The following is a 56370-nucleotide window of genomic DNA, read 5'->3' as shown; positions in this document are numbered from 1 at the left end:
TCTAAAGATGAAGTTACGATTAGAAGGGTATTAAATTTTAATAAAAAAGGCAGCTTTTCAATAACCTTTTTATTCTTGATGTATTTCTAATTTCAGGGTGGAAGGCACAAATACACTCATTATCTGAATATCGATATTACGCTCAAAACTTCATTTGTCGTGGTTCCAAAACTTTTATTTTAATTTCCCGCCAAATACCGGGAAGAAGCTATGCTCACCATAATTCTGGATGTGCTCCACATTCTTCAAAGTCTCCATATCTGCATCGCTGATAGCAAAATCTAGATCCGCATTGTTTCTCATATGATCTGGATTTGCGGTCTTAGGAATGACTACAAGACCAAGCTGGATATCATAACGTAGGCAAAGCTGAGCAACAGATACTCCATACTTATCAGCTATAACCCTAACCACTAAATGATCGAGAACTGCACCATGTGCAAATGGTGAATATGCCTCTACCAGGATGTCATTCTTCTGGCAGAATTCGATTAGTTCCAAAGGAGTATTGCTCACATGTGCCAATATCTGATTTACCATAGGCTTGATCTCACAGCTTGCTAGAATACTCTCTACGTCATCCTGAAGAAAATTAGAAAGACCGATTGCCTTTACCTTGCCTGCCTTATAAGCATCCTCCAAAGATTTCCATACTTCTTTATTTTCCTCGAAGTACCGGTTCTCCTCACGGAACTCCATCCAAGGCTGCGGGCTGTGGATAATCAGAAGATCAATATAATCCAGTCCCAATTTTGCTAAAGACTCATCAATGGACTGCGTAACGGCATCATAGTTCTTTGCTTCTGCAACAACCTTTGTCGTGATGAAAAGTTCTTCCCTTGCGACACCGCAGGTACGGATTCCTTCGCCTACACCAGTTTCATTCATATAAGCCTGAGCAGTATCGATATGGCGATATCCGATAGATACCGCATCACGCACTGCCTGTTCTGCCTGTGCATCGTCAAGCAGCCAGGTTCCAAGACCCAATTTTGGAATTTCTACACCATTTGATAATTTGTAAGTTTCGTTAAACATGTTGTTGTCTCCTTTGCGTTGTTATATTTTTTGTTTTTTTCGTCGCTGGGAAATAACGGCATTTTTATCTCCTCAAATAACCTTTATTTTAATTTTCAGGAATCATTTCATTAACGCAAGCTATTGCGTTAAGTGTTCTCGGAAATCCCATATATGGCAGGCAGTGAGTAATGGCGGTGATCAATGTTTCCTTGTCATTGCCTACATTTTTGTTACCTTGCACATGTGACTTTACCTGGCTTTCACAGCCGCCAAGCGTACTAATAATACAGAGTGTTAACAACTCCCGTGTTTTCAAATCAAGTCCCGCGCGGGTGTAAAAGTCTCCAAAGCAAAAGGAGGAAAGATAATCCTGCATATGCTTTTGATTTGCAGGGGCAGCCTCACGCATTTTTGCAATAAAATCACCAAAAATCTCTACTTGAGCAGCTAGTCCTTTTTCAAAACGATTAACTTCATCTACAGTCTTTTGGCTTTCAATTGGCAAAGCGATATTCTTTGCTTTGAAAACCTCATTGACTTCATTAATGGCGTTTAATGTTTTGGGAAATCCAATATACGGGGCGCACTGGTAAACGGCCTCTTTGATTTCTACAGGTGTCAGCCCAACGTTCAGTGCGGCACCTACATGTGCTTTAAGCTGAGGTAACGTCTGGTTGGTAGTAAGAACAACCAGCGTGATAAGTTCACGTTGTTTGTCATCCAAATTACCTTGATAGAAAACCTCCCCAAAAATGAAGCGTGTTAAAATTTCTTGGAATTCAGGGTCAGTAGTATATGCAGCAGGTACTCCATTTCCAAAAAGTTGTTTGTATTTTTTTTCGCTCATTTCAACTCGATTCATACATTTGCCTCCTGTTTGAATTTCATTTGCTTCTAATCTTCCAAAAGGTTGCTGAACATGATGCCTGTTAAAAATCAATATGGATTGATTAATCAACATCTGTATATCATTATAAAAAAGCCCCTCATATTTTCAATGGTTAAATTCACGCAATTCGTTGAATATTCAACAAATCAATGAAAATTGTTGATTATCTTATCCTGTATCCTTTAGTGCAATAAAAAAGAGATTGCTACAAGCAACCCCTTTTCCACTCTACCAACCGGTTATCTTCTCATAAAAAATAAGATGCTATTATTAGAAATGGTTATCATTATTAAAACCAAGGTAAAAATTATCTGGTTAAAGGAGCACATATGGCTAGTAAAGTGGTGGAGATTATGGCACATTATTATCTGAAGAAAATATATCTGAACCTCCTACATATGATTCAGAAGTTCTTACATCTACGACTCCACCATTTTCAGATATGTTAATGATGTTCCAAACAACTATGCTTACAGGTATGTCCCTTGGCTATTATGGAACTGCAATAGGAACAGTTGCTAGACGTGACCTGGGTTCAAAATTTATACGAATACTTCTTGAAGCTGTTCAATATGCGGAAGATGGAGCGAACATTTTGATTGAGCATGGTTGGATGGAAAAACCCCCAGCATCAATTGATGAAATTGAAATAGCTAAAACCAAAAGGAAATAGGGATTATGATTGAATAAGAATGCGATTGAAAAAATATTATGGTCCATTGCTTTGCCTGGCTTTGGTCAACTATTAAATCAAAAATATGTTAAAGGTATATTGTTTATTTTCCTTGAATTTATTGTTAATATCCAATCAAATTTTAATGAAGCCATCATTTCAAGCCTTCATGGTAATACTGATACTTCTATTGATCAAATCGATTTCAAGTGGATCATGTTTTATCCATGTCTTTATTTTTTTTCAATGTGGGATGCTGTAAAGGATGCCAATGAAGGTGAGAAAATTCTCCGTTTTTATTTCTCCCCTTTGTATTTGCAGCCTATTTTGTCACGTTTGGTTTGATTTATTCTACTGATCTTAAAATTTTTGGTGTATTGTTTGGACCTGTCTTTTAACCAATGATATTTGTTATACCAGGCGTGATCATTGGATTAATGGTTAAAAAATTCATTATTTCATTCTTAAAATAAGAATGCCTTGTTTTCGTAAGATGAAGCCGTAGGCATTCTTTTATTAATCTACCTTTTTAGTTCCATTAAAAAGAAGGTCGCCGCATACCTAACACGAAAATCAACAATGAAATTTTTTACATAATATATCAATGAAAAAAGACCATTCCGATTTTGCAAAATGGTCTGCGATTCTTTTAGTTATTTTGGGTAAGCTCCTCCTGAGGAGAACCAGGTAGATTAATTCCGCTTCTTTTTCCATTCGATTTGATGGGCTTAGAACAATCGTTGATCCACATTAGAAATTACCACCAAAAGAATGGAAAACAAAAGCAAAATGGAATGAAGCAGAATGGTCCAAAAAAACCAAATCCATAACCATCATTTTTATTAGAAGAAGGATTTAATTCGATAATTTCCAATCCATCTTCTCTTACTTCTTCCACTATGCCTACTGACCATTCTCCGTTCTCTTTTTTAAAACGAACCAATTCCCCTTTTAAGTGACGAGCTTGTTCATAATTTAATCCCACTATAGAGTCCCCTCCTTTCTATTAGGACTTACTATAAGATATGAAAAATCATATTAATTGCTAGCGTAATTGCACTATATGAAAATAATATTTATTGGTGATTTAATATGGAAAAAAGTTAAGTCCAAGCAAGTTGTTTTTTCCCTTCAATAGATTTTGCAAAAATCCTTTTTACAGGAAAGCAGGTTTTAGTTGAATAGAGGATGGATTTTAAAGTTCCGTTTTTCTTACTGGATTGTTTTTACTAAAAAAATTCGTAAAATCTTTCTTATTTGTTAAACTATATTAGTCAAATAATTTCGAGGTGATGAACTATGTTTGAGAATGATGATAAAAAAGAATTAAAGGGTTTTGATACCAGCATTATTTATGACTACAAAGAATATCCTGATGAATTCAGTGGCCGTTGTGATAATTGTGGACACACTTTATTTAATAGTTCAGTTAAAAACTTCATATTTATTCGTGAATGTCGTAAATGTGGCATGAAGAAAAGTATTTAATCTGTTTGGTTTTCATTTCCGATGGAAAATTAGATAGTGATTTTAAATAAAATTTTTAAAAATAGATGGTTTGTTAAAAAGGGAATTGGAGTTTAATCTCGAAATATTGGTAATAAATAAAATGGTTAATGAGAAGTGAGGGATCAACATGGAATATGTAAAGTTAGGTAATACTGGAATGGATGTTTCCCGCCTTTGCTTAGGCTGTATGAGCTTCGGCGTTCCGGAACGAGGTAATCATCAATGGGTATTAAGTGAAGAGGATAGCCGTCCAGTGATCAAAAAAGCATTAGAGTATGGGATTAACTTTTTTGATACAGCGAATGTCTATTCAGATGGAACGAGTGAGGACATTGTCGGCCGGGCGTTAAAAGATTTTGCCAACAGGGATGAAATCGTCATCGCAACAAAGGTTCATGGCCGCATGCATCAAGGGCCAAATGGAGCAGGTCTCTCACGAAAAGCGATTATGGCTGAAATTGATAATAGTTTAAGAAGGCTTGGAACCGATTATGTTGATCTCTACCAGATTCATCGATGGGATTATCAGACACCCATTGAAGAAACAATGGAAGCTCTTCATGATGTGGTAAAGGCAGGAAAGGCTCGTTATATCGGGGCATCGTCTATGTATTCCTGGCAGTTTCTTAAAGCCTTACATACCGCAGAAAAGAACGGCTGGACAAGGTTCGTCTCCATGCAAAACCACCTAAACCTTTTGTATCGTGAAGAAGAACGTGAAATGCTGCCTTTATGCAAAGAGGAAAAAATCGGCGTCATCCCATGGAGTCCGATGGCAAGAGGAAAATTGACACGTAATTGGGATGAATCTACTTACCGCTCGGAAACGGACGAATTTGGCAAATACCTTTATGCGGCTACAGCGGAAGCAGACCGTAAAGTAGTGGAACGAGTGGCAGAGTTGGCAGAAAAGCGTGGCGTACCAAGGGCACAAATAGCGCTTGCCTGGGTACTGCAAAAAGAAACGGTTACTGCCCCGATTGTGGGAGCAACAAAAATGCATCATCTTGAAGATGCGATTGCGGCATTATCGATTACCTTAACCGCCGAAGAAGTATCCTTTTTGGAAGAGCCTTATGTCCCCCACCCGGTTTTAGGATTTAAATAAACTTAAAGAAGCCATTCATCCAGGGTGGCTTTTTTCATGCTTTTTAATGAATATGAATATCATGTTTTCTGTTTTCGATTAACCGTTTGTTAAATAAAAAAAGGCTGCCGCATCCACTCGGTTGTTTTACAGCACATTAATCAAAAAATAAGGTGTTAATCTTCTTTGGATCAACACCGCATTAATTCATTTTCAATTTTACCAACCGATTTGTAATACAACAATAAAAGTAAAAGTAAAATAGGGTCGAGTATGACTGAATAAATAAGTTTCCACCAACCGTAATGAAAGTATCCCCATGGTTGTTGCAATGATAGTAGCTCATAAACTGAAATAATAATCACCCAAAAAGCAATATAACCAATTCTCTTGATCCAAGACTGATTAAAGGGAAACCAGTTCAAAAACATCACACAAACAGGTGGAATGAGTACCGTATAGACCAATATATTTGTCCAGTCAATTCCTCTCCAAAAATACCAGTACCCACTTGTTTTTTCATCGATAAAAATATCAAATATAATTTCGAAAATCATTGAAAATTCCCAAATATGAACAATTTGATTTTTGGTAAGATTTTTTTGCATTTTATAAACGATGGAATTGAAAAGGACAATGGAAATAAAAAAGAACACCATAACTAATTCCTCTATCTAAAAAAATATTTTTTAGCATTATTATTACCATAGATTGGCGAATCATTCCAATCTAATCAAATTCTCATTTTTTTGTTGAACTAAACTTCTTTAGCTGAATATGAAAAGGAAATGTACCCCAAATTGTATGGGTACAATGGGTATTGTACGCCCAAAATTTGATATTCGATTTATCTTACAAAAAATGCTTAGAAACACAAGTAGTCTTATCTTTAATTTTCTAACCAGTGATATTTAAAATAAACGGAGATTTTTCGGTTATTTGAAAAATGGAGCTCGTTTCGGGGTAAATAAAGGGAGGAATTCCGGTTATGCAAAGGAAAATCTTCCATTTTCATGTTTTTCGAGTCAATAGGCGGAATCTATCCGTCTATTTTAGCTAATTTCAGTGCTATTTCCAAATTAAGAGAAATCTCTCCGTTTATTTATCAAACCAGGGACATGAAACGGAACCCGTTAGTCGCAGCACCCCCTTTTTTCCACGAAAGAGCCTCACTTATTCACAAGCAAGTTTAATTTCAATAAGGTGGAAATAAGCACCCAGCTAGTTAAACACGGTCAAGCTTTTTAAATGGTCTTTGCGGTAATTTAACACGGATGGTATCACCTGGTTTCACTTCACCACTCTGCAATATAACTCCCATTATTCCTGCTTTTCTTATCAGATTTCCGTCTGAATCCTTATCCAAAACAGCCTTTAAAAGACCCGGTTTATAATGATCAATTTGAGCACAAGGATTCCGTAAGCCTGTTACTTTAATAATTGCAGACTCACCAATAGATAATATCGTATCAGTAGGCAATTCAAGAAGATTTATTCCGACAGTTGTAACATTTTCACCCATTTGTCCAGGTTTAATATTAAAACGGTCTGCTAACTCTTCGAATAACTCATTGTGAATTAAATGCACTTGTCTTAGGTTCGGTTGGTTTGGATTTTGTGCCACTTTCGAGCGATGTTTAACCGTTGAACCAAAGTGTGCATCCCCTTCGACCCCTAAACCCTTCACTAATTTTATAATCTCTTGATTTTCTTTACTAAAGGTATGCATCTTACTTAAACTAACCGCTAAGACTGTTCCTACAATTGAACTCTCTTTTTTTTCATCAAACATCCAATCCTCACAGCCTTCCTTTTTTAAACTCCCTGTTTGTTCATATTCAATAATGGTTTAATTATTCCTTCTTCTCCTAAAAGTGGCATCTTTAGCTGAATAAGAAAAACGGGCTGCCGCAGCAACCCGATTGTTTAACGAAAACTATCCTTTAATTAAATAATCAAACTTCGAAACTACGGGATTATCGTAGCATACTCTCCAATTTGTCCTTCACTAGCACCCATTCTTGGTCGATTACACTGTAAAACACAGAGTCTCTTAAATAACCGTCAGGCATAACCATATGATTCCGAAGCACTCCTTCTTTTACTGCACCCAGCCGTTCAATTGCCTGCTGAGACCGCATATTTCGACTATCTGTTTTCAACTGAACACGAATTGCCCCAAGTGTCTCAAAACAGTGTTTTAAAAGAAGATACTTACATTCTGTATTTATTCTAGTTCGCCAAACAGTTGGAGACAGCCATGTCCAACCAATTTCCAAGTTACGGTTTGGAATGGATATATTAAGAAAACGGGTACTCCCCACCATTTTGCCCGAATCCTGATCGATGATAACAAAAGGAAATTCGCTTCCTTGCTTTCTTGCTTGAAGTGCTCTATTCACAAGATCCTTCATCTCTTCAATCGATTGAACATTCATTGGCATGTATGCCCATATATCTGGATTGTTTCCCGCATCAAATAACTCCTGTACGTGATAATCTTCCATAGGTTGTATCTTTACTCTTTCTCCTATTAATACTATTGGTGTGACCTCCATAATTCTTCTCTCCTTTTTTTCTTTGGTATGATTATATAAACAAACTGTCCTCTCTTAAAGTGACAGTTATTTATTTTTTATAAAGGACAGATAAATGAGAGAGTTTAAGTCGTAAAACTGCTCGGGTCAGATAAAAGCTATTCTTCTTCGAGAATCGCACCCGTTGGTTTAATATAATAGCAGCCCTCTGGACAAGATCCCTAGGGCAAAAACAAAAAGCTGCAAGATAAACTTGCAGCATGTAATACTTACTTTATAGTTGCTTTGCTATTAATCTTCTCTTTGCTTTCTCAGCAGCTTCATTTGGTGTACTGCCTTGTTCAATAACGGTTTGTTTACCCATTCGAGCATATACCTTAATCCTGTGTCTCACATTATAAACCCTAAAATAAATTCCATCCTCTTCATATGCAAATACGGCTGACATTGGACTTTTCATATATTCACAACCTTTCGGATTATACAGAGTAATTCTATATTTACATGAATACTCCTTGTGAAAGTTTTGTTACATTTATGCCTTGCATCCTATCATTTGCTTTTTAAATTTTGTTAGCCTGTGGGTTCATTAAACCAAGTTCAATTGTTATTATTTAAGCGCTGTGTTTAACAGGATGAACTTGGTTATTTTCTTTTGCTCCAAATTTATGAATGAATGGGATTACCCAGCGGTCTAAACCGATACGTGCTGCATTGAAACCAGCAGCTAGAAGGATGACGCCAAGCAAAATGTCTAATGGGTTAGTAGAAACTGTTCCTGCAAAAACGTAAGAGAAGTTCATGACAAGTCCGAAGAACGCTGCCACTGTAGTTAAGCATCCAAGAATTAATCCTAAACCTACAAGAAATTCGCCCCATGGAACTAATACGTTAAACAAGTGAGCGTTTGGCAATGCAAAGTGTTTCAGAAACGCAACATAAGTTGGATAAACAACGGCTTTATCTGGTCCTACAACTGGATGCATAGTTACACCTGTTAAAAATCCGGTAGCATCGAATTTCCCGCCAGAGATTTTCTCGAATCCGGCCATTAAAAACTCATACCCTAGATATAAACGGATGACAGTGAGGATGTAAGCAGCAATTTTGTTTTTTCTTAAAAATTTGTTGAACATTTTAAAGACCCCTTTATTAATAAATGTTTGTTTAATAACTTGATTACACTGTTATTATAATTCGAATATCTAGTCTTGAATTGAGTTTGTTTAACAATTCACACATAGTTCAAACCTTTTTGACAAATTTTTGAAGCATTGTCTTTTCAATGTTTTATTGCATTTAATAAGCTATCTTCATAGATGTAAAGGTCCTTATTGATGCCCTCGAGAGACATTTCGAGGGCTTTTTTATGTAGGAGATAGATCCTAATCGCATTGCCAGCTCAAAAAAAAGAAGCCTTTCAAGGCTCCTTGTATTAATAGATACAGATGATGTCATAAATCTCTTCATCATGGTGAACTCTGGCATGCTTGGACTCAAGGCGTTCGAGTGCCTTATCTTAAAATGTCCTCAATACGAGCGAGAGTTTCATCATTTAATTTTACGCCTGATGCTTTTACATTTTCCTCCAATTGCTCAGGACGGCTTGCTCCTACAAGAGCACTGGCGACATTTGGTTGTCGTAAAATCCACGATAGTGCCAGTGTGACAAGTGACATGTCATTGTCTTTGGCGACCTCTTTGAGAAGTTCTACTTTATCGAGATTCTCCTCAGTTAGTAATCCGAACAGATTACTGTATTTTTCTTGTGATGCACGGCTTCCTGCTGGTGCCTGAGAACCCTTCTGATATTTACCAGTTAAAACACCCTGGGCAAGAGGAGACCAAACGACTTGGCCAATGCCATGCTTTTCACTTACTGGGATGACCTCCTTTTCAATATACCGTTGAAGCATGCTGTATTGTGGCTGATTCACCACAATTCGGTCAAGGAGCTTCTTGTCTGCAAGATGAACCGCTTCTGTAATTTGTTCAGCTGTCCATTCACTTACTCCGATATATAATACTTTTCCTTGGCGTACAAGATCATCTAAGGCCCGCAATGTTTCATCGAGCGGCGTTTCCTGGTCAAAACGATGACAATAATAAATATCCACATAATCGGTGTTCAAGCGTTTTAGACTCGCATGACATTGTTCCATTACATGTTTTCGGGATAACCCACGATCGTTCGGCCCATCACCCATTGGCCAGAATACCTTTGTGGCTAAAACATAGGAATCACGTACGTACTTCTTTAGGGCTTTTCCGACTACAATTTCTGCTTCCCCGCGCATATACACATTGGCAGTATCAAAAAAGTTGATTCCAAGGTCATAGGCCTTATCGATAGAAGCTGTTGCATTTTGTTCCTCTACATACCCACCATATGTAAGCCAGCTGCCCAAACTTATTTCACTCACTTTTAGTCCTGTTTTTCCTAAACGACGGTATTCCATGTTTATCCCTCCCAAATAATTTCGTGACACAAAATAAAAATACTACATGATTTGCCTATATGTCCAATATTTAGTCACTTGTTTCAAAATAAAGAAATGGCCAAAAACCATTACACAACATTCATTTTTGTTATTCAAGCAACCTGCAATCTTAGGACAAAAACAAAAAAGCCACCAAAAATGGCAGCCTGATCTTTATCTCTTCCCTCTGTTCGTATAAGAACACAGATTAAAGACGAACATTCTCAAAATGTTCAACGATTGGAAATGGGTCATAGAAATGATGTAATAACTTTTTCCATTCTTGATACTCTATTGATTCTCTAAATCCAACTGTATGGTCCTCTAATGATTCCCACTTCACCAGTAGTAGATATTTCCCCTTATCATCAATACAACGCTGTAATTCGTGCGATATGTAACCTTTTATTGAGGAAATGATTGGTGAAGCTTTACGAAATGCTTCTTCATATTCCTCCTCTTTTCCTTGCTTAACCTGAAGCATAGCCGCTTCTAATATCATAAAATCTCCCCCTTATTACAAGTATTATACTCGCCATCTCTACCAATAGATACAATAGAGAAAGTATTCGGTTTGTTCTTTTATTCGAAAATTAATGTTTTTAACCATTAATTAATGAAATAGATTTGGGTTTCAGAACAAAGCGGTTTCATTCTTTCAATTTCGGTAAACAGTAGAATTAATAAATTTTTAATTTGCTGAAAATTGAAGCAAAAAACTTCCAATTAATAGAACATTTTTACATATATAATAATTTCTTTCATTTACATTTGGAAGCATTTTAATAAACTGAGGGAGAACCATTTTTGTTAGAAAGACAAAAATAAAGCCCTAGATGCTTTACAATTGAAGAAAGAGGGAGATGTATATGCTGAATAGAAGAGAGTTCTATGCAGAGGATGAACGGTCTGCAAATAAAGAAATTCCAAATAAACGGTTTACAATTGAAAGAAACAAACGGATGACCGCAATTGCCGGCACTGTCCTTTTTGTACTGATCCTAGCGGAACTTGTCATTACTGCGAACTTAGATGCATTTCGATCTGAACATATTTTTGTTGGAGTCCTATTAGCTGGACCTTTAGTCATCAAGATGTGTAGTACCGGATACCGATTTTTCCGTTACTATTCAAAATCTCCTGAATTTGTCATGGCAGGTCCGCCTAATTTATTACTTCGAATTTTAGCACCGTTCCTCGTTGTAGTGACCATTTTGGTGTTTATTAGCGGATTCGGACTCGTGTTGGGTGGACATGCCCATGAGAGATTGTTTCATAAAATTCATGTCGTTAGTGTGACATTATGGTTGCCGTTGCTAGCAGTCCATATATACGCTTATATTCGGAAGGCTAAAGGTCTAATTTCACGTGATTGGACAAGCAAATCGAAGTACCGTGTGCCGGGTCGGGAAGGTCGTCTTGGCATAAACGTTGTAGCATTAATAATGAGCGGGATTGCCGCAATCATCATCACTCCCTGGCAACTTGGGAAGCATGGACATTGGGGGTTACCTGGTCCGCTTGCTTTAGGATTGGCAGCTGCCGTCATTGGTATCATAATCGCAATACCGCTCTTACGTTTAACCAATAAAAGGCCAGAGCTTTAAAGAACTTAAAAATGAGAAAAACTCCGTCGATTTAATCCGGAGTTTTTCTTGTTATTTAAGTTAGCTTATTTAGGCGGTGTCACACCATTCAGAAGATCCCATGTGTTTAACCCAAATGTATATTGAAAATGCGGATAATCAACTATACTTTTAAATGTCCCCCCCCATTTAAGACCTAACTGCTCTCCCAACTGCCCCATTCTAAAATATTTCTGTAAATCATTTGATACCTGACCATTTTCAATCGTTGCAGCATCAAAGGCTAATCCCCAGTTGTGATAGGAGTCCCCACCCCTGGCATTTGAAACAATCTGTCCTGGGGTTGTTCTCCCTTGGTTAAATAATCTGTCTGATTCATCCCAGCTTCTGAATGCAGTTGTAATCCGAACATCTAATCCTTGTGCTATGGTCAATTCAAGAAATCTTCGTGCAAGCATCGCAACGTACGGATGGAGTGAATTTACATCATTGGAACTTGGGCGCTGATCAATATTATCCTGTGGATGGGGATTAAATAATTTCCTTCGTGTTCGTGGATTGAAAATTCCTAACGGTTCCAAACCATTTCTTTGCTGAAATCTTTGAACGGCGTTTGTTGTCGAAGACATAAACCATCCATCGGGGTAACCGACATTATATCCATTTATGTTTAATTGCTTTTGGACAAGCTTGACCTGCTCGATTAGTAAACTCCAAGTATGAGCCTCCACAATGCCGTTACTTTCCATTTGAAATCGATCCTGAAACTCTTTAACCACTGCCATTGTCTTTTCATCATACGTACCGTCAATTGCAAAGTTGTTATAGTTAAGTGCTAATCCATTTAGACTCATTTGCAGCAATCTTACGTATTCGCTAGTAGAACCCAAGCTGATTGTTGGTAACTCCGGCATATTTCCCCCTGCCTTTCAAACGTTAACATACTTTAACAAACAGTGTATGGGAAATGTATTTGTCCTGCTCCAACAAAGTTATTCACTCATGCCGAGTTTTTAACAATTTCAGCTCTTTCTATTGCTCCCATCATTAGAGCAAAAAAATAAGATCTCCTAAAAATCGATACAAATAGACCCCTATTAAATTTCAATTGTTTATATGTTTGTCCACACTACCTTCTAGATATTTTCATATAATGTACAAATAACTAATTAAGAGGTGATAGAACATTGAATAACCAAAAAAGAGGTTCACCTAAGAATTATTCATATATTTTGATTTTCATCTTATTTATAATTCTTATTGGAATATACCTTTACTTAGCTTTATTTGGTAAAGTGTAGGTGTTTTCAATACGTTCTCTTTTGTGAATGTTTTTTCATTGTGTTAATATTGGTCTAAATCCCTATAATACCAACAGTAAGCATTGCATACTATAGTGCTCATCATACTTCCATGGTATAATTAATTGTCAGTAATTTTATACGTTTGTCTATTAGGAGGAGTCTGTCAACAACAGGCTCTTTTTGTCTTTTTTTGGGAAAAATAAAATAGTAAGAGGTGAATACATGCATTCTGAAACTGTTTTACTTGCACAACATTATTTAACCGTCTTTCTCATCATTTTTCTTCTAGGAACATTAGCAGGGAAAATTGCGCGGAAATTTGGATTGCCAGAAGTTGCTTTATATATTCTCATCGGCATGATCTTTGGTCCTTCTGGTCTGCATACATTTGAAATCCAAGCAAATTCAACTGTGAATCAACTTATTCTACTGTTCGGTGCAAGCTTTATCATCTTCCACGGTGGAACGGTAACCAGTTTAAAAGTATTAAAACAAGTATGGATAACAGTGGCTTTACTCTCAACAACAGGTGTTCTCATTACTGCTCTCATTGTGGCGATAGTTGCCTCCTGGGTCTTCCATATTCACTTTCTAATTGCACTTTTACTAGGAGCCATCCTTGCTTCTACCGATCCTGCGGCACTTGTACCTATATTCCAACGATTCCCTGTAAGACATAAAGTGGCGCAAACTGTAATCAGTGAATCTGCTTTTACCGATGCGACAGGGGCAATCATGACAACGGTTGTGTTGGCAGTTGTGACTTCGAATGAAGCTATAAATCCCTTCCATATTGGACTTGATTTCTTCCGCCTTGCTATTGGAGGAATCATCGTGGGAGCTATTGTTGGTTTCATTGCCGCCTTTCTTATTTCCGAAAATGATCGAGGGCTTTTGCGGGAATTCACTCCCATGGTGGTTATTTTGACCGTATTAGCTGCTTATCTTGGCGCTGAATATATCGAGGCATCGGGATTTATGAGTGTTTTTGTTGCCGGTTTAGTCATTGGAAATGCTTCGTCCTTCCGATTGACCATTCTCCCTGAACAGGAAAATGCCATGCATCAGTTCATTGATCCTATCGGCTTAAAACTAGGGATGTCCATCTTTATCCTCTTAGGAAGCCAAGTTAACTTCGCGGTGTTGCACGAATATGGTTTGCTGGCGCTTATTGTTGTTGCTGCGTTTATGTTTATTGCAAGACCGGTAACGGTTTTAACAAGTCTTCTCCCTGATCGTAAGGCAAAATGGAAAAGGGAGGAAATTGCATTTTTCTTTTGGACAAGGGAAACGGGTGTGATCCCAGCGGCACTTGTGGGGATGTTAGCAAGCTCTGGAATTACTGAAATCAAATTATTATCCGCTATTACGTTTGTCGCTATTTTGGTGACATTGGTTATCCAAACAAGCACGACCCCATGGGTGGCAAGAAAATTAAACTTATTAGAGAAAATGAAGGAATAATTCAACCGTTAATTCCTATATTTTGGTCAACTGGATGGCGAACACCTTCATTTTCTCATCCTAGGCTACCACTGTTTTTATTGTTGGGGAATGTCTAAATAAGTATGGTTGTTTTTTGTCCATCAACCGTTTAGGTCAAAAACTGGAGAGATTGGGTCGCGTGCTTCCGCCAAAAGGAAACAACCTGTTCCGTATCTGCCACCATTCCAAAATAAGTGTCCACGGTTTTTAAGGTCATATCGTGTTCTTCCTGCGAAAAAGCCGCGCAGGCATCTTTTATGAGCACGATTCGATAATCCAGCATAAACCCGTCTCTGGCGGTTGATTCCACACAAAGATTCGTGCTGACGCCTGTTATAATCAAGGTTTCGATTTTAAGAGTTCGCAATATGGACTCCAGCCTAGTATGAACGAACCCGCTGTAACGATGCTTCTTCACTATAATGTCATTCGGCTGGGGTGCAACTTCGTAAAATTCCGCTCCCCAGCTCCCCGTCTTGCAAATCGGGTTGACACCATCCGGAAAGCGAGAAAGCCAAACCTCGGAATCAGTTGCCTTCTCATGATTCGTTTGCAGAAAAATGATTGGAACAGAGTGTTCTCTTGCCGCATCCAACAAGCTGCGTAAGCTCGGTATCATTTTTTTGACCGCGCTAACGTCGCTTCCACTTTTGGCAATCGCTCCACCGGGATGGCAATAATCGTTTTGCAGATCTACGACGATGATGATCGTGTTTTTCCGTTCCAAGTTCTTTTTTAATTTTTCCAACCTTTTCACCCCCTTTACCATGCTTATTATTCCAATTCGATGCCACTAATATTACAACATGCATATAGGTCTATTAACCCCCGTCAAGGTACGGTTACCATTCGTTCCCCAAAAAATCTAATCTTCAATAAGCAGGTAAAATAGAAAACATTTGAATAGCTAAAATAACTTTGTGAAGAAATGTACTTAAACGATCCTGCCATTTAATTGATGAAGGATTATTGTATAACTTACGGAAGGTCTTTTCTTCAATAGAACTGAATTCGAAAAATAAATATTCGGCTTTAGGAAAATATAGTTATTAAATACGATTAGATGACTGCCATTCCTTTTTCAGAGGTGAAATCACTTGTTCGCTAAAATGAAAATAATCGCCATCACCATTACTTGCTTTCTCATTATGAGTTTTTCACTTCCGGTAAATGCTGAGATTTCTCATTCAAACAATAACATTTTAAAAATGAATTTTATTGACGTCGGTCAGGGAGATGCTATTTTGATTCAGTCCCCAGAAGGGAAAAACATTCTAATTGATTCAGGTCCTTATAAAACTAAACAAAAAGTTATTTCTTACTTAAAAACTCAAGGCGTTAAAACCTTAGATTTAGTCATTGTTACTCACCCACACGGAGACCATATTGGTGCCATGCCTGACATTCTCCAAACTTTCAAAGTAGATCGGTTTTATATGGCAGATAGAGATCAAACATCACCTGAAGTAATACGCTTACAAAAAGCTATATTTGATCATGGTATTTTTGTATTGAGGCCACAATTGGATGAGGCTATTGAATTGGAAAAAAATCTTATCTTTAAGTTTATTGCTCCAACACCTGTAACTTATGAAAGTATAAATGAATATTCAAACGTTATACAGGTGATTTATAAAAAGAATCGCTTTCTTCTTATGGGCGACTCGGGGGAGCAAAGTGAAGCTGAAATGATGGATAGGGGAATAAACCTTCGAGCGGATGTAATTAAACTCTCACACCATGGAGGGAGAACAGGCAATACGCTTCCTTTCCTGAAAGCGGTCAAGCCACAAGTTGCTGTCATTAGTACAGCCGGTCCAAAGAATTATCCTTCTGCAGAGGTGATCAATCGGTTAAAATATTTAAAAGTCCCTATTTATAGAACTGATCTAAATGGGACAATTATTGCCCAATCAAATGGTAAGAAAATATGGTTAGTTTCGAATGAGAAATGAAAGTTAGATGAAAAGTCCTTACTTTCGACAATGTTATACGGGCTCATCGTAGCTTATTGTGGAAGAATAAAAAAGCAGGTAAAGAATCCCTGCTTTTTTAATGGGTCTGAACTTCCTCATCATCCGGTCGCAAATGAAAGGTGACGCTTCTTGAAATGAAGTTTATGGTATGATGAAGGTCGTACCGGCTGTTTTTGATTTCAATTCTCTCCTGGCTAACAAAAATCATGCAAACTGCATCCCCGTCCCAATCCATCAACAGATAATCGTCCGGATTGTCCGTATCGATGAATACCGAGCATTTCGGGTGAATGAATAAGTTGAATCCATGGGGCAATATAACTTTTTTCATTTTCATGCGGGATCCTCTTTCTTTTTTCTTATCTATAGTATAATCTTCCACATCTTTCCCGTCTATGTTCAGCCATGGCTATGGTTGCGTTTGTAATAGGTATGTATTATAACCACGATTTCCCCTCTTTTCCTGAAAAATGGCATTCCAACACAAAACCCAATTTCGAATGTGTGCTTACCAATTTCCCTTCTCCCTTCTTTACTAAAACCCTCGTTACTTCTATAAGGATTCAGTTGCTTGTTTTATCTACTCATTTATATCCTCATCATTTTGTCACGAAGAGTTCAAATCTTTTTGTCTTGTTTGTGAACATATTCATAAAGAACTCCAAAGATTAAATGAATGAAATTATAATAACAAACTATAGAAGTTGATTATATTGTTAATCACCTATGATCCTTATTTAATCATTAACACGAAACAAGAAAGATTAAAAATCGAAAATCAATCACTGGAGGAATTTAAAAATGAGTATGTTTTGTTTTCAATGCCAAGAAACCGCAAAAGGAACAGGTTGTACAGTAGTTGGAGTATGTGGAAAAAAAGATGATTTAGCAAATATGCAAGATTTATTGATTTACACAATTAAGGGAATAGCGATTGTGAATACAATGGCTCGTGAAATCGGAATTAATCAAAAGAAAACAGATGAGTTCGTCATCAATGGTCTTTTTATGACGATTACCAATGCAAACTGGGATAAAAATGAATTTTTTAATACAGTAAGAGAAGGATTAAAGCTCCGGGAAGAAATTAAAGCGGCAATCAATCATGCAGGATACACTTTTGACAATAATAGCGATTTTGTCACTTGGTATGGTGAAACAAATCATCAGCTTGAAATGAAATCTGCTTCTGGGGAAGTTAGTATTTTAGCTACTAGAGATGAAGATATTCGTTCATTAAGAGAGTTAGTGACCTACGGTTTGAAAGGAATGGCTGCCTATTTAGAGCATGCGGCAAATCTTAGCTATGAAAATGAAGAGCTAAATGCGTTTATGCAAAAAGCACTTGCCAAGATCACAGATGATTCCGTAAGTATGGAACAATTGATTGAACTATCAATGGAATGTGGAAAATACGGCGTTCATGCCATGGAACTTCTAGATACAGCGAATACATCCACATATGGTCATCCTGAAATGACGAAAGTAAACATTGGTGTCCGTCAAAATCCGGGGATTTTAGTTAGCGGTCATGACCTGAAAGATATGGAAGAGTTATTAAAACAAACAGAAGGCACGGGAGTAGATGTGTATACACATAGTGAAATGCTGCCAGCGCACTATTACCCAGCATTCAAAAAATATGATCACTTTGTCGGTAACTACGGAAATGCATGGTGGGAACAAACTCGTGAATTCGAGAGCTTTAACGGTCCGATTTTAATGACAACAAACTGTATTGTACCACCAAAGGAATCTTATAAAGAAAGAATGTATACCACTGGTGCCACAGCTGTTGAAGGTGTAACCTATATTCCTAAAAATGAAGATGGTACAAAAGATTTCTCCGTTATGATTGAGCATGCAAAGAAATGCCAACCACCTGTAGAAATTGAAAAAGGTGAAATTATTGGAGGATTTGCGCATAATCAAGTGGCTCAAGTAGCTGATCAAGTGGTTGAAGCTGTGAAAAACGGTGATATTAAACGATTCTTTGTAATGGCTGGCTGTGATGGTCGCCATAAGATCAGAACTTATTATAAAGAGTTTGCCGAAGAGCTTCCAAAAGATACAATCATTTTAACAGCCGGTTGTGCAAAATATCGATACAATAAGCTAGATTTAGGTGATATCAACGGAATTCCACGGGTACTTGATGCTGGTCAATGTAACGATTCTTACTCTCTTGTCATGACGGCATTGAAGCTGAAAGAGGCATTCGGATTAGAAAGTGTAAATGAATTACCGTTATCTTACAATATCGCATGGTATGAGCAAAAAGCGGTTATCGTTTTCTTATCTTTACTTTACTTAGGTGTGAAAAATATTCACATTGGACCAACATTACCAGCTTTCTTATCACCAAACGTAACGAACTTCTTAATTGAGAATTTTGGTGTAGGCGGCATTTCAAATACAAAAGACGACATGGAAATGTTCATGAATAGCTCAATCGAAATTAAAGAAAGTATTTCAGTTTAATAATAGACTCGGATCCCGACTGGGATGAAGGATCAAATGAATGTTAAAGGGAGAGTCAATGGCTTTCCCTGTTTTTTCGTATTTTTTATCCTCCTTATTCGCCCTTTTTACATATCAAGACTGCAAATTTTTTCATAAACTATAAGAGTTAAAAATTCGTTTATTCGTCGTTCTCCTGTTTTTTTATATCCCATTTTCGCGTAAAAATGACGGTTCCTTCTGTTGTCTTTTGGTGTATCAAGTGACCACTTATTAACTTGTGGGAATTGATTCTCTAACTGCTTTATGATCTTGGATCCGTATCCTTTATTTTGAAATACGGATCCGAGAAAAAATCGATACAAATAAAAATGATCTTTTGTTTGTTTTATAAGACATATTCCACCTGCCAGCCTGTCATTAACGTAAATGGAATAATGCAAAGAGGTTTGCATTTTAAAAAGAAAGTGTTCCAAAGATTCGGCAGCTGGGTTTGTATGGTAATCTTTATATTTGATTAAATCTGAATAAAACGCTTCTTTTTGAATTTTAAACAATTCGTTTGCTTCTGCACTCTTTGATGGTAGTATTTTAATTGTCAACTTCCCCACCTCCAGTTCTTTCAAAAATAGATTACTTACTTTCCTATTTTTGAAATTATAATCTAAATAGTCCGCTAGTTAAGGTACGTGGACAGTCTTCAAATGCATTAACATTTTCAAAATATCTACAGCGAAATAAGGCATTTAGAGTGAGCGTAAACTCGCCTGTTCCAACTACTGTAACAGTCTCATGATAATTAGGACCCTGGATTGCAACATTTCCTGAAATACGATTAAGTCTCCATTCTTTAATGATTTCTTGGTCTCTCCCATAACAGGCACCTGAGCAATCTAAATATAAGTCAGCAGCGAATACATTTTGTTGTTCAGTTCGATAGATCACTCTAATGCTCGAACTGCTGCAAGAACAGATAAACAACTCAGGGGGATTGCAATTACAATTTCCTTGGTTACGGTCTCTTAATCGATTTTCACGATTCCGCAAATATTGTTCGTATGTCAAATTATCACTCCTTTCTTTGATATAATGATGTATTCAAGATAAATAGGATCTCTTATACGCTTGTCTAACTCTTTAAAAATCATTTTTATGATTCATTTGATAACAAAAAAAGAGTGACAATATTGCATCTCCCCAAACACCCCATTAAAATAAGATTTTAATATTAAAATTGGTATCTTATCTAGTTTTTCCGTCTTCTAGTACTCTAGTTAAACATCAATAATGAGAAAAGGACTGCCTACACCCGACACAATTGAAGCGGCGCTGGAAAAATGTTATGGTAAATTTACGGAGGATCCTATGATTAACCCCCAAAGATAAGGGGTTATAAATTACTAACAGTCGTCCATTATCGAAAGCAAATAATGGAAGGAAGAGTATGAAAGTCCGAAAGCCTAAGCCTCCGCACTTATCGGTTGGAGGATTAGATTAAGCATCCGAACTGATAAATAGATGGAAAAATTTCGCTTAAGTAGTAATTATTATTAAAAATGGCTTAAATAGACGGAGAGATTCCGCCTATTGACTTGAAAAACGTGAAAATATGGCCATCTTGCTTTTCATAATCGGAAAACTTCCCCTTATATACCCCGAAACAAGTTCCATCCTGCATCTAACCGAAAAATCTCCGCTTATTTTCTTTTGCTGGTCACTCGATTAAGGACAAAACATCTTTTTTAAAGTGAGTTTATCTCAAAATAGTAACATTCCCGTCTTTTTTCGCCGTCATTTTATAAGTATCATCCAAGTTACATTTTCCCTTATCTATCAATTTTTTTTACCTCAATATATTGAAACGAATGTTGGTTGTTTATAAAAAGGAAACTGGTAATTTTGGGTATATATGGTATAACTAGTATAGGAGTAATTGCTTTTAAATTAAAATACGAGGAGGAGGAGGAGAAGTCATGACTAAGTATTTGGTTGCTATTCACCATCCCGACGACTACGACCCGTCCGTCGCAGAGGACGAAGCGATGTCCCGCGATATCGACGCGCTTAACGACGAGATGATCGCTGCTGGTGTCAGGATTTTCGTTGGCGGCCTGCACCCGGCAAGCAGTGCGAAGTCGCTACGGGTGCAGCCCGATGGTGAGGTGCTCATCACCGACGGGCCGTACCTGGAGACCAAGGAGCACGTGGGCGGTTTTTGGGTGCTGGAAGCCTCTGACTTGGATGAAGCGTTGGCGTGGGGGCGCAAGGCTGCAGTCGCGTGTCGGGCGCCCGTCGAGGTGCGCCCGTTTCACTGACGGAGGACTGACGGAAGCAACTGAACGGCATGGACTCAGGGCGCAGTCGGTCAGATAATAAAACCTTCGGCAACGACAACGAGCAACACCTAAAAGTACTACTAGCGAATTGTCAGTTTATGTACAATTTTTTCTCTAATATAATAAACTATAAAGCCATGCCCCTGCAAAGTATCTGCAGGGGCATTTTCTTTTCGTAAATTTTCTCCGGAAATTTTTAAATAACAACAATGCCGACACAGTTAAAACAGCTAAAACCGCCGCAACGAAAGCCACCGCAGTGAAAACCCCCGCAATGGAAACCTCCGCAATGAAAACCCCCGCAATGGAAACCCCCGCAATGAAAACCCCCGCAGCGCGCACCTCCACAATGCATCCCGCCATGCAGGCGCGGATCCAGGCTCTGTGGATTGATTGGAGCAAGCACACCAACTTGAAAAGGATCGATTCCCAACACTTGAAGGATATTTTGAAAATTTTGCATTTTTACCTCCCCTTTATTTTAAACAGATTCAACCTAAAGAGAATAAAACAATAAATTGTCAGTTATGTGTCAAAACATTAGATAATCTTGTGTACTCTCTTCAACAAATTATGAATCCTCTTAGGTACCTGTTACTAAATAAGGAGCCTATTTCATGTTGAGGTTTTATGGAATGTTGATTAAAAAGAATTAGCCTAAATCAAGATTCTTGTTTCATTGCTAATAATTTGTAATATGACAAGATAATTTTCCTCTAAAAACCTTGTTATTCTTTTTCGCTAAACTCTAAAATATTTAAACCCTCAGATGCCTCTGGTGGTTCAAAAAAACTAGTAACATGAATAAACACCTCTTCCGTGTCAAAAGCGGCCCTTTCGGGTTGTTCTTTACGCCTTTGGGCAATTTGACGTAAGCATTGTTCGTTCTTTAGATTAAGGAAAATTAGTTGATGGCTTGCATTGACCTCTGACGCCAAATCCAAAAACCAATTTCGCAGTTTTTGAGTGTTAGCTGGAAAATCCAGCACTACATTTGTACCGACACTTAATATGTTTTGGACATGCTTTTTCACCAACGGCTTGAGCTGCGCTGAGAATTTTAGATAGTCCTCAAATGTTGCAATCTGATTGGGGTAAAGAGATGAAAGCCATTCATCCTCAGACAACAGTACCGCATGTTTATCTATCGCGAGTTGTTTTGATTTAGTTGATTTTCCAGCTCCCATTTTTCCACAGAAAAAGTATAGCGTCCCCAATTGTTTCATATTTTTTAACCCCCCGCGCTTATTTTAGTTTAAACTTTTTACTTCGTTAGTTCCCATAGACATTCTCCTCTTAGTAATATTTAGATGTTAGGATTTATATCTAATTTACTTATTCTACCAATCCACTTATATTCCTTCTTTAACAACCGTAATGCGTTAGCTCAACAACAAAAAAGGATTACCGCAGTAATCCTTCCTGAACCCAAACTCTAGTTAGCCTAATTTATCCTAAAAATTGGTTCAACTATTCTCCCTAAAGGATTATGCTTTATTGTGGTTGATAATCCTTATGTAATGGGTGTAACCCACGAACACGGTCAACCGTGACACATAACTCCATGCCAAACAAAAAGAGGACGCTCACAATATAGATCCAAAACGTGACCAGTGTTGTAAACGTTAGTGTCCCATATATCAATTCGTAATTCCCTAAATGATGGGTATAAATAACGAACAACTGGCGTGCAACGTAAACACCTATTGTGGTCACAATCGCTCCTGTCAGCAAAGCTTTCACCGAGAGGGCTGCCGAAGGAAGAACCCGATAGCAGAGAAAGCAGGTTACGAACATGAAGACCAAGAAGAACGTCCCTGACATGGTGTGAACAATGTGAACCCATTCGAATCCATTAAATTTTGCGATACTCATGGCGACTTTGGGTGAAACCGCCGTTAGAAGAGATGACAAAAGAATTAATAGAAGCAAAAAACCCAACATCACGAACCCCATCACGTACTGCTTAATAAAGGAACGGTGTTTACGAACTTCACAAATCTTGTCGAGCGTTGTTTGCAAAGACAGGAAACCGCCAATAGATGCCAACAGCAGTCCACCAATGCCCATTATCCCCACCGCAGTACGGAATTGAGTTAGATGATCGATGGTGGTCGTAACAAATGATTCACCTTTAGGCATGGAAGGGATAAATGATTGAAACAGCTGATCGAGAAACTGCTCAACAGCTGTACCGTCAATAAATAAAGATGCAAAAAAAATCAACAGCAACGTTAGAGGAATAGTCGAAGCAAATCCAAAATATGCAATGATGGAACCTAAATACATAATATTGTGATGAAAAAAGCCTTGAATCAAAGTTTTGAAAAACATTTTTACTTTCTGCATCTGCGACAAACCTTCCCTAGTATTCTGTCTATATAGTTTGTGCGGGCGGGTCCCATACAATGCAAAGCGGAGTCGAAAAAAAATGATTATACAGAAAAAAATACCTATCCTTCCTGGATCTGTACTCAGTGGTCTAAAAGGCATACAGCTTGAGTCTTAGAAAAAAGGCGGGAGCAATCTCCCGCCTTTTTTCCTAATTCAACGATTGAAGCACCTTGTAAAGGACGCTGTGTTTTTTGTCCAATGTCGATAAAAACTCTTTCTCGGAAGCATCCGGACTCAGGAATTTTTTTCGGTTGATTTTTTGAGCCGTTACCTTTTTGTTCAGGTTCCATCTTTCTTGTGTCATGTTCAGCGTGATTCCTTTTAATCCATCGGTGTCATCTGGCAGATGATTCAACGCAATCACGGTCTCCGCTTTCCGTTCGTGCATCGATTTGTCGACTAAAATGTCGGTTTTCAGGAAATTCCGGTGATCAAGTGCGCCGGATGCCTTCAGATCCGGAATCATTTCCTTCACCTGTTCTTTGAACTGAAGAATCGAATCTTTTAACTCTGCTGCCGTCATCCCCATCGGCGCGCCTTCGGCTTTACTGATTTCATTTATTAAAGCAGCCGTCTCGGCAAGCCCCTTCTGGTCGCGCGATAAGTGATCTAGGAAAGACATGAATAGATTCGGTACCTCGTTCGCATACACTTCGGCGTGGATTTTGTGACCAGAAATTTTTTCCCCATGTACTTTATACTGAACATTTGGGTACACATGAATGTGGTTAGGATTCGGCAGATCATTGACGACTGCTGGCAAAAGCTTGGATTGAATCGTTTGAACCATCTGCTCATTTGCTACTGTATCGTCTTGTACAGGAATGCGAATGGCTTTTGATGCATTATCGATGAGCAGAACCATTCCTTTGGAATCAGAATAAAGCTGGAACGGGATTTTCCCCTGCTTAACTTGGATAAATCCGCCGAGTGACGCCGTCTTTGTATTTTGCATCTTGGTTTGGACTTCAAATTTCAGATTATTCAAAAGATTCAAAAACGTTATGTATTGTTTGTCTTTGATCGTCTTGCTGTTATAGTTGAGATGAAGTTTTACCGTAAGATAACTTTGTTCCGACTTGATGTTCGTTCCGCTTAACAACATATTGTTCAAATTGAGCCCTTTGACAGGAGAGCATGCAGAAAGCATCAGTACCGATGCGCCGACTGCGAGTATTGTTTTTTTCATCCTTTTATCCCCCTATTTTCCCTCTTTTAAATGTACTTCCAATATACTATTCTACCATTTAGGAGGAAGATTGGGTAAGAAAATATCAATAGAATTTTTTGACGAAAAAAAGAGTATTAATTAAAGAATTTCTTATTGTGCTAACCTCCTTCGTTTAAGTACAAACCTTCACACTCCCTTACTGACTTAGGAATGAAATATATTTTTTTAATCAAATTCTAATCTAATTTTAAATTTATAATAATTGACGGATATGGGAACGGATGGTATCGTGAATAAGTAGGGAATTTGTCGAATAATAGCGAATTTCAAAATAGAAATAGATCATAAACAGAGAGAGGCTTAAAGAAATGAAATCTACTGGTATTGTTCGTAAAGTTGATGAATTAGGACGCGTGGTTATTCCGATCGAATTAAGACGTACACTTGATATCGCTGAGAAAGATGCACTCGAAATTTATGTAGATGAAGACCGTATTATCTTAAAAAAATATAAACCAAATATGACTTGTGCCATTACCGGTGATGTTTCTGACGATAACCATAAGCTTGCGGGTGGAAAATTAATTCTTAGCCGTGAAGGAGCAGAGCACCTTTTGAAAGAAATCATGGCAAACTTTGAATTAGCAAAATAATATATTTAAATAAAAGGCTCCAGAATCATAGATTCGAGAGCTTTTTATTTTTTATACCAATATGGCTGATTCCTCAATAAAATACAAAATCTTCTTCTGAAACTGTATATCTCTTAACGGTACTGTTTCTGTTCTACTAGAGTTCTTACTTCATATATCCTCTGGTCCACACTTTTTACACAAAGTCTTTGACTTCACTATTTCAGTTATTCCATTCATTAATTCAAGAAGCATAGATAGGTATAAAGGCTAAAGGAAAATAGAAGGATTTACTTTTCTCTGAAATTTCTTAGAATACATAGATAGTGGCAGTAACAACTTGACAAAAGAAAACTTCTTGAGATAGCCATAAAAAAGAAAATTTTAATCGAAACCTTTCAACAAGTAAAGGAGTAAAAAATGAAGATTTTTGATTTTATCATAATTTGTTCAGGTTATATCTATAGTATATATGAATTATTTATAGACCAGAATAAACGGTATAGTAAAATAATTGCGGGGATACTATCCTTCATTATATCACTATGGCTATCTATTTCGTGGGCAAAGTCTTCGAAAGACAAATCTAATTCTTAACAGAATTCATTAAATATTTGACATTACAAATTACTGCAAATAATGGAAACACAAAACAGGGAATGAGGATCATCCTCATTCCCTGTTTTATTTATGAGCCGGCTATCTATTAAGGCTATCCGAGTCTCCGCCATTATGCTCCTTGCTGCCTGCACCATTGAGGAAAATGTAGTCGCACCAAAGAAACACACGGTTCAAGTCACGCAGAAAGCCGAAAAAGCGGCTCCATTCCCTCCCCCATTTTGAATTTTTTAATGATTTCTTTTGTTTACTTTTATTTATTTTTCTGTTTTTAGTCACAGTTTTTTCAGATATAGGGAGTAAATTAATGGACATAAAGCAAATAGAGGTGTCAGTCAGCATGAGAAGACGGATTATAAGCATTAAGCAATTAGTTTTGAATAATAAAAAGGAAATCATCAAAAGCCTTGTGGGATTAGATAATATTGAGAAAAAAATGGAGGAAAAACACTTAAAAAGGTTTCAACTTTATTAAAAACAAGGAGAATTATAGATGAAAAAATTAATCATTGCGTTTGTTTTACTGTTTACCCTCGTGGTTCCGAGTACGACCGAAGCAAGAGGGTTCAACGGGGGACATAGCTCGTTCAGCCATAGCTCCTTCAGCCATAGTTCCTTAGTCGGTTCACATTCGGGCAGCACTTACTACTCCGGATACAAATCGCCATCAAGCAGTGTGTCTAGGGCTAGGACCAGGGCTACGTCTTATACCGGTTCTTCTTTAAGAAGCGGCAGCTTTTGGAGTCATGCCGCAGCTTTTGGGGCAGGAACGTTTTTAGGCAGTATGTTACACCCATTTGGCGGACTTTATTTTGGACATTCCAACGGATTCTCGATGTTCGGTTTTCTTTTCGACCTTATTTTGATTCTGATTGTAGTGCGGATTATCAAAGGGATTTTCTCAAGAAGGCGTTACTAGGAGGTAAATTATGAAATTAGTATTGAATGAACAAGATCTTGTCGATAGTGTCTGTGTTTTTACAGCTACTAGGGAGTATACCAATGCCGAGGAAATTGATGTTGATTTAGTGTTTAATCCATCCATAGGGTTTTCCGCGACAGCTAATGTACGCGGAAGAATCAGAAGATATAATGAACAGGATGTCATTGATGCGGTCGCGGTCTACTTGCGCGACTACCACAACTTCCATCCCAACCACCTGCAGGTAGAGTTGGAATTTACTGAAAATGAAGGAATCACCGCTTCGATTTTGGTGAGTAATTTTTAAATAAAAACGCATGGGAATTGAATCAAGAATATATTGAAAGGGAGTGTTCCAGATGATGATAACGTTATTAAATTCGCTATTTGCAGCGTTTATTTTATCTATAGTAATATTTGTAGGATGTTTATTGATTAATGGCCTTCGCCATAAATAATACATTGTTAAACGCTCCAAATAGGAGCTTTTTTTTATTGAAAGGGAATTTAGTTATGTATGGCATTTTAATTGCAGTTAAGTCGCTTTCGATAGTGGAATTGGGTTCAAATAGTAATCGCTGTTAGAACTTTGTAAACGGCTTTGTTTGCCATGATTACTACAATTCATTAAATGTGATATGACTTACATTGTATTTTTGACCATCAGACTCGATTTGACACATTATTCAACCTTTTGGGAATTTTTGTTGTTATTAGTCGAACTATTGCAATTAAATAATTTCCAATAATAAGTTAAAATATATGTAAACGCTTTTACTATAGAAGGTTGAAAAATGAGGGAGAGCTAATGGCTACAACTATACCAAACAACGAAAATCATAACATCGATACTTTAGAGGATGAACTTTTAATAGAAAAAATACATAACGGGGAAATCGAGCACGTTGAATATATAATTAATAAATATAAAAACTTTGTCCGCTCAAAGACGACTAAATATTTTTTAATAGGTGGAGACAAAGAAGATATTTTCCAAGAGGGTATGATCGGATTATATAAAGCCATTAGAGACTACAATATCGAAAGGATGCTTTCTTTTATTTCATTTGTTGATCTTTGTGTAAATCGACAAATAATAACTGCGATTAAGACTTCAAATAGAAAGAAACACGGTCCATTAAATTCGTATATTTCTTTAGATAAACCTGCGTATGAGGATGAAAGTAAGGTTAGGCTATTGGACATTTTACCAGGAACGTTTTCGGAAGATCCGGCTGTTATTACGATACAAAAGGAATCAAAAAATGAATTGGATGATAGGCTATCTACGTTACTTAGCGATTTAGAAAAGAATGTCCTCTCTTTATACCTAGAAGGATTGACATATGTTGAAATGTCTGAAATATTAAATACCCATATAAAATCAATTGATAATGCGTTAATGAGAGTAAAAAGGAAAATTGAAAAACATTTTTTAAAGGAACGTAGTGGAAAAATCTAAAGGGTTGAGTTTTGAGGTACATATCATATAAATGGCAAGGAAAATGGCGTGTAAATTGACAACAGTTTTGGTACGCCATTTTTCTGGTTTATGAAGTTTTTTGACACCGAAAATCTAAACTATCTTCTTAACCCTTTATATGCCGTTCTATAGTTAATTGTGGAAATTAGAAAAGCAATTAAAACAATTAATAATTAAGATAAGCAAGTTTTTTTCTTCGATTCTATAGCCCCCCCATTCTCAAAACATAGTTCTCTCTCCAAAAATCCATATTAAATTTTGCAAATCCTTATAAAACGGCAATTCTCTCTTTTCAAATATGCTTCAATGCCTCCCACAATGAACCCACTAAAAAAGAAAAGTCCACCCTATCTGTTAATCCATAGTGAAACCGAAGTCTCAGGAACGATTGTTGCGTGGATTGTCATTAAAACAACTCCTGTTAATATTACATCTTCTAATCCCCTTTTATTAAAGTGTCTAATGCGAGATTAGCTAAAACTAAAGTCACACCACAAAAAGTACTTAATTGAATTATCTTTTTCATTCTTAATTCCTTAAATTAAATGCTAGGTGGACTAAGACGTGGATCATCTTGGTTTCAACTGTGGTAACTACTATGCAATGTTTCAACGAGCTTTATAATCAATTATAATGAGGATATCGATTTTTTATGAGAGGAGATTTAAAATGCTAGTGTATGATCAAATTTCTAAAAAAACCACTACGGAGAAAATTCGAAAACCAAGTGAGCACGAGGTTGTCTGGATTCGTCTTTACGATCCAAAACCGAATGAGGTTAAATATGTTCTTCATGATTTACTTAATTGTCATACACTAGTCGTAGAAGATGGCATCAAGTTAAATCAGCGTCCTAAAATGGATCGGTACCCGGATCATATTTTCATCTCCTTTTTTGCAATAGACGATCATCACAATCCTATTGAAATCGGCCTGGTGGTGGGCTCCAATTATGTTGTAACGATTTATAAACACGATATTCCTGTATTGGAGAGATTGTACGAGCAATTTAAAACGATTGAGGGGAAAATGGAGTTTCCCGCTCAAATCTTATACCATATCATGGATCAATGTGTAGATGAATATGCGATGGTAGTAGATCATTTAGACGATAAGATTGAAGAATGGGAAGAATTGATCCATATAAATCCATATACGTCCATTGCACAGGAGGTTTTTCGACTCAAAAGGTCTACTCATACACTAAGAAAGATTTTTGTTGATGAGCGAACGGTGTTAGGCAATATTAGCCATCAACACTTTCCCTATACTAAACCCGAAGCGGATGTATATTTCGTAGATGTGTTTGACCATATCTCGAGGGTAATCGATTCCATTGATATGTTTCGGGATGCACTGACAGGTCTTCTCGATATGCAAATTTCAATGAAAGCTGACAGGATGAATGAAATTATGAAGACTTTGACAATATGGAGCACTTTATTTCTGCCATTGTCTTTTGTGGTTGGTCTTTATGGGATGAATTTAAAAGGGATTCCCGAATATAATTGGAGTTTTGGATACGCCTACGTATGGGGGATTATGATTGTTTTAATCTTGATCATGGTGTTTTACTTTAAGAAAAAAAAATGGATTTAAACATCATCTTAATGTATTAACGTTTTCCCTAATCTTATAAGGGTCCCAATGATTTTTTGAAAAAAAAAGCTTGGCAAAATACTTAGTTGCCAAGCTTTTTATTATTTTAATTATTACTTCTTATTCAATAACAATCGATTATGGGTTATACTTGTTAATCGAGTCGAAATGGGACAAACTATCGAGGACACCGCAATAAAAAGGAGAATTCACATGAATTTCACAACACCCAATAAGGTCAGAAAGACTATTGTATCCATAGTCATTGGTGGAGGAATAATGACCACTATCTTTACGACTATCATTTTGGTATTTCTTAATAAAATCTTAAGAGAAGTAAAAAAGAGTAGCAATTAAGCTCCTCTGAATTAATGGAAAATTTTTCCTGTCACCTGCAACTTTACTAATTTTGTTTGAATAACAGATGTGCCTTGAATCTTGGCATTAGTGCTGTAGGTATCTGTATTCGGTGCAATATTGAGAAAGAAAATCGAGACGAATCACTTCTTTGAAATGGCATATCAAATATCCCGGTGGATTAGATACAACGATCTGTACACTCCTTTGATTTTGAGTCTCCCGACAATAGATTTTTGGTTTCCATATGGGAATGGCTACCCAATAAGGACATATAAAAAGAGAAAGCTCGAAAGCCTTCCCCACCAAATTAATAATTATAGTTACTATCTCCAATGTAGATACCGTTATCATCTTTCCTTTTAACTTACAATTTTTTTGTTTATAAATCTCAGAATTGATTATTACTAATTCGAGATATATTAGTAAAATATATTATGATACTCAATTATTTTGTCTGTTACTTATTGGCATACCAGCGACTCCCCAATTTTCTTGTGGCACATCATGTAATAATACTCGGATTGATTCAGGTGAATTACCTAATGTCTTACTAACTGCTGCCGTAATCTCTGAAATCAATTGCTGTTTTAATTCTTTCGATCTACCCTCAAGCAAGTGTACCTGAACAATTGGCATTTTAAACCTCCTAATTATTTGCTGACTATTAGATTAATTTTACTCAACTCATCAAATTCAACCTCAATAGAATCCCCACTAAAAACATGAATGGCTTCTGTTATTCCGCCGGTCAACACAATCATCCCATCTTCAATACAAAGCCCAGAGGAATGTAACATTTTAACTAATTCAACCACCGAACAAACAGGATTTCCCATAACAGCCGAACCTTTTCCTTCTTGAATTACTTTACCATTCAACTTCATTCGAACATTGGCTTTTTCCCATTGAAACTGTCCGGGTTTGTACATTTGTTCTGAAATCAAAAACCTTGCACTGGAAGCATTATCAGCAACCACATCTTTCAGGTTAAATAAAAAATCTTTATAACGACTATCAATGACCTCTAATGCCAGCATAATGCCTTCTGTAGCCTGCCAAACATCTTGCTCGGTGACGTTATTTCCTTCAAGTTTTTTATTAATTACGAAAGCAAACTCCGGTTCAACTCGCGGATGAATCAAACCTTCCAAAGAAAGTTCGTTATTGGACATGTCCATTGACTTAAGCAATCTTCCGTAGATGGGTTGATTTACTCCAACTGATTGTTGCTTCGCCAAACTTGTCAGGCCCATTTTCCAGCCAACAAACTGGTCACCAGTTTGTAAGTCCTTTTCGATGTTGATTTCTTGAATTTTATAAGCATCCTCAATAGTAATAGTAGGGTAGCGTACAGAGATTTGCTCCATTTCAATAGCACTTTTTTGATGATGATAGATTTCGTTTGCAATAAGATTTAGATTCATGCTCCCATACTCCATTTTTAATAAATTCATGGATATTATCCAAATTGCCAAACACTATGACTAAGGTTTCCATATCGAAAACTACGATGAAGTAAAGTCGCCTTTGGATCGTTGTCAGCAGCACCCATTGCATAAAAGATTGGAATAAAATGCTCATTCCCGTATGAAGGTACCGCAAGTGATGCATTAGGAGCAAGCGAATGATAATTAAATAGAGATTCTAAATCCCAATTTTCAAGTTTTTGTGCTAACCAATTATCAAATTCAAGCGCCCATGAATCAACTTCTCCATTGTCAGCCCACTTTAAGGCTCTTAAATTATGAACGGTTCCCCCGCTTGCGATAATTAAAATATCCTTTTCTCTTAAATCTGATAGAGATTTTCCGATGTTATATTGCTCATCAGGAGTTAGATTCGGATTCACTGACATGGCAATTACCGGAATATCTGCATTCGGATAAAGCATACGCAGTACTACCCAAGCTCCGTGATCTAGTCCACGAGTCGTGTCATTTTCAAAAGGAATACCATTTTTAATGAATAGGTCTTCTATTTCTTTTGCAATGTCGTGATTCCCACGAGCAGGATATTGGATTGTGTAAAGGTGCGGATCAAATCCGCCGAAATCATAAATCGTACGATACTGATCAACATGGCTTACCTGTTGAACATTGGATTCCCAATGGGCTGAAAACAAAACAACAGCTTTTGGGCGAGGAAGGTTTTGACCTAGTTGATTTAAAAATTTTGTATAATCGTTATTTTCAATCGCAAGTAATGGCGAACCGTGAGCAATAAAAAATGATGGAATCATCTTTCATTTCCCTCCCTAATTTGTTTGTATTTTTATCTTTGTAAATCACTTAAGATCCAAGATTGAAAATCCTGAAGATTTTTTTCGGATACAGTATGCCCCTCCGGGTAAGATTTAAAAGTAACGGGAACCCCAAGCTTATTGAAATATTCTACATTTTCTCTGCCCCAATCATATGGGAGAACCTGATCATATTCACCATGTGATACAAACACGGATAAACGATTGCTTGGGTTTATCGTGTATTCTTCCTTTACAAATTGAGGAATATAACCACTGAGAGCCACTACACCCTTAATCTTTCCAAGAGTGAGAGCTAAAGTCATGGAAACAATGGCTCCTTGGCTAAAGCCCAACAAGTATAATTGCTCTGGGTCTATTTCATAATGAATTGATGCATAATCAATAAAGTTAGTGAGCTTTTTAATTCCGTCGTCAAATACTTCACGATGTGGTTTTCCATAGCCTTGGATTGTAAAGTAGGCAAATCCCGGTCCTTGGGTCAAATGTCCCCTTACACTAAAAATAAAGAAGGACTCCTCTAGACCACTTACTAGTGAAAGCATGTTATGTTCATTGCTTCCAATACCATGCATGACAAACAACGCAGGATACTTTTTCCCTGGAATAATATTCTTAGGACGGCGAAGTTCATAAATCATTTCAGTTTCCATTAGTAATAAACCTCCTTGTATTTACTCTGATTTTAAAAACAAAAAATAAATAACAATATGTTTTTCTTTCAAAAAGTTCACTTATATGAATCTTAGTTCTCTTAAAGAATACTAAAAATGAATATGGAATGTCAATTAGTTTTTTGTTAATATGAAATTATATTCACTATTAGTAAACTTTTTTGAGGTGATAAATATGGATATCGGTTCTAAAATACGTGCCATTAGAAATAGGAAAAAAATAACGATTGCGCAAATGTGTGAGGAAACTGGACTTTCGAAGGGATTTATAAGCAACGTTGAAAACAACAACACTTCTCCATCCATAAGTACATTACAAACGATCGCAGCTTTTTTAAAGGTTCCTTTACCCTATCTACTTTTAGAAAAGGATGAACATATGACAGTAATCCGAAAAGACGAACGAGAAATAACGACTTCTAACGAGTTTAAATTAAAAGTGGAGCACTTAGCATCACGAGGAGGATTAAGCGTCAGATTAGTGGAATTCCCCCCAGGAGCTTCTACTGGAGGAAAAAATGCACATGAAGGAGAAGAATGCCACTTAGTCCTTAAGGGGAAAATTCTCGCAGAACAAGGAGAAGACTCCTATATTTTAGAGCAAGGAGATACGTTCAGCTGGTGTGCAAGTGTCCCTCACTACGTTAAAAATATTGGAGATGACATTGCCAAAGTTTTAATTGCTGTCTTTACCGAAGTATCGGAGGTTTAATTAAGAAACGGCTTCCTAAAGCTAGGATTTGCTTATTATCCTAGCTTTTTATTTTCAGGAAATGCAAAAAAGAGATCACTAATGAACAGTTGGTTAAATTGCGTAATCTTTTCCTTTTCTAACCTGACCAGTTAGCGAAACAAAAAAAAGCCCCAGCTGCGACTCTTTGTTTAGCTCAGGCACGCGTATGTTTAAGTACCATTTCCTTCTTCAAGGGTAAACTATTCTTTATCTGATTTCTTCCACATAATAACTAGAGTGATCCACCCTCCTATTATCAAAAACAATCCTAAAATCATCCACATCATTCCAACCCAGTGTGTAAGTGGTGACATAGTTACCTCCCATTTTGATAATCATTTTTTTAATACTGTCATTTAATAATACTTATTAATTCGTTATGATTTTTTATTCTCCTTCTTAAGCTAACCTGCTACCTTACGTATTATTTGAATGAGGAAAACCCTTCTCAATCCATTAGAAGGCTCCTCAAATTTCTTTACAAAAAAAATACCCTTGATAATCGCATCAAGGGTAAAAGGTAAGTTTAGCGGTCTAAACTAAACTCATAGGGGGAAAAAACGTAAAGTTTATTCCATTTCCATAATACCATTTTATGGTATTAATAACAATGTTTTAAAGCGTTAATGTTTTAGTTCCAAATATAACTACTAATGAAATAAGTGTTTTGAGAAAAAAGGCGATCATTAACCATAGAAAGGAATCCTTGCTTCGCTACCCTAATAATTGGTCAGATCTTTTTATTTAAAATATGTAATCTCTGAGAAAGGATAATATCTAAAGCTAACTTTTCCTACTACTTTATTCTCATCAATAAAACCAATCATCCTACTGTCCTCACTAATTGGTCTATTATCTCCCATAACCCATAACTTTCCTTTAGGCACTTTTAACTTTCCAGTTAATTTAATAAGCGAAAAGTCATTTGTAAACTCTCCAGATGTTAGCTGTTTTTTATAAACATTCAAGTATGGCTCTGCCACTTTTTTACCATTACGGTATAATTGATCATTTTTATATTCAATCGTATCACCAGGAAGTCCAATTACACGTTTAACGAAATCTTTTTTAGCTGTTGCGTGAAATATGATTATATCACCATAATGGGGTTGACCAAGTTCATAAACAAGCTTGTTCACGATTAATCGGTTGTTGTTCTGTAAGGTAGGCATCATTGATGGACCATCAACCACATAATTAGTAAAAAGAAAAGTCCTTATAATGATTGCAATAATCACTGCTATTCCAATAGATTTTATCCAACTAAGAATTTCAGATTTACTCTTTTCCAATTACACATAGCTCCCTTTAAAAATGTAGAAACGGGCAAAGATAACAACAATATAATTTTTGTTATTAATATCCCTCTTTCCCAACACATAAACAAGATAATTATACACTATATTTTGTAATCTGTAATTTGCGGGAATTTGCAATTTGCAACAGCAAGAGCAAAGCTACTATTGTTACAGGAAAACTTCCCCTTGGTTATAAGAGGGATTAGAAAGTATAGATATATCCTTTCTTTAAAGATCATCGCTACTATCTGAAGATGACACACACCCATTAAATCCTCTATGCGTTACATAGCTTGGGCGGCCCCAAATATTTAATAGACTGCGTTTAGTGTTCAAGACAAAAAAAGATGGAACATAAAACGCTCGCCAACCCGCATTCTTCCGGTGCGGATTTTCTTTTGTTCCAAAATAAAGTTGAATCATGTTTTGAGAATCGTTCTCATCGTGTGACAAAAAAAGTTGGAACATATTTTGAGAATCATTCTCAAATGCGGTTCGAACATCAGGATGAATTACTCCTCCCTGGTTCATCAATATATGAAGGTTGTTTTTCATCGATAGGGGTAAATTAGATTTACATTTTTCGAGGATGTCTTGGAAGGATTTTTAAACAATAATAAAAATAATAAAAAGACTTGGCGATAACCAAGAGTTGCCGGTTATTCACCGATTACCATTGGCGCATAAGATCCAACACTTGATCCTGATTTTACATTTGTTTCGATGTTCCTTTAAGAACACGCCAACTTAGATGTTACTAATGAAAATTTTTGCAAATCATTGATTCAGTTACCTGGATTAAATTATTAATGGTTTCGTCGATAGAACCGCCGATCACCAAAAAGCCAATAAAAAATCCAAGGTAAATAAATGCTTTTGAATCCGTGTTACTCTTTTGTTTAGCAAGTAAATTTGCCTTTTTGAAAAGATAAGAAAACACAATGCTTGGTAAAACGAATTTTAGAATGGATAGAGCAAGCAATGTTATAATAAAACCAACCCCTTTTTGTCGGAAAAAGAAGTTGGCAAGTTCTGAAATTTCAACTTTGCGCCTGTTATCCTTTTTGAATCAAAGTGTATTCTTCCTGCAATATCGCCAAGCCATAAAATATCGTATCATAAAGAATTTAAGATGAAAAGCTCCTGCCTCGTCACTTTAGAGCCTGAAATCAGCAAAAGCGGTCAAGATCTAACGGAGCTCCAAGATTATATGAAAATAAGAGAAAAGGTAACAGACGTATTCAATAAATATCCTGAATTATTGCCTATTAAAAAGGAATTTTAAAAAAGGTGGATCCCCACCTTTTTTAATTTAAATATGTACCAAGCGATTCTTTTAAGCTGCCAATTAAATCACTTGGATAGTTGTCATCAATTGTTGTCCTTAAAACATCTGAAAATACAATCCTGTCATTAATTTTTATAATCCATTTAGAATATGGACAAAGATCAGGATTATCTTCGAAAATTACTGCCGGTAAATCGATCCCTAATTTTTCTTTCAATTCCTTTCTAAGAACAACTATTTCTTTTTTTAAATATTCGTTATACCGTTCTGCAAGTGGAACTAACCCTAATCCAATTTCCACTCTGATATCCATAATCTCCGGACTTGGCAAAGGTACTACCCCCTTTCTCTTTTCTTTCCTTTTCTTTAAAAAGTATTTAATCCTAGCCCTTTATCATTTTTTGTTTTAGGAAATTAAGTTGTATCGGAACAAATCTCTCGTCTTTCTCCTTCATAAGAGTTTGACGACAAGATCAAATGGTGGTGAATCAACTGAATCCTACGGTTCATTAAAGCTTTAACCCATTTAAACCGTGACAATTCACCTGGTCATTGAAATTATTTAGACCCCCTCGTATAAAAACAATACACTTGGGAACCCTATTAATAGGATAATGTAGGGTAAATAAAAAATGCCGCCATTTAGACAGGCGTACATTTTTTATGACACAACTTTTTTTGTTATGCTCCAACTTTTTTTGTTATGTTCCATCTTTTTTTGTCCTCAACACAAGTTGTTCATGACAAAAAAAGATGGAACATAAAACGCTCGCAAACCCGCATTCTTCCGGTGCGGGTTTTGTTTTGCCTAAAAATAAAGTTGGATCATGTTATGAGAATGGTTCTCATCATGTGACAAAAAAAGTTGGATCATGTTTTGAGAACGTTTCTCATTCTGAGCTGTAATTCTCATAGAATCGTAGTGGTTCTTCAAGATCCATATTTGATACCGGAAAAGGTCGCGCGGTCAACTTACCCATTGTGAGATTCCTTGTACGATGTCATGTAAATACTAATGTTCTATATTCATTGAAGGTGAAAATTCCCTTATCGCTTCCCACCTTTTAAACACAAATAAAAGACCGCCACAGCGATCCTTGCCGGAAATCGAGCTTTCACTCAAGCACCCGATAGTTGAATAAGTAATCACAAACTATTTTCCTGAAATTTGGATTGGATAGCATACCAACCTTTAGATTCTGACTTACAGTGAGCCACATTAAATTCCTTTAATTCTATTAGATCACTGAAGAAAGTAGGGATGTTACAATTCCAGTTTAATTCTTCCACCTTTAGAGGAAAATTATCTCTACTTGGGTTTGGAGTATGAATATATACTGCATCTTGACCTGAATCTTTTTCATCCAATAAAATCCAAGATTGAAAAGGCTTTTCAAACATATTTAGCTCATTTAATACTCTTTTATATAAAGCTAAATATGCTTTTATATGCTCTCTTCTTAAATGAACACTTCCATTTCCAACACCCGCCCAGTCAAGGTGTATATGATAAAACTCAAACCAGGATTCATTATCAAGTTCCAAATTAATATTATTTACTTGCCGCCATATATTATGAAAATATCTCTTTTTCCCACGAAACTTTTTCAGAAATATTCCTCCTCATAATCTAATGCCTTCTTGAACAAACCTGCTCGTTACTTCAAGAAGAATAAAGACCGCCGCAGCGATCATTGCCAGAAATTGATTTTTCACTCAAGCACTCGATAGGTCAAGATGGCTAATTAGATTTGGGTTCTTTTCCGGTATCTTTCAAACTTATATAAGGGTCATTAATTCCATCTTTAATTTCTGCTATACATTGTACAATTTCTTTTCGTGCGTCAGGAGAAAGCTCTTGATTCAAGGATTCCGTTATTTTATCAAAGGTGTCTTTTAAGCCTAAAGGTCCAACAATACACGTAATAAGTTCCACAACGTTAATGTCACTTGTATCCCAAACGCTTAAAGTCCAATTGTCGATTTCCTTTCTAAGTTGTTCTTCTAATCTCTCGTAAGTATGCCATTGTCTTTCTGCTAATTGAAGAAGCCCTTCGAGTGCATCGATAACGTCTAAATTAGGAGATGTATGAACTAAATATAAGAACTGTTTAAACGTACTTTTCAGAGTATTAACGTCCATATAATCTGGCAATGCTTCATAGCTCTCAAACATAATTCATTCTCCAATACTCATCAAATTTTGATAATTTCTTTTTTTTATAAACCTGCTTCGTTAGTACAACAAGAGTAATGATCGCCGCCGCAACCATTACTTGAATAACGGATCGATCTAACATGAAATACCTTCCCGAATGTTCGTTCTTATTTTAATTATACCAAAAATTCGGAAAAGTATCCAATATCAACGTTATTCTTTAGCAGAGCCAAAATATTTCATTCAACAATTTAATTGAAAATACCACTCGTTCCGGATTTATTCGTCGATGTATTGATGGCACAACCGCACCTAATTAAAAAAAGTTTTCCCGGTTTGCCCTGAATTTTGGGGTAAACTAAGAGAAAACGATGATCGAGGTTCCTCATGAAAAAAAGTCTTTCCATTTTGATTGCTTGCTTCTTTCTCTTATCCTATTCGCCGGTCAAAGCTGAAACAGCGAGCATCAATGACATTTACATACGCGATGACCTGATCCTGAATTTACTATTTCCTTTAATTGACAAAGAAATCGAGAAACATTTCGGCGAACCAAAGCAGTTTTACTGCCAACAGATTCTCCGGATTAAGAAACTGGAACAAGGAAGCTTCTTCTTTGATGTTACGGCAAGTAACGACATTTGAAGGTGCGCACAATCCTCCTAATGATTTAGTGACCATTACGTTTACGAATGGCGGTTACAAACCATGGCGAGCGATTCATTTCAAAAGCAGAAGGTTAAAACCAAATGAAATGGATAAATGCAGGCATCCTTTGTAAAAAGGGTGCTTTTTTCTTCGGTTATATTCCTCACCTAAACTACACCCATTAGTCGAATAAGAAAAGAGGGATGCCGCTGCAATCCTTGTTTAACGAAAACCCAGTTAACTTAACAAGAATTAGATTAAAACAGTCCATTATTTAATCGTTCAAGTAACTTTTTTGCAGGATTGTAGGTTGAATTACGTTGAAGTAACTTTACTAGAATATCGCTTGCTTCACTGTTTCTTCCTTCAAGTATTAATGTTTCTGCATACTGCAATGTTACTTTATCGTGGTTAGGGTTTTCCTTATACGCTATCTCTATATACGGCTTCGCATCAGCAGTTCTACCTAATTTGATAAGACATTCATAAATTCTGGCATTTGTTCTTGAATGTTCATTCAGCTCATTAGACTTCATAAAACAGTCTAATGAAAATTGATATTCGCCTTTTTCGAAGTGCTCCAATCCTTTTTGGTAAAGTAAATAAGACTCCTCATACATATCCATTTTTTTATTTCCTCGTTTCTAAAAGTTCCGATTGTATAGGATATTCTCTTTGACCACATCAATAACCTTCTTGAACTATACTGCTACCGTTAGCTCAACAAAAAATATGACCGCCGCAGCGATCCTTGCCGGAAAACGACCTTACACTCAAGCCTCCGTTACTTTAAGAACAATATTTCACAAACTTTCACATTAATGTATTAATGAAATACACCCATAATCACAAGACCAATAAGGATAGCTGCAAGTGATAATATTAAAGCAAGTCCTGTTAATTCACCACCTGTACCGAAAAAGGTATCAAGTATACCTAAAACTAAAAAGACCGCTTTTTTTGATGTATTAGACTCATCTGCCTTATATTCTTTATAACCATAAACCAATAGTGATATAAAAGAAACAATACCTATTAAAAAGAGAATGAACCCACCAAACACTACCATAAAAATTTTTCCCTTCGTTGCCAATTGTTGTGAAGCTAAAGCACCCGTTACTTGAATAAGAAAAGATGCTACTGCTATGGTTGAAAATTGAACAAATCGTTACTTTATTGACTCCATATCATCCTAATGGACGGTTAAAATGTCTAATGTATTCCCATCAATGCTTATAAATTCAACTTCGTAATCAATTGTATTATAGGCTATTAATATTGTACCCAATGTACCAGCATCCACATTATTAGATAGTTTCCTCTTTGCCTTTATTACATCATTTTCTTGGAACATCACCATAATCTCCTTGTCGACATCATCTTATCTATATTTCTACAATTTGATGGCTGACTCCTTCTTGAGCTAAACTGACTCGTTAGTTGAACAAGGGATCGTCCGGTCCGCCGTTTACATTTGAATTAAATCGTACAATCCATCCCGATCCATTAGCTTTGCATCTGTTGATTCTCCTAAATCGTTTGGTTTCTTCTCTTCACTCCCGCAGGTATTATCTATATGAAATTAGTTTTCTCGAATAAACGGGAAAATATACAAATCTTGTTTCCTATTTAATGATAAACTGCCGCAATAGATCTTGTCTATATCGATAGATAAGAAAAACATCCTATAAGAATAGGACGCTTCAAAATGAGTTTAATATTCTTTTTCCATTAGGATTTCACTGTAATCACGGACTCTCGAAAGATGCCGAATTTTTCAGATCAGCCGAAAAAAACGTCCGGCTCGGTCCGCCTATTGGAATGGTGCTGTCTACCAACTTGATTTCATGGGTTGCCGGAACGAACATGATAACAGCTCGTCCGGATAAGGGAGAGGAAAATTAAACCGACCACTATACAGTATATACCGCTGTCATGTAACATGATGACAGCTCCCCGACCTGCGCCATAATGCCTCGCCTTAGGGAAGTGAACTATCCTACATTTAATAATCCTTGTTAAAATAAAGATAAGATTGTGAAACGATTTCTTCAACTAACGATAACAGGTTAGCTTAAGAAGGATTTTAGTCTAGGATTGCCGAATTTATTAATAAAGTACACCTAGCTAAGAGGTGAAGAAATGGTCTACTTTGGAAATATTGATATTGAGGATATTTCAACAGATGTTGGTAAACTTTTTATTAAAGAATTATTTGCTTTATTAGAGGATATGAAACCTTGTTTACTTGATAAGGAAAATGCAAAAATCGAATTCACAGTAGAAAAGGGTAAAGAGTGTATAAGTGCCTTTTTACCACACAAGGAAAATGGAAAGTTTAGCCTTTCCATAGATTTCGGTGAAAGCGAATCAATAGTGGATTTTGCAAATTATCATTTTCATTTAGATGGACACGGTGACAAAGAACAAAGAATTGAAGACCTTATTAAGATTATTGCAAAGATTATGGGAGGTTTAATCGAAGTACACACCTTTTATAAAGGGAAAAAATTAATTAAAATTAAATCTTATTTTGTTAGCGAAACAGGAGAATTAGAACTATTTCAGGGTCCTATTTTTTCCTTTAATCACCTACTTTATCTAAACCCATTTTTAAAAACGAGGAAAGAAATCGAAAAAATTCAATTTTCGTGTTAACGCTATGATTGTGTGTGAATGTGAATTACTACACTTAGGCTAACGGGTGCGATAGTGGAAGAAAGACCCATCAAAATATTTAGGCAATCCGGTTACGCGGTCCGCGATCCCGGTGACGAAAGGTGCACTACACCCATTCGGAACCGAATTCGTTACTAGTTTGACAATCCGTTAGCAATAGAAAAAGCAGTTGATCGTATCAACTGCTTTGGTTTTTCATTTCGATTTTTGGTTCAAAAAGGCTTAATGCCGGTACACTATCGCCTCACGCCTGCCCATTTTTTCTCCATAATATTCGGGTTCCTACGATTCGTATGAAGAACATATAGTTCACGAATAGGATTTCCACGATGTAGTTCCTGATAAGCCTTCATGGCATCTGGAGAAGTAGAAAATTTCTTTAAGGGAGTCACTTCTTCTAAAATACGTTCCCTTTTCTCATTCGTATAAGCTTGTACAGCTTCAATCAACACCCACTGTTCCGGGAACGCATGGCACACCTCTTCCCATTTCAATCGAGTCACCTCCAAAGGTATTTATCTCTATTTTATCATAAACGCCCTTTTTCGGTTGAACCGATGTTTTATCAAGTTCCGCTTCGCCGGCAGCTGATCCATCTATCCACCTCCTTTTCACCGATAGCTTTTCCTCAGATAAAGGAAATTATTTACAAACGATGAGAAATGGTGAGCGGAACGGAGGATTTCCTCTTCCCGCACCATGAGGTTCCTTATTACTCGAACAAATAAGGGTTATGCTCTTTACGAACCCGAATTGAACAAAAATTTGAAAAATTGTTCGTACTTCTTAAAATTGTAAACCTGCTGTTCAAATTGAAATGCCTTTTCTCAACAAGAAAATATGACCGCCGCAGCGATCCTTGCCGGAAAACGTTCCTTCGCTCAAGCCCCCGTTTGTTGATTAAGAGACATAGCTAATCCCATTGATTAAAGATTACATCTCCAATTCTTTCTGGTTTCCAATACGCTATTTGCTTCAATTCCGCACTGTTCAATTCATTTTGTTCGGTTGATATCGGTTCGTTCAGTTCCTTAGTTTCCAAAACATAATAAAATGAACTAAATTGTTTATATAATTGGGCTTCATTTATAAAAATAACTTCTCCGATATTTACTTCCGAAGCAAAAGCTAAAAACGGATAATGGGCATTCATCAGAATATGAAGATGTTTGTTAAAAACATTAACTTCTACATCAAAAAAATTAGTTGCATCTTGTGGTACTTTAAATTCTAAAACCTTTCCTCCATTATTTTTAATGATGTTAAAACATAACTGTTTAAATTGTTTTTCATCAATTTTCGGAGGTTGATTTGGCTTTTCATAAAAACCAGTTACACCGTTAGGAAGTTTCATTCAATACCACCTTTAATAAGTTGTAATTAATTATAATTTCGAGTTCCTTATTGCACTATCCTGCTGCATTAGTTCAACAATAAATTATGACCGCCACCGCAACCGTTACTTGAATAACGGATCGATCTAACATGAAATACCTTTCCGAATGTTCGTTCTTATTTTAATTATACCAAATATTCGGAAAGGTATCCATTCTCAATTGTCACTAAATTCCCATGTGACCGTAGATAATGCGCCGCCCACCGGATACTCCGGTCCGGGAAAAACAATGGTACTGTCTAACAACTGGTGGCTGCCCCGACCTGCGACATTAAGCCTCGCCTCAAGGAAGTGATAAATCCTAAATTTAAAAATCCGTGTTAAAATGGATAGGAGGTTGTGAAAGATTGTTCTTAAACAAACGAGCAGTTTAGTGGAAGAAGGAATTTCCTTTCCCTTGAAGAATTTATCTTATTATCGATATTTTTGGAGTGATTGGCTTGGAGATATTCGTTGCTGGTATTACTTTGGCATTAATAAATCATTTTGCAAGAGGAAGAGGTAAATTTAAGCTTAAAGTATTTATCATTGAAGCTATAATCTTGTCTACACTATTTTATATTCTGAATTTTATTGGGAATTATTTAAATAATCATTTCCACTTTTCCGTCCCTTTCCTTAACCGCATCCCTGAAAAGTTTAAAGAGTGGTTCGGATTTTTATTATTTTTTATTTTGTGTTGTGCATTCTCGGTTAAGGGTTGGAAACAATTAAATAAACAAAACAAGAATAAATCAGTATGACGTTTTCGCAGTTTAAATTTCTTTTTCACCCATCAAAATAATTAGGCAATCCGGTTACGCGGTCGGTGAACCCGGCGACGAAAGGAGCACTACACCCATTCGGAATCGAATTCGTTACTAGTCTGACAATCCGTTAGCCATAGAAAAAGCAGCTGATCATATCAACTGCTTTGTTTTTTATTTCGCTTTAGGTACGTATTTGTTCATTTCTCTAATTCATCAAAAATCTCTTCCAGTACAGATATTCTACCTTCCCAATACCCTAAACTCCATCCACCATGATAAGTATGAGTAATGCTTGGTTTATTACCATGTTCTTGTTTTAAAGATTCAATTTTTTCTTTAATACGATTGATTTTTCTTTCTAATTTTTCCTTAGAATCATATGTCATTTCTATTCCTCCTTTTATGTCGCTATATTCATCAAGAAGTGCCCTTTCTTCAACTAAAATACAACATTTTCCTACCTCCATTTTTCAGCTTGAATCATTTCAACGTGTTTGCATTTCCTGCAACAAACCAAAATGCCGTCTTTCTTAACAGGATTTGTGTTCACACTTCGAGCCATCATAAAAAAACGTTTGATTCATTTTAACCATGATCTCGTTCATTCCGTATCCTCCTAAGGTTCGATGGTGTTTCGATGTAGACACTTCATAATAGAAATCGTGGTTGGTTTCATTGATGTCTTTTTTACCACTTCTTTTTGCTTATATTCCCTCATTTTCACAATCCTCCTTAGTACGTCATATGTTCGTAGGGTGCAACAACTTATTTTGACTTTGTGAATTTATCAGCCACATCTTTTAATGAATTCCAAGGTTCTAAAAGCATGTTTTCTCCTTGTGCTTCACCACTGGATACAGCGTCAGTAATAACATCCTTAAAATAATCAATTTCCTTCTCTGCCTTTGCAATTCGATTAACAAGCCATTCTTGTGCATTACGTTCCCTTTCAACCAAGCGTTCCAATTCCTCCATCTTTTCTTGTTGTTCCTTCCAGTCCTTGACTAAGCAACGGGCTACAATAGGAGGAACATTTAAAAACTCAGCTACATAATTCGTCGTTGTTTCATCCTCCCATACCATTTTCTTCAATGCTAAATAGTCGCTGTACTTCATTTATCCCACCCTCCTTTGTTACACTTTTTTCCATCTCTATTTTCATTGTAGCACCCCTATTTTTCTTTTTGGAAAAAAGCTGAAGATTTTATCTCCGGTCGGCGGCATGAAGCCTTTGTTTCACTCCTGCAGTGATCATCTAGATGAAATTCGTTTTCTCGAATAAACGGGAAAACATACGAGATAAGAAAAGCATCCTATAAGAATAGGACGCTTCAAAATGAGTTTCCTATTCTTTTTCCATTAGCCATTCAATTTCACGTTGCATTTCCTCACTATAATCCTTGCACATCGATAATGACCTTATAGCTGCTTTTGTCACAACATGCCCGTGTGATTTTAAATATTGAGCTGCCCATCGGACGCATTTAATATTGTAACTTCTTTTATCGTCGACCAAGGTTTGAATATATTCTTTGGTTTTCGGAAGCAGATGTAAATGATTTCGAAAAAGACGTTTTTCTCCAATTGCATCACAAAGGGTTTCCCGATAGATCCTCACGGGTCTTGTATCGCTGAAGGTAGAAAGATCAAGCGCCACCCTCTTTATTTTTTCCAAAATTTCTTCATCTTTCTTTTCCCAATCTTTCACGATGACACGCTTCTTTTTACGCCCTTGCTGAAGCCCCTTCGTCCAGGTTAATCCGAATTCATTTAACTTTTTTTTAATAAAGGTAGGTGATACGCCAAATTTCTCGGAAAGTCGGGTTAGACTCATATGTTTAGCCTTCTCTTTTAATTCATTTTCCCACACATGCCCGTATGCGATGATACTTGTATATCGAAAGCGATCCGCTTCAGATACATCGGGACCCCTTCGATTGTAAATAAAACCACACGTACATTCAAATTGACCATAAATTCTACTTCTAGCTGCGTTTTGAACTTTCCGAAACTCTTGAATGACAGCCTGCTGATAAAACTCGCAAACCGGATTAAAGCATAACCACGGTCCGTCACCAAACGGTTGATTAAACTGTTCGGGGATTTCAACAGTTAAAAACCTTTCAAATGAATATCCTAAAAAATGAATGAGGAGCAAATGTCGGACTGGATGATTCCCACTCAATGATTTCTTTAATAGATGAGATAACCAAAAGGATTTTTTCGCCCGGTAATGGATTTCGCATTCTAAAAGACCCAACACTTCGTTTGAGTAAAAATGATTCATCCGTTTCGATAGTTCACTCAAATTCACCTGGTTATTTAAGGTGACCAAATTTTTTTCGCTAAGCAAATAAAAATATGCCGTCTCAAACCATTCTTTTGGCTTTGGTTCTAATTTGGATCGAATGATCCTTTCAATTTGTTTAGCAAGTTTAACCATCAAGGGGTGGATGTCCTCCGGAAAACGTTCTTGTGCATGTGATGGACAATTTTCTTCATCGGCATGAAAAAGGTGCCGGCTTCTTCCTTCCGTCGAGATGGTGCTGTCCAATAATTTAATATGGTGCCAAGGGCAAACCAATACTCCAGGCGCTTGATGGGTCCTTTTCCAGTAGGTTTCTCCGTTTTGATTCATGCTTTCTTCCTTGCACAAAGGGCAATAACGTAGGAATTTGGGTAATAATATAAAACCATTTGTTGCACTAACCAAAGCATGTTGACTTTCCTTGTATTCCAACATCGTATGATACAGCCTTTTTGCTCTTTCAATCGGCGTAAACGGAGCATAAAAAGGGTACAGTGTATGATGGTAAATCCAATCATCTGCTGTCATGTCCCATTGTGGTGGAAGATTGTCGATGAAGATATTCATATTCGTTGGCAGGTCATAAGAGATATGTGTTTCTCCATTATTAAAAACATCAGCTGCGGTTTGGAAAAATGATTTGTTACCAGAACGAACATGGTACCGGGCGATGACACTGTATAACAGCTCGTCCGGATAAGGGGCAGGAAAATTAAACAGCATCTTCTTTCTCCTTTCCATCGAAGATTACCATTTTCATTGTGCTTTCTCATATGCTGTTTTTTGTCATTTATTAAATTCCATACAAATTTATTCCGCCTAATGGTGAATCAGTCTTATTTTTCAAATAAAAAACGCCCTATTCCACTTGATGGCTGCCCAGGCAAAGCAGCTTCCTCGACCTGACCCGCGCAGGATAATGAAAAATCCTACAAACAAGTTATCCATGGTAAAATAAAGATAAGATTGTGTAACGATGTTCTTCAACTAAGTGGGCAGTTTAGCTGAAGAAGGAAAAACGTTATATTTTGTAGAATCAAAGAAACATAGTTAAAACATTATAAGGACAAGTGGGTGCGATATGTCGGATATTGAAAAAGTAGATGAACTGTTACAATCGTTAATTAAAGAAATGCCAACTTTAAATAACGGGTATAACATAATTGAAAAGTATGCAAAAAGTATTGATAATACAGCAGATTTAAATGATTATAGAAACCAATTAACTGATAGCTATAAACAATTTGAGGATTGGCTTAACGAATTATTTGAACAAGAGAAAGTACAAGATGATATTCTTGCCTTTAATTTTGGTCTTTTTGAAAGTGAAGAAGGTATTCAACTTTATATTACAGGTTCATCGGAATGGGAAGTTGATGATGAGGATTGGGCAAGTAATAATGATTATTTCCCTGAAGGTAGATACCCAAATATAACCCTATATAATGATTTGTATGATTTTTGGGCAGATAAGTTTTATTTAGGATTATTTCTAACGATTTCATCAACCATCACTTTTGCAAATACATATTTGCTTTCTTACCCTTCAAGATTCCCTAAAGAAGTTGTATTTGCAACAGGTTTTGATGATGGGGATTTATATAATTTCTCCAAAAAGACTGATGAAAAAGTAACGTGTTTGTTCAATTAATTAGGTGCTTTAGTGAAAGATGGGACTGCTGGTGCGGCTCTTTTCTTTGTTCTAAAACGAAGAGTTTAGTTTTATTAAGAAATACAAGAGTATGTTTGGTGGTGGAATTCTAATGAAGTATTATAAATTAATGATGGATTATAATGGAACTAAAAAAGAAGATATGGTGTGTTATGTAGAAGAAGGTTTCCCTGAGAAGTATGGCATAGATGAATATGCCATTTACGACGGTAAATTATTTGATGAGTGGTGTGGGGATTTAACGTTTTATTATAATCCATTAGAAGGTAGCATTCCAAACGACTACTTGGCAACAGACATAGGCTGGTTAATAGTTTCTAATCGTTGCAGAAAGATTTTAGACGAAATGGATGTTAATAATGTTCAATACTTACCTATAAAAATAAAAAGCCTAGCTGATAAGAGTGAAATAAAAGGCTACAGTGTAATCAATATAATTGGACAAGTTGAAGCTCTTAACCTAGATTCATCTGTTTATAGTTATTTTAATTTAGATGATAAAAAAATATTAAACGTAATAAAGTATGGCTTAAATAAAGATCCTATAAAGAATTTACATATCTTTCGTTTAAAGGAAAGTAAGTTCTCAGTCTTTGTATCAGAAGATGTTAAAAAAGCATTTAAAGCAAAAAAAATCAATGGATTTGATTTTCTCCAAGTCCGTGTAGTATGAAAACTATATACGAGTACCTTCTTCAACTAACAGGTAGCGTTAGTTGAACAACAGAAAATTAAATTTTTTGAAGACAGCCAGATTTATTCTGACTGTCTTTTTTATTCAAAAAATCAACATACTTCTTTTGTAGCACCATTAACGACCGTTTTCATTCAATGGTCAAGTAGTTGTTCCATCTCCTTTTTCATTTCCTCGCTGAAATCAGCGCACTTTGACAAGGACCTTATTGCCGTCCTTGTCAGCACATGACCATGTGAGGTTAAATAATGAACCGCCCAGTGAAGGCATTTCAGTTGATAACTTATTGTATTATCCTTCAATACCAAGGTATACTCTTTCGTTTTCGGCAGCCGATTTAAATTATTTAGCAAATGATGCCGTTCTCCAATCAAATCACCGAGGGTGGAAAGCGAAAGTTTCACCGGTCGGGTATCGCTGAACATAAACTGGCGGCATGCCGCTTCCATTGCTTTTTCAAGAAGTTCGGAATCTTTCTTTTTCCAATCCGAGACTTTGACCGGTTTCTTCCTATTAATATAGCTTTGTTTTTTCCCCCTGTTCATGCCGAATTCCGCCAATTTTTTGTCAATGGTCTCAGCAGACACGCCAAACATGGTAGAAAGCTGTTTTAGGTTTTGATGGTGAACCTTTTCCTTCAGCGCATTCTCCCAAACTGGACCATAGGCGATCACCCGTGTGTATTGATCGTGATCCGATTCGCTGATATCGGGACCTCTTCGGTTGTACGTAAAGCCGCAAGTGCATTCAAATACGCCGAGTGGTCGGTCAGTTGTTTGGCATTTTCCTATCTGAACCGCATGAATGACGGGCTTCCGGTAAAATTCACAAACCGGATTCAAACACATCCACGGTCCATTTCCGAAAGGCTGGTTAAACACTTCTGGGATGTCCAAATCCAAAAACCTTTTGAGTGTAAACCCTAAAAAATGAATGAGAAGCAAATGCCGGACCGGGTGATGGCAATTCATTGTCTTTTTTAACATGGCGGAAAGCCAGTAATGATTACTGTTTGGAATGTAGGCAAAGTTTGACTCTAACGTTTCCAACAGATCCTCACCATAAAAGGCTTTTAGCTTCTTCGTTAGTTCATACAAGTTCAAACGATGATCGGTTTTGACCAACTTTTGCTGGCTGAGCAAATAAAGATATGCCGTTTCAAACCATGTATCGGGCTTTGGTTCCAGCCGTTGTTGAAGGAATGTATCAATTTGTTCTGCCAAGTGAACTAACACTTCATGAATCTTGGCAGGGAATCGTTCTTGGAAATGATCCGGACAATTCTTTTGATCAGCGGCGATAAACTCCCGGCTTTTTCCTTGGATGTGAACGGTGCTGTCGAGCAATGGAATGCGATGTTTCGGACACACGAAAACACCCGGCGCTTGGTGGGTCCTTTTCCAATAGGTTTCACCGTACTTTGCCTCGTTTTCTTCGTGACACAACGGGCAAAAGCGAAGAAAACCGGGGCGCAAAATGAAATGACCGTTATGTCCGATAATATTATGCTGCTGTTCCTGGTATTCCAGCATGGTCTGAAAAAGTCTTTCCGCCCTTTCTTTTGGTAGAAACGGAGCATAATAAGGATACATGGTGTGTTGATGGATCCAATCATCCGCTGTCATGTCCCATTGGGGCGGAAGATTTTGAACAAAGGCGTGAATATGGGTTGGCAGGTCGTGTACCGCTCTTGCTTCCTGGTTGCCAAAAACCTCTTTTTTCGTTTGTTCGAATGATTTGTTACCGGAACGGATATGGTACCTGGCAATGACGCTGTACAGCAATTCATCTGGATAGGGGGTTGGAAAGTTGAAAAGCAAACGCATCTTCCTTTACATGGTGAATTCTAAAGCTGGATGACAGATGATCGCTTCTCCTTTTAACGATTCATACGCGTTTAGCCCCGATTCCTTCCCGTTTTTCACCAATAAGCGCATATCATCCGCGCTGTATTCTTTTTCTTTTTTCTTTGCGGCAGGGTTCTTTTTTTGTTCCGGCTGCTGGTTAGATGCCAATGCGAGTGCGACGGCTTCTCGCTTCAAATCGGATAGTTCGGCATCGGACCCTAAATTTTTGACGGCTTCTCCTGCACAAAATTTGGCTAAGCTCGGTTTGATAAATTGCAAATCAAGCAGACTTAGAACCAATGTTTCCGTTACACTTCTTATTTGTTCTTTTTCTATCTGTTTATCTGCTTGTTCATGGAGCCTCATCTGCTCTTCCATCTCGGCATTTGCAATCGCTTCTTCAATATAAGCTTGGATATTGACCGGTCGTAGATCTTCATATTTGGCAAACCTCTTATAAGAGCCTGACCTCAGTGCCTTAATCATCGGTTGGACGAGAGAAAGGTCCGTTTTGGCAACTTTTCGGATTAAACTTGCAGTTACTTGCTCTTTCTTGGACGTAATGGCTTTGACTTGAGCCATCACGAAAAGTTTCACAGCGATGTCTACAATCCCCTGACTTTCATCATAAAGAACGTCGCTAAGCTCCTCGGTGAATTCCAGGTTTTTACGGGTCCAGTTGTATTGAAACATGCCCTTTAACAAAAGCTCCCATCGTTTGTCTTTTTTCATTCGGTCCCATTCAACCGTTCCTTGATCACCCGTTCCCCTTCTTGCCTCACGAAACTTTGTTTGGAGAACGGTAAGTGCTGTCGGCGTTCCAATCAAAATGATGGGAATTCCCACCTCGTTATACAGGCTGACGAAAAAGTTGATCATCCGATTGGAATTTACTCCCTTTGCTGTGGTCAAATTCTGTATTTCATCGATAATCAATGCGCCGATACAATAACTTCTTGCGACTTGTGCCATTTGAGCCACCATCTTGTTTTCGGAATTATGAGTATCCCCAAACTTTTTACTGTAATTGGATCCCATAATTTCATCGACTGCGTTAAAAAATTTGATACAAACCCCTTTTATTGATGTCCCGTCATGAGGGCATTCTACCCGCAAATAGGTGATTTGATGGAACGGAAACCGTTTGCCCTTGTATTTTTTATGAACAATGACTTGCGGATACATGCGTAACGTGTGTTTAATTGCCGTCGTTTTCCCGATTCCGGATACACCGATAATAGAGAGTCCGGAAGCGCTTTTGCTTACGGTACTTTTATGATCAAGCAAATACTCATTATTTTTAATGATGTCATGACCTTCTTTTAAATCAATGGCGAACTCTGGACGAAAGGGGTTTCGGCTAATATAACCCTGTCGAACAGTTCTTGAGAATTTCGCTTCTATTTCAAGATGCTTTTCAATCGGCTGAAAGTATCTAAGTAATCTCTGAATACAATGCAAACGATAATGGGCTTCTAATTCCCTTTCACCCGGATTATAATCCGGGTAGTAGGTCAGCTTTTCCATCGCTTCCGCTCGCGAGTAAATCGGCGGCAGTGCTTCAATTAAGGGGTTGCCGACATAGTCCGGAATCACTTGTTCAATATAAATGGCATCATAGTGTTTTACATTATTCATTTATCGCTCTCCTTTGTGAAATTTTCCTCCTGCTTTTTAAGCAGCAAGTCAATGTCATCTAGAAATTCGTCATCCTCATCCAGCTCTTCCCTTATTGGAACGACCTTTGGCTTGCTACTGTTTTCCTCAGGCTGGGATTCCTTTTTACCCAATTCAAACGCTTCAGTTTTCTGATTTGCCATTTTATCAATTTCCCTGTTTGGTCGGATGCCATTAATTCTTTCCTGCTTGCTTAAGGTAGGGTCATGACTTTCCTTCCATTCAGCCTCGGCTTCATTCACAATATTTTCGATTTCCGTGATTAAATCGATTTTTCCTTGAAGCGAAGTGGTTTCTGCTGCAAGCTTTTTTTCCAATTCTTCATGTCCAAGAAGGTATTCGATCTCATCGCTTGTTTTGTCGAGGTACCGGTCTTGTGACTCAAGCAAATCACATGGTTCAAAACTCATACCATCCTCGCTTGGGATATAGATGAAGTTCATGTTTCTTGGATCATAGGAAATATCCACCTTCCAAGTTCCATTTCTCGCTTTTTCAAACCACATTTCCTTTAATGCTAAGTCACAACCATAATACATATTTTTGAATTTGATGCCCCTGTAAGTAACTGTTGCTTTACCTGTTGGCATTAAATTTAATTTCAAGATGTCTTCAGGATACCATCGAAGTGCACCCATACGTCTTTTCATTCCCCAATTCCAAAGTTCTCTTGGATATAGCGGAACTTCCGCTTTAATCATCGTTACGTCTGGTTCATAATGCTTTAGCCAGTGGTAATTGTTATGATATAGTGCACACTTGATAATGATTTGCGTGAATTGATAGATGTTTAATTTCGCATCCAAACGGTAATCCTTCCCCCCCCTCACCCTGAAGTCTTTATCGATAAATCCTGGTAAGAATGGTTTCACCTTTAAGTTCGTCGTACGGAAATGTTGTTCCACAATCCCCTTCCAATCTGCGCGGAATGCAGGGGGGTGCTCCACTTTGACATGAAAATTGTTCATTAATGTATCAATCATGGTACTTTCTGCTTCACCATGGTCTCCTAATAGCACTTCTGGGAGATGCTGACATTCCCATTCTTCTGGTTGAATATGGATTCCATATTCTTTGCAGAATTTTACTTTATCACTCCCTGTATTCAAAAGCGCCATCATCATACCAATCCAAGAAGGTCCTTCAAGTCCAACATAAATTCCCGCGATCATACGGCTGAAAACATCAATTACCGCATAAATGACAGGTCGACCGATAATCCAATTTTTGTTAAATCGTGAAACCAGGTATACGTCACCAACTGTGGCGTCAATATGAAACCTTGAACCAGGTCCAAACACTTCTTTGGTCGAGGAACCCAAAACGGCACGGTGCTGTAAATCAAATTTCCTTCTTCCTTTTCTTTTGACCGTACGATCCACGATGTTAGTTTCTTTCTGAAGCCAATATTTAAATTGGCGGATGGTTGGTCTTTCTTCGGAAGGAATCGAAATAATTTTCTTTTCCCTCCCTTCAAATTGATAGTCCTCAGTGTAGAAGTCCTTGATCATTAATTCATAAACAGTGGTGAGCGGCATTTCTTTTTCATTCAAATCATACTTCTTTATAGCCGTTCGAAATATTTTCAGTGTTTCTTCATCTACATTGACTCCATCACCAATAACGTGTCTGTCCTTTCTTGGTCTGCCGATTTTTTTCTCACCTAATGTCTTGGATTTCCCCTTCCCTCCTGAGTCTTGATAATCCGGCAACAAAGCATTTTTTACTTTTCCTCTTTGCCAAAATTTTCGAAGCTGTTTATAAACATAGGTATGCGAAATTTTTTGATCTTGCAATTCTTTGATTATTTGTCCTCGCCCACGTTCAAAATATATATCTGGCTCCTTATCCGGTCCTGCAATTTTACTTATGAGTTCCCATGCTTTTTCGCGGAGCTCCTTTTTTTTAGAGGAAAGTTTGGACTCATCAACCGCGCTAAAAAAAGGGTCATGGCTTGATTTGATCGCTGTTTTGTTCTCCAGTTCTTCCATTAAATCTTTCATCTTCCACATACGTGGAAGTGCTTTTTTATCAAAAAGGTCAATAGTAAAGGCGATGATTTCATCAAACCATAAAATTCTTTCAGGAACCTCGGCACCATCTTCCCTTTTAAAAACAATAACGTCTTTAATTGCAATATTCATCCTATTCGCCGATTCCTTTTATTCTCGTCCTTGATTTTAATGATGACTTCAGCTGCCGACTTCATGACATCAAAGCGTTCTTCCATGTTAATTCTAACTTCTTTTTTTGCAATCAAATGTCTAAACAACAGAAGAGAAATTCTGGAGCCGTTCCCTATTTCGCGGTCACATTTATCTAAAATCAATTGAACTGGTTCATCCGTTCCATTTAATTGATTTTTTAACATTTGTATGGCTAAAGGAACATCGATGTTTTTTAATACATGAAAGTCGTTTAACCAGTATGCCGAATGTATCCATGCCATATTAAATGCAAATGCTTTGGACAATTCCTTCTCTGTCACAATCCCCCAGCTCACTCCGTGCTCTTGCCAGAATGTACGTTCAATTTCAAACTTTTCAATCACTCTTGGCTTTTCAAGTTCAGATGACGGTTTAACAGTTCTGGCGATTTCCGACCTCATTCCATTTTGTTCAATTGTGACAAGAAAGTCTGTGGTCATCATAAGTGGAGTTTTACTTTTTTGATCGATTGAATGTTTAATCCCTTTCTTTTCTGCAATTCGTAACGTTTCATCACGACTGATTGGAAACTGTTCACGTATATCGACCACATCGTCCGCCCACTCTAAATAAAAACAGTAGTTTTTCTCCATATCAGACAAGAATTGGTGAATCCGATTGGTTTTCCAGCCAACTCCCTGTGTATCCCGTCCTTTCGAAGAAACATCATGAATGGTGAGCCATGGCTTATAATCCGAAAGTTCTCCTTTTCCTCTTCCTTCTTTTAAATACTTTTGGATTTTTTTCTCATCCCAATCATACCTGTGTTTTGCCATATGAAAAAACCACTCTCCTTGGCTATTAAGCTATTACTTTTAATATGCGCCAGAAAAGTGATTATGATACGACTTTTTTTGTTGTGTCACAACTTTTTTTGTTATGACACGACTTTTTTTGTTATGTCACAACTTTTTTTGTCCTCAACATTTAGCCGAATATTCATCTTCCCGATATAGATTAAGATATTTATAAGTTGGCCGCATTATGTAGGCCACCCGGGCGAACCCTTCCTTCAGCAGCTTTTCTTGAACCGAATCACCATTGACAAACACATAGGCTAATAGACGGCCATAGGAATCCCTGGTGTTCCCCTCTTCAAACTCCAAGGTTAAAGGGCCCTCTTTCACCAACTCATCATTTCTATGAAAAGCTTCTTCTGCATAGGGCTGGACACACATTCCTGGCTTTTTCGATTCAGGGGTATCAACAAGTAAGTACCGAACGGTTTCTACATGACCGTTTATTCTCACTTTAATCGTATCCCCATCAATCGTTTCAACGAGCGATGCCGGAACCTGAACGGATGGAATGGCATCTGTATCTTGCTTATAGATTGGTGAAAATGGCAGGGCTAAAGCGGCTGCCGCTGTAATCATGGCTCCTCCTATGATTTTTTTAAGCATCCATTACCACTCCCTCCGACTCCAAACTTAGGAAACTCCCATATTCCTTGTTAAATCCGAGCTCAATCGTTCCGGTCGGTCCGTTTCGGTGCTTGGCAAGAATCACTTCCACTCTATCCCTTTGCTTGCAATCTCTTGTGTAGTAATCATCGCGATAC

62 protein-coding genes and 3 pseudogenes (1 of these 65 cut by a window edge) are annotated in these 56370 nt (G+C 37.1%); 22 read left to right on the top strand and 43 right to left on the bottom strand.

What is annotated here, in order from left to right:
* Positions 1 to 174: 174 nt before the first annotated feature.
* Together ACZ5XR_RS11390 and ACZ5XR_RS11385 are read right to left on the bottom strand one after the other, a co-directional pair.
* Entirely contained in the window at positions 175 to 1038 is an 864-nt protein-coding gene (locus tag ACZ5XR_RS11390; RefSeq protein WP_464501770.1) for an aldo/keto reductase, read from the bottom strand.
* Between the two features lie 88 nt (positions 1039 to 1126).
* Positions 1127 to 1882: a carboxymuconolactone decarboxylase family protein gene (locus tag ACZ5XR_RS11385; RefSeq protein ID WP_464501769.1), complete on the bottom strand. Its 756-nt coding sequence runs from the start codon at positions 1880 to 1882 to the stop codon at positions 1127 to 1129.
* 397 nt (positions 1883 to 2279) lie between these two features.
* On the opposite strand from ACZ5XR_RS11385, the pseudogene ACZ5XR_RS11380 reads away from it, so the two are divergent.
* Both ACZ5XR_RS11380 and ACZ5XR_RS11375 read left to right on the top strand, forming a co-directional pair.
* A pseudogene (locus ACZ5XR_RS11380) lies at positions 2280 to 2582 on the top strand (DUF3231 family protein); the annotation flags it as partial.
* 9 nt (positions 2583 to 2591) lie between these two features.
* Positions 2592 to 3055, top strand: a pseudogene (locus ACZ5XR_RS11375) (hypothetical protein).
* Between the two features lie 284 nt (positions 3056 to 3339).
* Here the strand turns inward: ACZ5XR_RS11375 and ACZ5XR_RS11370 are convergent.
* Positions 3340 to 3567 (bottom strand): hypothetical protein, encoded by a 228-nt coding sequence (locus tag ACZ5XR_RS11370; RefSeq protein ID WP_464501768.1) that lies wholly within the window; start codon positions 3565 to 3567, stop codon positions 3340 to 3342.
* 314 nt (positions 3568 to 3881) lie between these two features.
* On the opposite strand from ACZ5XR_RS11370, the gene ACZ5XR_RS11365 reads away from it, so the two are divergent.
* Both ACZ5XR_RS11365 and ACZ5XR_RS11360 read left to right on the top strand, forming a co-directional pair.
* Positions 3882 to 4070, top strand: a complete 189-nt coding sequence (locus tag ACZ5XR_RS11365; protein ID WP_464501767.1) for a hypothetical protein — start codon at positions 3882 to 3884, stop codon at positions 4068 to 4070.
* Between the two features lie 148 nt (positions 4071 to 4218).
* The gene (locus ACZ5XR_RS11360; RefSeq protein WP_464501765.1) at positions 4219 to 5199 is read left to right on the top strand and encodes an aldo/keto reductase; all 981 of its coding nucleotides are present in this window, start codon (positions 4219 to 4221) and stop codon (positions 5197 to 5199) included.
* A 170-nt stretch (positions 5200 to 5369) separates the two neighbouring features.
* Here the strand turns inward: ACZ5XR_RS11360 and ACZ5XR_RS11355 are convergent, their stop codons facing one another.
* From ACZ5XR_RS11355 to ACZ5XR_RS11325, 7 genes are all read right to left on the bottom strand, one after another.
* Entirely contained in the window at positions 5370 to 5837 is a 468-nt protein-coding gene (locus ACZ5XR_RS11355; protein WP_464501764.1) for a CBO0543 family protein, read from the bottom strand.
* A 566-nt stretch (positions 5838 to 6403) separates the two neighbouring features.
* Positions 6404 to 6970: an MOSC domain-containing protein gene (locus ACZ5XR_RS11350; protein ID WP_464501763.1), complete on the bottom strand. Its 567-nt coding sequence runs from the start codon at positions 6968 to 6970 to the stop codon at positions 6404 to 6406.
* Between the two features lie 184 nt (positions 6971 to 7154).
* On the bottom strand, positions 7155 to 7736 hold the full coding sequence (locus ACZ5XR_RS11345) for a GNAT family N-acetyltransferase (RefSeq protein WP_464501762.1): 582 nt from the start codon (positions 7734 to 7736) through the stop codon (positions 7155 to 7157).
* Positions 7737 to 7989: 253 nt separating this feature from the next.
* Positions 7990 to 8175 carry a hypothetical protein gene (locus ACZ5XR_RS11340; RefSeq protein ID WP_464501761.1) on the bottom strand — a complete coding sequence of 62 codons (186 nt, stop codon included), beginning with the start codon at positions 8173 to 8175 and terminating at the stop codon, positions 7990 to 7992.
* Between the two features lie 154 nt (positions 8176 to 8329).
* A complete protein-coding gene (locus tag ACZ5XR_RS11335) occupies positions 8330 to 8851 on the bottom strand; it encodes a DoxX family protein (protein ID WP_464501760.1) in 522 nt (173 codons plus the stop codon).
* A gap of 378 nt (positions 8852 to 9229) precedes the next feature.
* A complete protein-coding gene (locus ACZ5XR_RS11330) occupies positions 9230 to 10174 on the bottom strand; it encodes an aldo/keto reductase family protein (RefSeq protein ID WP_464501759.1) in 945 nt (314 codons plus the stop codon).
* Between the two features lie 229 nt (positions 10175 to 10403).
* The gene (locus tag ACZ5XR_RS11325; protein WP_464501758.1) at positions 10404 to 10697 is read right to left on the bottom strand and encodes an antibiotic biosynthesis monooxygenase family protein; all 294 of its coding nucleotides are present in this window, start codon (positions 10695 to 10697) and stop codon (positions 10404 to 10406) included.
* A 367-nt stretch (positions 10698 to 11064) separates the two neighbouring features.
* Between ACZ5XR_RS11325 and ACZ5XR_RS11320 the strand changes: the two genes are divergently transcribed.
* Positions 11065 to 11802: a hypothetical protein gene (locus tag ACZ5XR_RS11320; protein WP_464501757.1), complete on the top strand. Its 738-nt coding sequence runs from the start codon at positions 11065 to 11067 to the stop codon at positions 11800 to 11802.
* A gap of 65 nt (positions 11803 to 11867) precedes the next feature.
* Here the strand turns inward: ACZ5XR_RS11320 and ACZ5XR_RS11315 are convergent, their stop codons facing one another.
* Entirely contained in the window at positions 11868 to 12695 is an 828-nt protein-coding gene (locus ACZ5XR_RS11315) for a peptidoglycan-binding protein (protein WP_464501756.1), read from the bottom strand.
* 612 nt (positions 12696 to 13307) lie between these two features.
* Between ACZ5XR_RS11315 and ACZ5XR_RS11310 the strand changes: the two genes are divergently transcribed.
* Complete coding sequence (locus ACZ5XR_RS11310) at positions 13308 to 14549, top strand: cation:proton antiporter (protein WP_464501755.1); 1242 nt, start codon at positions 13308 to 13310, stop codon at positions 14547 to 14549.
* A gap of 130 nt (positions 14550 to 14679) precedes the next feature.
* Here the strand turns inward: ACZ5XR_RS11310 and ACZ5XR_RS11305 are convergent, their stop codons facing one another.
* On the bottom strand, positions 14680 to 15339 hold the full coding sequence (locus ACZ5XR_RS11305) for a cysteine hydrolase family protein (RefSeq protein ID WP_464501754.1): 660 nt from the start codon (positions 15337 to 15339) through the stop codon (positions 14680 to 14682).
* A 328-nt stretch (positions 15340 to 15667) separates the two neighbouring features.
* Between ACZ5XR_RS11305 and ACZ5XR_RS11300 the strand changes: the two genes are divergently transcribed.
* Positions 15668 to 16525 carry a ComEC/Rec2 family competence protein gene (locus ACZ5XR_RS11300; RefSeq protein WP_464501753.1) on the top strand — a complete coding sequence of 286 codons (858 nt, stop codon included), beginning with the start codon at positions 15668 to 15670 and terminating at the stop codon, positions 16523 to 16525.
* Positions 16526 to 16622: 97 nt separating this feature from the next.
* Here ACZ5XR_RS11300 and ACZ5XR_RS11295 read toward each other — a convergent pair whose 3' ends face one another.
* Positions 16623 to 16883, bottom strand: a complete 261-nt coding sequence (locus ACZ5XR_RS11295; RefSeq protein WP_464501752.1) for a hypothetical protein — start codon at positions 16881 to 16883, stop codon at positions 16623 to 16625.
* A 470-nt stretch (positions 16884 to 17353) separates the two neighbouring features.
* Between ACZ5XR_RS11295 and hcp the strand changes: the two genes are divergently transcribed.
* Entirely contained in the window at positions 17354 to 19027 is a 1674-nt protein-coding gene (gene hcp, locus ACZ5XR_RS11290; RefSeq protein ID WP_464502286.1) for a hydroxylamine reductase, read from the top strand.
* A gap of 107 nt (positions 19028 to 19134) precedes the next feature.
* Here hcp and ACZ5XR_RS11285 read toward each other — a convergent pair whose 3' ends face one another.
* Both ACZ5XR_RS11285 and ACZ5XR_RS11280 read right to left on the bottom strand, forming a co-directional pair.
* Positions 19135 to 19608: a GNAT family N-acetyltransferase gene (locus ACZ5XR_RS11285; protein WP_464501751.1), complete on the bottom strand. Its 474-nt coding sequence runs from the start codon at positions 19606 to 19608 to the stop codon at positions 19135 to 19137.
* Positions 19609 to 19663: 55 nt separating this feature from the next.
* Positions 19664 to 20071 (bottom strand): hypothetical protein, encoded by a 408-nt coding sequence (locus ACZ5XR_RS11280; protein WP_464501750.1) that lies wholly within the window; start codon positions 20069 to 20071, stop codon positions 19664 to 19666.
* A gap of 908 nt (positions 20072 to 20979) precedes the next feature.
* Here ACZ5XR_RS11280 and ACZ5XR_RS11275 point away from each other — a divergent pair.
* Positions 20980 to 21321 carry a YciI family protein gene (locus tag ACZ5XR_RS11275; protein ID WP_464501749.1) on the top strand — a complete coding sequence of 114 codons (342 nt, stop codon included), beginning with the start codon at positions 20980 to 20982 and terminating at the stop codon, positions 21319 to 21321.
* 217 nt (positions 21322 to 21538) lie between these two features.
* Here ACZ5XR_RS11275 and ACZ5XR_RS11270 read toward each other — a convergent pair whose 3' ends face one another.
* The 4 genes from ACZ5XR_RS11270 to ACZ5XR_RS11255 form a co-directional block, all read right to left on the bottom strand.
* Positions 21539 to 21805 carry a heterocycloanthracin/sonorensin family bacteriocin gene (locus ACZ5XR_RS11270; protein WP_464501748.1) on the bottom strand — a complete coding sequence of 89 codons (267 nt, stop codon included), beginning with the start codon at positions 21803 to 21805 and terminating at the stop codon, positions 21539 to 21541.
* Between the two features lie 265 nt (positions 21806 to 22070).
* Positions 22071 to 22568 carry a P-loop nucleotide/nucleoside kinase family protein gene (locus ACZ5XR_RS11265; protein ID WP_464501747.1) on the bottom strand — a complete coding sequence of 166 codons (498 nt, stop codon included), beginning with the start codon at positions 22566 to 22568 and terminating at the stop codon, positions 22071 to 22073.
* A 268-nt stretch (positions 22569 to 22836) separates the two neighbouring features.
* On the bottom strand, positions 22837 to 23691 hold the full coding sequence (locus ACZ5XR_RS11260) for a YihY/virulence factor BrkB family protein (RefSeq protein WP_464501746.1): 855 nt from the start codon (positions 23689 to 23691) through the stop codon (positions 22837 to 22839).
* Between the two features lie 193 nt (positions 23692 to 23884).
* Positions 23885 to 24925, bottom strand: coding sequence for a hypothetical protein (locus ACZ5XR_RS11255; protein WP_464501745.1), 1041 nt, complete (start codon positions 24923 to 24925; stop codon positions 23885 to 23887).
* A gap of 350 nt (positions 24926 to 25275) precedes the next feature.
* On the opposite strand from ACZ5XR_RS11255, the gene ACZ5XR_RS11250 reads away from it, so the two are divergent.
* The 6 genes from ACZ5XR_RS11250 to corA all read left to right on the top strand — a co-directional run bounded on the left by ACZ5XR_RS11250 (position 25276) and on the right by corA (position 30161).
* Positions 25276 to 25560 (top strand): AbrB/MazE/SpoVT family DNA-binding domain-containing protein, encoded by a 285-nt coding sequence (locus tag ACZ5XR_RS11250; protein ID WP_464501744.1) that lies wholly within the window; start codon positions 25276 to 25278, stop codon positions 25558 to 25560.
* 904 nt (positions 25561 to 26464) lie between these two features.
* Entirely contained in the window at positions 26465 to 26632 is a 168-nt protein-coding gene (locus tag ACZ5XR_RS11245) for an FbpB family small basic protein (protein WP_464501743.1), read from the top strand.
* 18 nt (positions 26633 to 26650) lie between these two features.
* Complete coding sequence (locus tag ACZ5XR_RS11240) at positions 26651 to 27076, top strand: hypothetical protein (RefSeq protein ID WP_464501742.1); 426 nt, start codon at positions 26651 to 26653, stop codon at positions 27074 to 27076.
* A 10-nt stretch (positions 27077 to 27086) separates the two neighbouring features.
* Positions 27087 to 27386, top strand: coding sequence for a DUF2653 family protein (locus ACZ5XR_RS11235; protein WP_464501741.1), 300 nt, complete (start codon positions 27087 to 27089; stop codon positions 27384 to 27386).
* A 501-nt stretch (positions 27387 to 27887) separates the two neighbouring features.
* Entirely contained in the window at positions 27888 to 28541 is a 654-nt protein-coding gene (gene sigH, locus ACZ5XR_RS11230; protein WP_464501740.1) for an RNA polymerase sporulation sigma factor SigH, read from the top strand.
* A gap of 690 nt (positions 28542 to 29231) precedes the next feature.
* Complete coding sequence (gene corA, locus ACZ5XR_RS11225; protein WP_464501739.1) at positions 29232 to 30161, top strand: magnesium/cobalt transporter CorA; 930 nt, start codon at positions 29232 to 29234, stop codon at positions 30159 to 30161.
* An 801-nt stretch (positions 30162 to 30962) separates the two neighbouring features.
* Here the strand turns inward: corA and ACZ5XR_RS11220 are convergent.
* Genes ACZ5XR_RS11220 through ACZ5XR_RS11205 form a run of 4 tightly spaced genes read right to left on the bottom strand, consistent with a single transcriptional unit; the run spans position 30963 to position 33434 of the window.
* Positions 30963 to 31157, bottom strand: a complete 195-nt coding sequence (locus ACZ5XR_RS11220; protein ID WP_464501738.1) for a 2-hydroxymuconate tautomerase — start codon at positions 31155 to 31157, stop codon at positions 30963 to 30965.
* A gap of 14 nt (positions 31158 to 31171) precedes the next feature.
* Positions 31172 to 31945 carry a 2-keto-4-pentenoate hydratase gene (locus ACZ5XR_RS11215; protein WP_464501737.1) on the bottom strand — a complete coding sequence of 258 codons (774 nt, stop codon included), beginning with the start codon at positions 31943 to 31945 and terminating at the stop codon, positions 31172 to 31174.
* Between the two features lie 35 nt (positions 31946 to 31980).
* Complete coding sequence (locus ACZ5XR_RS11210; RefSeq protein WP_464501736.1) at positions 31981 to 32760, bottom strand: DODA-type extradiol aromatic ring-opening family dioxygenase; 780 nt, start codon at positions 32758 to 32760, stop codon at positions 31981 to 31983.
* Positions 32761 to 32792: 32 nt separating this feature from the next.
* Positions 32793 to 33434, bottom strand: coding sequence for an alpha/beta hydrolase (locus ACZ5XR_RS11205; RefSeq protein ID WP_464501735.1), 642 nt, complete (start codon positions 33432 to 33434; stop codon positions 32793 to 32795).
* Positions 33435 to 33630: 196 nt separating this feature from the next.
* Between ACZ5XR_RS11205 and ACZ5XR_RS11200 the strand changes: the two genes are divergently transcribed.
* On the top strand, positions 33631 to 34167 hold the full coding sequence (locus ACZ5XR_RS11200; protein WP_464501734.1) for a helix-turn-helix domain-containing protein: 537 nt from the start codon (positions 33631 to 33633) through the stop codon (positions 34165 to 34167).
* Between the two features lie 761 nt (positions 34168 to 34928).
* Here ACZ5XR_RS11200 and lepB read toward each other — a convergent pair.
* The 5 genes from lepB to ACZ5XR_RS11175 form a co-directional block, all read right to left on the bottom strand.
* Entirely contained in the window at positions 34929 to 35480 is a 552-nt protein-coding gene (gene lepB, locus ACZ5XR_RS11195; protein ID WP_464501733.1) for a signal peptidase I, read from the bottom strand.
* A 1313-nt stretch (positions 35481 to 36793) separates the two neighbouring features.
* Positions 36794 to 37105, bottom strand: a complete 312-nt coding sequence (locus tag ACZ5XR_RS11190; RefSeq protein ID WP_464501732.1) for a hypothetical protein — start codon at positions 37103 to 37105, stop codon at positions 36794 to 36796.
* A gap of 815 nt (positions 37106 to 37920) precedes the next feature.
* Positions 37921 to 38319 carry a hypothetical protein gene (locus ACZ5XR_RS11185; RefSeq protein WP_464501731.1) on the bottom strand — a complete coding sequence of 133 codons (399 nt, stop codon included), beginning with the start codon at positions 38317 to 38319 and terminating at the stop codon, positions 37921 to 37923.
* Between the two features lie 196 nt (positions 38320 to 38515).
* Positions 38516 to 38950, bottom strand: coding sequence for a hypothetical protein (locus ACZ5XR_RS11180; protein ID WP_464501730.1), 435 nt, complete (start codon positions 38948 to 38950; stop codon positions 38516 to 38518).
* A complete protein-coding gene (locus ACZ5XR_RS11175; RefSeq protein ID WP_464501729.1) occupies positions 38943 to 39074 on the bottom strand; it encodes a hypothetical protein in 132 nt (43 codons plus the stop codon). Before ACZ5XR_RS11175 ends, ACZ5XR_RS11180 begins: the two co-directional genes overlap by 8 nt.
* A gap of 245 nt (positions 39075 to 39319) precedes the next feature.
* On the opposite strand from ACZ5XR_RS11175, the gene ACZ5XR_RS11170 reads away from it, so the two are divergent.
* Positions 39320 to 39577, top strand: coding sequence for a DUF3888 domain-containing protein (locus tag ACZ5XR_RS11170; RefSeq protein WP_464501728.1), 258 nt, complete (start codon positions 39320 to 39322; stop codon positions 39575 to 39577).
* Complete coding sequence (locus ACZ5XR_RS11165) at positions 39549 to 39713, top strand: hypothetical protein (RefSeq protein ID WP_464501727.1); 165 nt, start codon at positions 39549 to 39551, stop codon at positions 39711 to 39713. Before ACZ5XR_RS11170 ends, ACZ5XR_RS11165 begins: the two co-directional genes overlap by 29 nt.
* A gap of 124 nt (positions 39714 to 39837) precedes the next feature.
* Here the strand turns inward: ACZ5XR_RS11165 and ACZ5XR_RS11160 are convergent, their stop codons facing one another.
* The 3 genes from ACZ5XR_RS11160 to ACZ5XR_RS11150 all read right to left on the bottom strand — a co-directional run bounded on the left by ACZ5XR_RS11160 (position 39838) and on the right by ACZ5XR_RS11150 (position 40940).
* Positions 39838 to 40206, bottom strand: coding sequence for a tetratricopeptide repeat protein (locus ACZ5XR_RS11160; protein ID WP_464501726.1), 369 nt, complete (start codon positions 40204 to 40206; stop codon positions 39838 to 39840).
* A 200-nt stretch (positions 40207 to 40406) separates the two neighbouring features.
* Positions 40407 to 40649 carry a hypothetical protein gene (locus ACZ5XR_RS11155; protein ID WP_464501725.1) on the bottom strand — a complete coding sequence of 81 codons (243 nt, stop codon included), beginning with the start codon at positions 40647 to 40649 and terminating at the stop codon, positions 40407 to 40409.
* A gap of 123 nt (positions 40650 to 40772) precedes the next feature.
* Entirely contained in the window at positions 40773 to 40940 is a 168-nt protein-coding gene (locus ACZ5XR_RS11150; protein WP_464501724.1) for a DUF4926 domain-containing protein, read from the bottom strand.
* Between the two features lie 782 nt (positions 40941 to 41722).
* Between ACZ5XR_RS11150 and ACZ5XR_RS11145 the strand changes: the two genes are divergently transcribed.
* Complete coding sequence (locus ACZ5XR_RS11145; protein WP_464501723.1) at positions 41723 to 42238, top strand: hypothetical protein; 516 nt, start codon at positions 41723 to 41725, stop codon at positions 42236 to 42238.
* 257 nt (positions 42239 to 42495) lie between these two features.
* Here ACZ5XR_RS11145 and ACZ5XR_RS11140 read toward each other — a convergent pair whose 3' ends face one another.
* From ACZ5XR_RS11140 to ACZ5XR_RS11130, 3 genes are all read right to left on the bottom strand, one after another.
* Positions 42496 to 42753, bottom strand: coding sequence for a hypothetical protein (locus tag ACZ5XR_RS11140; protein WP_464501722.1), 258 nt, complete (start codon positions 42751 to 42753; stop codon positions 42496 to 42498).
* Complete coding sequence (locus tag ACZ5XR_RS11135) at positions 42701 to 42874, bottom strand: hypothetical protein (protein ID WP_464501721.1); 174 nt, start codon at positions 42872 to 42874, stop codon at positions 42701 to 42703. The genes ACZ5XR_RS11140 and ACZ5XR_RS11135 overlap by 53 nt, the downstream gene beginning before the upstream one ends.
* Positions 42875 to 43172: 298 nt before the next feature.
* Positions 43173 to 43613, bottom strand: a complete 441-nt coding sequence (locus tag ACZ5XR_RS11130; RefSeq protein ID WP_464501720.1) for a hypothetical protein — start codon at positions 43611 to 43613, stop codon at positions 43173 to 43175.
* Between the two features lie 482 nt (positions 43614 to 44095).
* Between ACZ5XR_RS11130 and ACZ5XR_RS11125 the strand changes: the two genes are divergently transcribed.
* Positions 44096 to 44398 (top strand): hypothetical protein, encoded by a 303-nt coding sequence (locus ACZ5XR_RS11125; RefSeq protein ID WP_464501719.1) that lies wholly within the window; start codon positions 44096 to 44098, stop codon positions 44396 to 44398.
* Positions 44399 to 44601: 203 nt separating this feature from the next.
* Here the strand turns inward: ACZ5XR_RS11125 and ACZ5XR_RS11120 are convergent, their stop codons facing one another.
* The 3 genes from ACZ5XR_RS11120 to ACZ5XR_RS11110 all read right to left on the bottom strand — a co-directional run bounded on the left by ACZ5XR_RS11120 (position 44602) and on the right by ACZ5XR_RS11110 (position 47435).
* The gene (locus tag ACZ5XR_RS11120) at positions 44602 to 44790 is read right to left on the bottom strand and encodes a hypothetical protein (RefSeq protein WP_464501718.1); all 189 of its coding nucleotides are present in this window, start codon (positions 44788 to 44790) and stop codon (positions 44602 to 44604) included.
* Between the two features lie 379 nt (positions 44791 to 45169).
* A complete protein-coding gene (locus ACZ5XR_RS11115) occupies positions 45170 to 45520 on the bottom strand; it encodes a hypothetical protein (RefSeq protein WP_464501717.1) in 351 nt (116 codons plus the stop codon).
* 229 nt (positions 45521 to 45749) lie between these two features.
* Positions 45750 to 47435 carry a TnsD family Tn7-like transposition protein gene (locus tag ACZ5XR_RS11110; protein ID WP_464501716.1) on the bottom strand — a complete coding sequence of 562 codons (1686 nt, stop codon included), beginning with the start codon at positions 47433 to 47435 and terminating at the stop codon, positions 45750 to 45752.
* Between the two features lie 358 nt (positions 47436 to 47793).
* Between ACZ5XR_RS11110 and ACZ5XR_RS11105 the strand changes: the two genes are divergently transcribed.
* Together ACZ5XR_RS11105 and ACZ5XR_RS11100 are read left to right on the top strand one after the other, a co-directional pair.
* A complete protein-coding gene (locus ACZ5XR_RS11105) occupies positions 47794 to 48363 on the top strand; it encodes a hypothetical protein (protein ID WP_464501715.1) in 570 nt (189 codons plus the stop codon).
* A 112-nt stretch (positions 48364 to 48475) separates the two neighbouring features.
* Positions 48476 to 49057 carry an imm11 family protein gene (locus tag ACZ5XR_RS11100; protein WP_464501714.1) on the top strand — a complete coding sequence of 194 codons (582 nt, stop codon included), beginning with the start codon at positions 48476 to 48478 and terminating at the stop codon, positions 49055 to 49057.
* A gap of 155 nt (positions 49058 to 49212) precedes the next feature.
* Here the strand turns inward: ACZ5XR_RS11100 and ACZ5XR_RS11095 are convergent, their stop codons facing one another.
* From ACZ5XR_RS11095 to dnaB, 6 genes and pseudogenes are all read right to left on the bottom strand, one after another.
* Entirely contained in the window at positions 49213 to 50898 is a 1686-nt protein-coding gene (locus ACZ5XR_RS11095; RefSeq protein ID WP_464501713.1) for a TnsD family Tn7-like transposition protein, read from the bottom strand.
* Between the two features lie 12 nt (positions 50899 to 50910).
* Positions 50911 to 52563 (bottom strand): ATP-binding protein, encoded by a 1653-nt coding sequence (locus ACZ5XR_RS11090; RefSeq protein WP_464501712.1) that lies wholly within the window; start codon positions 52561 to 52563, stop codon positions 50911 to 50913.
* Complete coding sequence (locus tag ACZ5XR_RS11085) at positions 52560 to 54746, bottom strand: Mu transposase C-terminal domain-containing protein (protein ID WP_464501711.1); 2187 nt, start codon at positions 54744 to 54746, stop codon at positions 52560 to 52562. Before ACZ5XR_RS11085 ends, ACZ5XR_RS11090 begins: the two co-directional genes overlap by 4 nt.
* Positions 54743 to 55585, bottom strand: a complete 843-nt coding sequence (locus ACZ5XR_RS11080; RefSeq protein WP_464501710.1) for a TnsA endonuclease N-terminal domain-containing protein — start codon at positions 55583 to 55585, stop codon at positions 54743 to 54745. Before ACZ5XR_RS11080 ends, ACZ5XR_RS11085 begins: the two co-directional genes overlap by 4 nt.
* Positions 55586 to 55735: 150 nt before the next feature.
* Positions 55736 to 56104 (bottom strand): annotated as a pseudogene (locus ACZ5XR_RS11075) (thermonuclease family protein); the annotation flags it as partial.
* A gap of 100 nt (positions 56105 to 56204) precedes the next feature.
* Positions 56205 to 56370 carry the end of a replicative DNA helicase gene (dnaB, locus tag ACZ5XR_RS11070; protein WP_464501709.1) on the bottom strand. Its footprint extends 1157 nt past the window's final position, so the window shows 166 of its 1323 coding nt (coding positions 1158-1323); its start codon lies off the right edge, out of view; its stop codon occupies positions 56205 to 56207.

The sequence above is a fragment of the Neobacillus sp. Fa239 genome (assembly GCF_055395235.1).
This window is presented reverse-complemented; position numbering and strand designations above follow the sequence as displayed.

Bases quoted from the DNA above. Each gene is read 5' to 3' on its own strand.
- ACZ5XR_RS11390 (WP_464501770.1), bottom strand. From the start codon at position 1,038: ATGTTTAACGAAACTTACAAATTATCAAATGGTGTAGAAATTCCAAAA.
- ACZ5XR_RS11385 (WP_464501769.1), bottom strand. From the start codon at position 1,882: ATGAATCGAGTTGAAATGAGCGAAAAAAAATACAAACAACTTTTTGGA.
- ACZ5XR_RS11365 (WP_464501767.1), top strand. From the start codon at position 3,882: ATGTTTGAGAATGATGATAAAAAAGAATTAAAGGGTTTTGATACCAGC.
- ACZ5XR_RS11360 (WP_464501765.1), top strand. From the start codon at position 4,219: ATGGAATATGTAAAGTTAGGTAATACTGGAATGGATGTTTCCCGCCTT.
- ACZ5XR_RS11355 (WP_464501764.1), bottom strand. From the start codon at position 5,837: ATGGTGTTCTTTTTTATTTCCATTGTCCTTTTCAATTCCATCGTTTAT.
- ACZ5XR_RS11350 (WP_464501763.1), bottom strand. From the start codon at position 6,970: ATGTTTGATGAAAAAAAAGAGAGTTCAATTGTAGGAACAGTCTTAGCG.
- ACZ5XR_RS11345 (WP_464501762.1), bottom strand. From the start codon at position 7,736: ATGGAGGTCACACCAATAGTATTAATAGGAGAAAGAGTAAAGATACAA.
- ACZ5XR_RS11340 (WP_464501761.1), bottom strand. From the start codon at position 8,175: ATGAAAAGTCCAATGTCAGCCGTATTTGCATATGAAGAGGATGGAATT.
- ACZ5XR_RS11335 (WP_464501760.1), bottom strand. From the start codon at position 8,851: ATGTTCAACAAATTTTTAAGAAAAAACAAAATTGCTGCTTACATCCTC.
- ACZ5XR_RS11330 (WP_464501759.1), bottom strand. From the start codon at position 10,174: ATGGAATACCGTCGTTTAGGAAAAACAGGACTAAAAGTGAGTGAAATA.
- ACZ5XR_RS11325 (WP_464501758.1), bottom strand. From the start codon at position 10,697: ATGATATTAGAAGCGGCTATGCTTCAGGTTAAGCAAGGAAAAGAGGAG.
- ACZ5XR_RS11320 (WP_464501757.1), top strand. From the start codon at position 11,065: ATGCTGAATAGAAGAGAGTTCTATGCAGAGGATGAACGGTCTGCAAAT.
- ACZ5XR_RS11315 (WP_464501756.1), bottom strand. From the start codon at position 12,695: ATGCCGGAGTTACCAACAATCAGCTTGGGTTCTACTAGCGAATACGTA.
- ACZ5XR_RS11310 (WP_464501755.1), top strand. From the start codon at position 13,308: ATGCATTCTGAAACTGTTTTACTTGCACAACATTATTTAACCGTCTTT.
- ACZ5XR_RS11305 (WP_464501754.1), bottom strand. From the start codon at position 15,339: ATGGTAAAGGGGGTGAAAAGGTTGGAAAAATTAAAAAAGAACTTGGAA.
- ACZ5XR_RS11295 (WP_464501752.1), bottom strand. From the start codon at position 16,883: ATGAAAATGAAAAAAGTTATATTGCCCCATGGATTCAACTTATTCATT.
- hcp (WP_464502286.1), top strand. From the start codon at position 17,354: ATGTTTTGTTTTCAATGCCAAGAAACCGCAAAAGGAACAGGTTGTACA.
- ACZ5XR_RS11275 (WP_464501749.1), top strand. From the start codon at position 20,980: ATGACTAAGTATTTGGTTGCTATTCACCATCCCGACGACTACGACCCG.
- ACZ5XR_RS11270 (WP_464501748.1), bottom strand. From the start codon at position 21,805: ATGCAAAATTTTCAAAATATCCTTCAAGTGTTGGGAATCGATCCTTTT.
- ACZ5XR_RS11265 (WP_464501747.1), bottom strand. From the start codon at position 22,568: ATGAAACAATTGGGGACGCTATACTTTTTCTGTGGAAAAATGGGAGCT.
- ACZ5XR_RS11260 (WP_464501746.1), bottom strand. From the start codon at position 23,691: ATGCAGAAAGTAAAAATGTTTTTCAAAACTTTGATTCAAGGCTTTTTT.
- ACZ5XR_RS11255 (WP_464501745.1), bottom strand. From the start codon at position 24,925: ATGAAAAAAACAATACTCGCAGTCGGCGCATCGGTACTGATGCTTTCT.
- ACZ5XR_RS11250 (WP_464501744.1), top strand. From the start codon at position 25,276: ATGAAATCTACTGGTATTGTTCGTAAAGTTGATGAATTAGGACGCGTG.
- ACZ5XR_RS11245 (WP_464501743.1), top strand. From the start codon at position 26,465: ATGGACATAAAGCAAATAGAGGTGTCAGTCAGCATGAGAAGACGGATT.
- ACZ5XR_RS11240 (WP_464501742.1), top strand. From the start codon at position 26,651: ATGAAAAAATTAATCATTGCGTTTGTTTTACTGTTTACCCTCGTGGTT.
- ACZ5XR_RS11235 (WP_464501741.1), top strand. From the start codon at position 27,087: ATGAAATTAGTATTGAATGAACAAGATCTTGTCGATAGTGTCTGTGTT.
- sigH (WP_464501740.1), top strand. From the start codon at position 27,888: ATGGCTACAACTATACCAAACAACGAAAATCATAACATCGATACTTTA.
- corA (WP_464501739.1), top strand. From the start codon at position 29,232: ATGCTAGTGTATGATCAAATTTCTAAAAAAACCACTACGGAGAAAATT.
- ACZ5XR_RS11220 (WP_464501738.1), bottom strand. From the start codon at position 31,157: ATGCCAATTGTTCAGGTACACTTGCTTGAGGGTAGATCGAAAGAATTA.
- ACZ5XR_RS11215 (WP_464501737.1), bottom strand. From the start codon at position 31,945: ATGAATCTAAATCTTATTGCAAACGAAATCTATCATCATCAAAAAAGT.
- ACZ5XR_RS11210 (WP_464501736.1), bottom strand. From the start codon at position 32,760: ATGATTCCATCATTTTTTATTGCTCACGGTTCGCCATTACTTGCGATT.
- ACZ5XR_RS11205 (WP_464501735.1), bottom strand. From the start codon at position 33,434: ATGGAAACTGAAATGATTTATGAACTTCGCCGTCCTAAGAATATTATT.
- ACZ5XR_RS11200 (WP_464501734.1), top strand. From the start codon at position 33,631: ATGGATATCGGTTCTAAAATACGTGCCATTAGAAATAGGAAAAAAATA.
- ACZ5XR_RS11180 (WP_464501730.1), bottom strand. From the start codon at position 38,950: ATGTTTGAGAGCTATGAAGCATTGCCAGATTATATGGACGTTAATACT.
- ACZ5XR_RS11175 (WP_464501729.1), bottom strand. From the start codon at position 39,074: ATGTTAGATCGATCCGTTATTCAAGTAATGGTTGCGGCGGCGATCATT.
- ACZ5XR_RS11170 (WP_464501728.1), top strand. From the start codon at position 39,320: ATGAAAAAAAGTCTTTCCATTTTGATTGCTTGCTTCTTTCTCTTATCC.
- ACZ5XR_RS11160 (WP_464501726.1), bottom strand. From the start codon at position 40,206: ATGGATATGTATGAGGAGTCTTATTTACTTTACCAAAAAGGATTGGAG.
- ACZ5XR_RS11155 (WP_464501725.1), bottom strand. From the start codon at position 40,649: ATGGTAGTGTTTGGTGGGTTCATTCTCTTTTTAATAGGTATTGTTTCT.
- ACZ5XR_RS11150 (WP_464501724.1), bottom strand. From the start codon at position 40,940: ATGGTGATGTTCCAAGAAAATGATGTAATAAAGGCAAAGAGGAAACTA.
- ACZ5XR_RS11145 (WP_464501723.1), top strand. From the start codon at position 41,723: ATGGTCTACTTTGGAAATATTGATATTGAGGATATTTCAACAGATGTT.
- ACZ5XR_RS11130 (WP_464501720.1), bottom strand. From the start codon at position 43,613: ATGAAACTTCCTAACGGTGTAACTGGTTTTTATGAAAAGCCAAATCAA.
- ACZ5XR_RS11120 (WP_464501718.1), bottom strand. From the start codon at position 44,790: ATGACATATGATTCTAAGGAAAAATTAGAAAGAAAAATCAATCGTATT.
- ACZ5XR_RS11115 (WP_464501717.1), bottom strand. From the start codon at position 45,520: ATGAAGTACAGCGACTATTTAGCATTGAAGAAAATGGTATGGGAGGAT.
- ACZ5XR_RS11110 (WP_464501716.1), bottom strand. From the start codon at position 47,435: ATGCTGTTTAATTTTCCTGCCCCTTATCCGGACGAGCTGTTATACAGT.
- ACZ5XR_RS11105 (WP_464501715.1), top strand. From the start codon at position 47,794: ATGTCGGATATTGAAAAAGTAGATGAACTGTTACAATCGTTAATTAAA.
- ACZ5XR_RS11100 (WP_464501714.1), top strand. From the start codon at position 48,476: ATGAAGTATTATAAATTAATGATGGATTATAATGGAACTAAAAAAGAA.
- ACZ5XR_RS11090 (WP_464501712.1), bottom strand. From the start codon at position 52,563: ATGAATAATGTAAAACACTATGATGCCATTTATATTGAACAAGTGATT.
- ACZ5XR_RS11085 (WP_464501711.1), bottom strand. From the start codon at position 54,746: ATGAATATTGCAATTAAAGACGTTATTGTTTTTAAAAGGGAAGATGGT.
- ACZ5XR_RS11080 (WP_464501710.1), bottom strand. From the start codon at position 55,585: ATGGCAAAACACAGGTATGATTGGGATGAGAAAAAAATCCAAAAGTAT.